This window comes from Campylobacter concisus, from assembly GCF_015230015.1.
In the GTDB taxonomy this organism is placed as follows: Bacteria; Campylobacterota; Campylobacteria; order Campylobacterales; family Campylobacteraceae; genus Campylobacter_A; species Campylobacter_A concisus_AF.
In genome coordinates, this window is the sequence record NZ_JAAKZC010000018.1 from 1 (window position 1) to 44,084 (window position 44,084).

Sequence of the window (44,084 nt, forward strand, 5' to 3'; positions counted from 1 at the left end):
GCTATACAAAGGAGCAAATCTTTGTAGCATTTTTAAAAAACGAGCAAGGTCTTGTGCTACAAGGTGGCACAACAAGGATAACTGACGAGGCTCTTAGTGTGTATAAAAGTTCATTAATACTTACAAAGCAAGATAGAAGCGAGATAGGCATACCAAAGGCTTATTATGATGAGATACTATCTGGCAAGAAAGATCTAAAAGATATACTAGCCAGGATTTTAAAGCTTAGAAATTTAGAGCTAAAAAAAGATCAAACGCTTGAGGGGCTAGCAAGCAAGATAATGGACGTTTTAAAAGAATTTGATGAGAGGATGAAGACAAGAGAGCTTTAAAAAATATAACATAGAAGGCATTCGCTCTAAGCCATTTTGGCTACCATACTACTAAACATTTTTTATATTTGCCGATATAAGATATATATTTTAAAAGGATTTAAAATGAATGTATCACCAAATTTAGAGCCCATAAATATAAATTTACCCAAAGATATGATCTATTCAAGGGTCCTTCTTGGCGTAGATAGAGTGCAAACTTTAGACAATACAAATTTAAAGTCTGAGCTTAAAGACATAGCTACTAAGCTTATCTCAAATAGCACCTACTCTATCATCCAAAATGCTAGCACCAGTGGCGTGAAGTCAGAGTATGCTAAAGCAGACAACGGAACAAACGATGCTTTTTCTTATGTGGATATACAAAGAAGAAACTGGGACAAAAAAGACTTTGAAAACAAATATCTCTTTGGCGAAGATGCCTCAGCATTAAGAAAAGTGGATCAAACTAGAACCTATTTCTCATCCATAAATTCAAAAACTCCCATTAAGCCCATTGCGGCAGCAGATACTAAATTTACAAATTTAAATGACTACGCTTATGAAAAAACGATAAAAACCTCACTGGGTGACGTGGAGGTCTTTTTGGATCTTTATGACGATAATGACAAACTAGGCATAGGCAAGCTAGATGCAAATGGATTTTTATTTAACTTTGATAGCAACAAGGACGGAGTGATAAATTCTGGTGATAAATACTTTAATAAGCTAAAAGTTAGAGGCTACGATAAAGACGGAAACGAGAAAATTTTCAAACTAAGCGAAGTTTTAAGCGAGATAAACCTTAACGACTTTATCAAAAAAGATATTAGAAATTTAAGCCATGAGGCTATGGACTTTGCTAGCAAAAATACGGTTGATTACAGAGTTAGTTTAAATAACTCAAACCCTTATACTCTATTTTCAGCCGAGTATCGCTACCAAAAGATAGACAAAGAAGAGACTAATAAATTTTTCAAAGACCATGCAGACAAAGACGGCTGGGTAGATCTTAGGGATAATAAGATATTTAACGAAGAGAGTGGCTTAAACAACTTTGCCTATGAGAAGGTTGGCTTTGACGGCAAGAAAAAGCTTAGCGAGTTTAACCCTATCATAAAACCTTCTGGATCTAAACAAGATGAGAGCTTTTCATACGCAGGCTATCAAAAAGATAGCTTTATGAAATTTTATAACGACTACCAAAAAGAGTCTAGCGCTCACAGCAAAGATGTAGAGTGGATAAGCAAAAATTTAAAAGAAAATGATGTAGAAGACGCAGATGATCTCATCTCAAAGCTAAAAGCCACAAAGTCATCTTATATGATCGCTATGGAGAGTGAGTTTGAAAAAGCGACTGCGCTTGAGTTTAGCCTAGAAAATTTAGAAAGAGTAAAGCATGCTTTTGAAAGTGATACTAGCAAGGCAGCAGCTGCTCTAAAGGACACAGACAGCGTAATAGCCATGAAGCTAAACAAAAATGGCACTATCACGCTTAAATTTGATAGTGGAAGAGAGCTAGAGGTAAAAGAAATTTATAGCGACACTGGCAAGCTAATCAGCAAAGACGACAAAGATAGCAAAAGAGCAAGTATAAATTTAGATGCTAAGAGCATGAATGATGTAGAGCTAAATAGACTTGACTTTAAAGATATAGGCATAAAGAAAGACGAGAAGATATCTAGCCTAAAAGAGCTTGGAGCAAAGCTAGTTAAAAACCTCTCTGATAAATTTACAAGCAAATTCCTAATCAGACTTGAAAACGGCAAAAGTATCACCACCAAAGAAATTTACAACATCACCTACCTTGAAAATGACCTAAAATTTAAAGAGCTATCTAGCAAAGATAGGCTTTATAAAAAGGTAGATACGAGAGTTTAGGAGTAAATTTATGCAGACCAAAAACCCTTGGCAAAATAAAACTTTTTACAAAAAAGACGATATCTTTGGTATGAAGCTAAAAGGATACTAGATGATAAACGCACTTGGTAGCTACCCCTTAAATTTAGAGCAGAATATAAAGGTATCAACCAAAGTTGCCACCAAACAAACAAGCTCAGAGGTTTTAGGCTACAAGGTAGATAAGGATGGCTACTTTACAGATGAGTTTAATAAGCAAGCTGGTATCCCAAGTGATTATAAAATTCACTCAAGCACGTTGGAGTCTTTAGTCAGATCAAACGACATAATGGACCCAGACATCAAGAATTTTAAAAGTATCGATATAGCTAAAACAGTTGGCAACGCTTATAGGTTGCTAGCTCAAGTAGTTGGCGAAGATACACTAAGCTCAAAAGAAAGCTTCAGCGCAGATGATATAAGAAATTTCCCTCAAGGCTTTTCTTATGATCGACAAAGCCTGCAAGTAGATAAAAGATACGCTAGTGCTAGTGAGTATTCTGCGGTAGAAGATAGCTTTGTGCATACGCCAACAAAGACCATAAGCACGCTCTTTTACAATGGCTCTTTGTCTATTGCGGCAGATAAGCAGATACATCCAAAAAACGTAACATACATCTTTAACAACGCAAATGGCGGTAAAGAAAACACGGTCATTGGTATATTTATGGATCCACACGGAGAAAAATACACTAACAAAGATGGCTCCATAACTAAAGGTGGTCTTATAGCTGGCGTGCTAAATCACAACCTAGACATATACGAGGGCGAAACCACTGCGATAGGCAAATATGGCGGCTATGATAAAAACATCAACACAAAAGAATTTCAAAGGTCATTTAATGCCTTTAACGCTATGTGGCAAATGGCTTATGGGGTAAATTTCTCAAAAGCAGATGATGGTGCTGTCTCTATGCTGCCTGATTATATGCAAGATTATGTGAGACACAGACAAAGCCTTGATAAATTTAGCGACCAAGAAGACGAACTCTCATTTAAAAAGATGATGGAGCATAATCTAAAAATGCTAAAGCTACTCTTTGGTGAGATAGATAAAGATGGCAAAAATAGCAAAGACTTTATGGATAGCTTTTTAAAATTTAGTATGCCACCTTTAAATTTAGTAAAAGAGCTAAATAAAAACCCAGCTGGAAAATACCTAATAGATATGCTTGGTATAAAAAGAGATGTTGATATAAAGGCATAAAGGGGAGTTGAAATGTTTATTACTACCTATAATGGATCGATGCAATATAAAGAAATTTTAGATGACTACATAGCTCATGGCAATAAAAATTTATCTGCAGAAGATGAGAAAGCTAAAGTTGATGCTTATATGCAAGGACCATTTGGTGTTGGACTAGATAAGATAATCGGTATAGAAGAAGGAACGGAAGACTGGATAACAAAAACCATAGATAAAATAGATAGTATGCTATCAAACAAATACACCCCAGAAGAGCGAAGAGCTCTATACGGAAAATATCCAGAAACCATAGAAAAAGCGATAGATTGGGAACTTCAAGGCTATATGGATTTTCTGAGGGATAACTCTATAGACGGCAAACCAACAATAGAAGGTAAGATGATAGGTCTTGGTACAAAAGAAGAAGAGGCCGATCTAAGAGCATTTATGGACAGTATGTCTTCTCTTTATCCAAATAATAACAAGGAGTCTCTTAGTCTTTTAAGTAGAACTGATCTAAGCATAGAAGAGTTTAAGACTTTATTTGCCAAAGCAAGAGAAAAAGCAACAAAGGATGTTGAAGAACAAAGAAAGCAGATAATTAAGGAAGAGCAAGAATACAATGCAAATTTTGCTAAAGAGCAAAATGAGAAGACATTTAAACCTATGCAGGTTAAAAAGAAGTATGAGACCTATGATATAAACAAGGATCAAAAATTTCTCTACGCAAGAGAGCTTTTAAATTTCAAAGAAAAAAGAGGCATAGATGTCTTAGAGCTTATGCAAAAGATAGATAAGAAGCAAATTTTAAATAAGATGGTTTAAATTTAAAGGATCTAAGATGATAAACACACTTGGTAGCTACCACTTAAATTTAGAGCAGAACATAAAGGTATCAACCAAAGTTTCTACCAACCAAACCAGCTCAGAGGTTTTAGGCTACAAGGTAGATAAGGATGGCTACTTTACAGATGAGTTTAATAAACAAGCTGGCATCCCAAGTGATTATAAAATTCACTCAAGCACGCTGGAGTCGTTAGTAAATGTTGCAGAGGGGACATCGTTTTTTAGTCGCACCTTTAAAAGCATAGATATAGCAAAGACTGCTGGCAATGCCTACAAAATCCTCTCACAAGTAGTTGGCGAAGATACATTAAATTCAAAGGATAGCTTTAGCTTAGACGAGATAAGAAATTTCCCTCAAGGCTTTTCTTATAACCGCCAAAGTATGCAAGTAACTAAAATCCATAACTCCATTCATGAATTTGGCTCGGCTGCGGCTGATTTTAACGGCAAAGAGTCAAATAAGCAGATGATAAGCACGCTTTTTTTCAACCCAAGCTTTAATGGTGGAGATGGCAGGCAGCCACTAAAGCCAACAACAGATATCTTTAACAATAACAATGGCGGCAAAGAGAGTGTAGGCAGTGGTGTTTTTATCGATCCGCATGGAGAGAAATACACTAATAAAGATGGCTCTATAACTAGAGGCGGGCTTTTAGCAGCCGTCATAAATAGCAACCTTGACGTCAAAGAAGGTGAAACCACCGTTTTTGGAAAGAAGCAAGGCTTTGATAAGAGCGTAGATAGTAAAGAATTTAGTAGGGCATTTGAGCTATTTGAGCTTATGGGTGAGATGAAATTTGGAGCAAATTTCAACAAAGCAAGCGACTCTGATCTAGCTGGTATGCCTGAATACATGCAAGAGTATGTTAAGTATAAAAGAGACCTTGTCTATGTAGATCTAACGACTGGGTTTGTTGGTAAGTATTCAGATGAAGAAGACGAACTATCATTTAAAAAGATGATGGAGCATAATCTAAAAATGCTAAAGCTACTCTTTGGTGAGATAGATAAAGATGGCAAAAAGAGCAAAGACTTTATGGATAGCTTTTTAAAATTTAGCATGCCGCCTTTAAATTTAGTAAAAGAGCTAAACGAAAACCCAGCTGGAAAATATCTAGTAGATATGCTTGGTATAAAAAGAGATGTTGATATAAAGGCGTAAGGGGGAGTTAAAATGATAACTAGCATAAACGGACCTAGCAACACACCGATACAAGATAACACTATCCAAAAAGAAAATGCAACAGAAAATATAACCAAAGAAGGTAAGCAAGACAAAAACGCTACCGAAGAAAAATTTGACTACTCAAAGAATCTTTTTAAACCCTGGAGCGAAACTATAAAAGAATTTATAGATATAGACAAAAGTAAAGAGGGCTGGATAGCAGATACTATAAATCGAATTGATAATATGCTATCTAATTACACCATTCAAGAAAGACGAGCTCTATCAGCAAAAAGAGAGCCAGAAAACATGGAAGAATTTAGAGTTCGCGAACTCCAAGATTACATGGACTGGTTGCTTACAAACTCTATAGACGGCAAACCAACGATAGTTGGTAAAATGGTTGGTCTTGGCACAGCAGAACAAGAGGCGGAACTAGAAGCTTTTGTAAAATCATTTTCTGAAGACACAATGATGAGTAATGATGGTGCTGCTTTGTTTGTTAGAGCTGATCTAAGTATAGAAGAGTTTAAAAAGCTTTATAGAGAAGATGTAGAAAAAACTACGAAAGAGCATAAAGAATTTCTAACTAAACTACACAAAGAAGAACAAGAATACAATGCAAATTTTGCCAAAGAGCAAAATGAGAAGAAATTTAAACCTATGCAGGTTAAGAAGAAGTATGAGACCTATGATATAAACAAGGATTCTATGCAAGAGAGCTTTTAAATTTCAAAGAAAAAAGAGGCATAGACATCTTAGAGCTTATGCAAAAGATAGATAAGAAGCAAATTTTAAATAAGATGGTTTGATGAATAAAACAGAATGAGGATAATCCTCTATCTTGTCATAGGATGACTTAGTGGCGGCTTGCGCTAAATACAAAGATAAATTTAAACCTTTTTATCGACAACCTTTTTACCATTTTCTTCAAGTTTTTGCATGATACGAAGCACATCGATACCTCGTTCTCTCTCAAGTTCTTGAAGCTTAAGTAAATATGAGAATTTCTCATCCTTAGTAATGTCATAAGTTTCAGTGTTTTTGCTTTCAGCTTGGATGGGAGTAAATTTTTTCTCTTTGGTGTCGTCTTTTTCTTCTTCAACGCTCTCTATATCCTGAAGACCTTTTTCATTCATCTCTTTTAGTATATTGACAGCATTTTTGGCATCTTCGCCAGATAAAGTTATGTTAAACCGCTCTTTTAATGCATATTTAGCCCACTCCTCTTTAAACTCATCAACGCTCATATCGCTATCAAGCAGATCAACAGTCCTTGAGTTTTGCATAAATAGCAGTTGTCGATCGCCACTATATTCATTTAAAAATTCATTTACAGTGTATGGGATATCTCTTAAAATTTTTGGCTTATCACTGTCTGGTTTTGCTTGCTGACCTTGTATATACTCTACAAACAAACCCTTGCTTTCATTTATGAAATTTTTAAGATCTGATAGCTGCTCGCTTGTAAAATCAGGATCATAGCCTCTAAGCTTTCCTATGATAGTGACTTTTGCTTCATCGCCTTTTGTAAAGCCAGATAGTGGATATATGTGTCTATCGTAAGCCGCAGCTTGAGCTTTTCTATCAAGCCTTGCGTATTTAGGAAAGCTCATACCATATCCCATGTCGTTACTAAGTATCTCGTTAATATCGTTAAATTTAAACCCCATCTCACTAGCTATGTGTTCTCTAGACAGATAAGGATATGGCGAGCTAGAAATTTGCATTTTACTATCCTTAGTAAATTTTAAACTACTCAACGATTTTCAAAATTTGTTTGAGTAAGGTTTTTCTTTGATTTAAATCGACCTTTCAACAATTTAGTTTATATATAGCCTATCTCTACACAAAAGTATTGCTGATAGCGCTTATCCTCCCACTCCAAGAATTTGCTAGAGAATTTATATCCTCTCTAGTTGGCTTAAATTTCTCATACTCGTTTGAAGTGACACTCTCTGCGTTAGTGTTCTTTGATCTTGCATACATCAAAAGCGTTAGCTCTTTAAGCCTCTCTTTTATGAGTGCTTTTATGCTCTCGTTATCCTTGCCCGCCTTTTCAAAATCCACAAAGTACTCTTTATGCTCTCCAGTGCTTGAGATATCATTTAGCGCAGCGCTACTAAGCTTAGTCTTTGCACTATCACTAGGTAGCGGTCTAGAACTGCGTAAAAATCCCATAAAAAGAGCTTCTTTACTGTAGCCTTCATCTGACTTATAAAAAGAGATATCAGGGTTAAAGCTAAACTCATCACCTGCCTCGCTCATCGTAAAATCAACCTCTTTTACTATGAGCCTAACGCCTGCACTTGAAAGCTCTTTGCTAAGAGATTTAGCGCTATTTAGCTCATCAGTGCTAGAGTAGATGTTTGAGATAGTAGAGTTTGATAGATCTTTTAGCAAATGTCCTTTGGTATCATAGTGAGTGCCTTTTGTGCTGTAACCTTTTGGTAGTTTGCCTATATCTGCAAGGGTGTAGCTCTTTTTATCATCACCTAAAGCAGAGGTCATTTGATCAAATAGTCTGTAGTAGTGCCTTATAGTGTCGGCCATATCGATGTTATCAAAGATCTTTATCTGCTCGTCTTTGCTCTTGATACGGTTTAGCACATGGTTGCGCTCGGCAAATCGACTAAGCTCATCAAGCGTACTTTTATGGATTTTAAAGTCATGTGGCAAGCCTGCTGCTTTGTTAAAGTCAGCTCCCATAAAACCTGCTTTATCTACTGTGTAGCCGTAAGCTTGAAGATCACTGAAATTTAAAGAGATGAGGCTGTTTTGAGAGGGAATAGTATAAGTAAATTTAGCTGGCTCTTGGAGTAATAGAATTAAGGAGAACACTTAATCACTATATTAGTGAAATATGTACTTCTTAATTCTTTTTTATTTAAGAAACTAAGAGAAAGGGGGTAAAAATGAGGAATTATGAAAAGATAACAGCACTCTATGAGAGATTAAGTCGTGATGATGAACTTCAAGGAGAAAGCAATTCTATTGTAAATCAAAAGAAAATCCTTGAAGAATATGCAGGTAAAAATAATTTAAGCAACATCATACATTTTACAAATGATGGAATAAGCGGAACACAGTTTGATAGACCGGGCTTTATGGCAATGATGAACGGAGTTAATCAAGGTAATATAATAGGTTGTATAATCGTAAAAGATATGAGTAGACTTGGCAGAGACTATCTTAAAGTCGGTCAATGTATGGAAATCTTAAGACAAAAGGGAGTTAGGCTCATTGCTATCAATGATAATGTAGATAGCTTTTATAGAGAAGATGATTTTACCCCTTTTAGAAATATTATGAATGAATGGTATACAAGAGATACTTCAAGAAAAATACAATCTACATTCAGGTCAAAGGGGGAAAGCGGAAAGCATACGGCAAGCTCTCCACCTTATGGATATATCAAAGATGAAAAAGACAAAGATAAGTGGATTGTAGATGAAAAAGCAGCGGAGATAGTAAGGAGAATATTCAATCTGACCATGCAAGGCAATGGTCCGTATCGAATAGCAAAGATATTGGAAAGTGAAAAAGTAGATATACCTGCTTACCATCAGCAAAAATTAGGATATGGACTACATCAAAGCAAAGTGTTTGAACATCCTTATCGTTGGTGCAGTTCTACAATTGTAAGTATCTTAAAGAAACAGGAATATTTAGGTCATACTGTAAACTTCAAAACAAGAAAGCATTTCAAGGATAAGAAAAGCAAATATGTATCTGAAGAAAACTGGCTGATATTTGAAAATACCCACGAGGCAATTATAGACCAAGAAACCTTTGATAATGTGCAAAGGATAAGAGGAAATGTAAAAAGGTATCCCGATGGTTGGGGAGAATATCACCCTTTAACTGGGCCTTATGTATTATGCAGATTGTGGCAGTAAAATGTATGTTCATAGAACAAGTAATTACAAAAATATTCCCTACTACACTTGCAGTGCTTACACGAAAGTACCCTGTGGAACGCTTTGTCCATCTACTCACAGGATAAAAGCGGAAGCAGTCTTAAACCTTATACAGGAAACCTTAAAAGACATTAAAAAATATCTTGATGAAGATCACGAAGCCTTTATCCGTTCCATTTAAAATGAAATGGAAGAAAAGGAAAAAGTAGAGATAGAAAAGACAAAAATAAGATTAATGGAAAGTAAAAACAGGCTTCAGGAACTTGAACGATTGATGTGCCGTATTTACGAAGATATGATACTTGAAAAAATACCAAGTAATAGATATGAGATACTTAACAGTCAATATGAAACAGAGCAAATAGCTTTAAGCAAAGAAATTAAAGACTTAGAGTTTGCAATATTAAGATATGAAAAAGAAACAGATAAGGCGAAAAAGTTTATATCTCTAATAAGCCGATATGAAAATTTTGATGAACTTACAACTACAATGATAAATGAGTTTGTAGAAAAGATTATTGTTCATGAAAGGAATAGAAAAAGTAGTCAAACATCAAAGCAAAAAAATAGAGATATATTTTAATTTTATCGGTAACTATGAGCCACCAAAAGAAGAATTGACTGAAGAAGAAGAAAGATTAAAAATTGAGGAAGAAGAGAGAAAAATCAAGGAAAGAAAAGATAGACTTCATCAAAACTACTTAAAGCGTAAAGTAAATGGAAAACAACAGGAATATGAGGAAAGGTATAAGGCAAGGAGAGAACAGAGAAAACAAGAAAAATTAAAGGTTCTGAAAAGGGCAGGTATACAAGTTAATAAGTTAGAAAAAAGAGATTGAAGTTAGTTAATCTCTTTTTTAGTACAGGTATCAAGTATATCAATTATGTTATTTGCAATTGCATGGATAACAGTAACGGCAACAGAATTACCAAACTGTTTGTAACTTTGAGTATCACTTACAGGAATGATATAGTTTTCGGGGAAGCCTTGAAGTCTTGCAGCTTCACGAGGTGTTAGTTTTCGTGGATTTTTTCCTTTTTGCTCAATAAGTATTTCACTCCCGTCTTTATAATATCTTGCAGATAATGTATTTGTATAAGGACTGTTTTCATTGAACAATGTGTAACCAAATCCATTTCCCTTTATTTTATGTTCTTTCTTTCGTCGTTGATGACCTTGCCAAAGTGCATTTGAAATGGTGTATTTAGTATCAACATTTTGCTCTAAAATATTTCCCACAGAAACATCTGGGCAGGGAGGAATTGGAAAAGAAAAATCTTTATAGTTATCTATTTTATCCTTATCAAATCCAACAATGTAAATACGCTCTCTATTTTGTGGAACACCGAAGTCTTTTGCTTTAAGTATAATAGAATGAACATCGTAGTTTAAATCCTTTAATGTTTTTTCTATTGTTTTATAGGTACGACCTTTATCGTGAGATTTTAGGTTTTTGACATTTTCAAGAAGAAATGCCTTAGGTCGTTTCTCTTTAATAATTCTTGCAATTTCAAAAAATAATGTTCCACGAGTATCTTCAAAACCAAGCTTTTTACCGGCTTGACTAAATGCTTGACAAGGAAAACCACCGACAATAATATCATGATTAGGAATATCTTTTTCAGATATTTTTGTAATATCTCCAAAAGGAGTTTCACCAAAATTTGCCTTATATGTTTTTACTGCAAATTTATCAATTTCACTACTGAATACGACATTTGTTTTACCTGTTTGGTAAAATCCAAGCCTTGTACCACCAATTCCGGCAAATAAATCAATGATTTTATAGGGGGCATTTTCATTATTGGGGAAAGGTACTTTTTCAGGAAATGATAAAATATGTTTCAGCTCAATGGACGATGGCTGACTTTCTCCATTTTCCCATCTGCGAATTGTCCTATCTCCGAATTTGGACATACCAACAGCATCAGCTAATTCTTTTTGAGTCATTTGTAATCTGATACGCTTATTTTTTATTAAAATAGCAGGGGAATTATCTATGACTTGTGGTATAATATTCATATATATTCTCCTTTTTATATATGTTATTTCAAGGACTAACTGTCCTCTATTTGACACTATTGTACCATATAGAAGAAAATTTTTCAAGAAAGGAAAAGAGTTATGGCAAATATTTCTCTTGATGAATATAAAAACTTAGTTAAAGAAAAAAGGAAAGAAGGCTTTAAACAGCCTTATGACTTAGTTTATGATAATTTTATTACATTAGGATACGACAAAGCCCCTAAAGAATTCTTTTTAAGTAATGCAAGTGAAGTTGTTGAAAAACTTAGAAATAGCTGTTGGAGTGAATTTCAGCCATTAGAAAAAGACTTTACTTCAAAAATGCTAAAAGAGTTAGTTGATGATGAGTATATCAAAACTCTTACACCAATAGAGGCAATTACTTGGTTTGTGGAAGAATTTCCGGAACATATATATGCTTTGACTTTGTCAAATACTCAAAGTAGGAGGAGTAGAGCAGGTAAAGAATTTGAAAGTATTATAGAACTCATTTTGATTGGTGCAGGGATTCCACTTGACAGTCAAGGTAATATAGGTAAACAAGAGTTTGTCAATAAAGGTCTTGGTAAATTGGTAGATTTAGTTTCTCCGGGTGTTTTAGAATACATTGTAAATAAGAGAAATACTGTCTTAATTAGTGCAAAAACCACATTAAGAGAAAGATGGCAAGAAGTACCTGAAGAAATGGGAAGAACAGGTGCAAGAGAAATGTTTTTAGCAACTCTTGATACTTCTATTAGCTCTGATGTATTGAACACTCTATATGAGGCTAATATACAAGTTACAACAACAAAAAATATAAAAGAAACATATTATTCCGATAATGAAAGGGTATTAACCTTTGAAAAGTTGGTTGAAATATGTTTAGACAATGTTTCTCATTGGAAAAATTTCAACTACACAGTAGAACAAAATGAGCAAATGATAGAGCTTATCACTAAGCAAATTGAAAAACACCAAAATCATAAATTTGTAGAAGAATATTATGATGAGCTATTAAAAAACATAAAGAAGTAGACAAATTAGAATTTGTCGGTATATCATTAAATCGCATTTTTTCGATTAAACTATGGAATACAAAGGAGCAAATAATCATGAGCGAACAGAGAATCTATTGCATGGACCTTGTAAAAAAAGAGGATCCGGAAAAGGCTGTCAGAACACCGTTTTATCAGACAGAATCTACAGGCGGATCGGTCTGGGTTATCAAACCCGGTCAGACATTGCAAAAGCACTATCACCACAATTCCGACGATATATGGATCGTCCTTCAGGGAGAGGGAATATTCTACCCCCAGCCTAATGAAGAGGTTCCATTCAAGAAAGGCCATGTCATAGTATCGAAGAAAGACTCCTGCCACGGAGCAAAAAATACTGGAGATGAGGATATCATCTTTGTAAGTATAGTAGCACCTGTCCCTTCCGACTATGATCCTATAAACGAGTGACAGGAAAATAAAATTCCCGTTTGACAAAGGATTGTGATTATACTTGAGAAAGAAAAATGTTTATATAACATTGGGATACATAGCTGTATATCTGGTGATATATTGGTGAGAGCAACTTGATTGGTTGGCTATTTACTAATATTTCAACTGGTGAGCATAGTTATTTATATGGTTGGTTGCTCAGTAGTAATCTGTTTTGGTATGCACTTGCGATTTCTGCGCTTCCTTCTCTTTGGGGTAAGTTTAAGTTTTCGGCTGTTACTACGGCGGGATTTATTGTAGGTATTGTAGCAGGCATAATCGTTGAGAAATACAAGAAGTAAGTCAAATTTCAGTTTGTCGAGCTGAATAATACAGATTCAAGACGATAGAAAGTAAAACATCTATCGTCTTTTCTTATGAAAAAAACTTGAAAGGAGATGAAATTTATGGACAATAAAAACAGAATTAGAAAAAGTAAAAGAAAAGATTGAAAGCAAGTAAGAAGAAAAAAAATATGAAAAGAAACTATCTCAGCTTAAAAATCAGGAAAAGAAAATCAGAAAGCAAACGAGCCTTGAAGAAAGAAAAAAGCGAAACCATAGATTGATAGAGCGAGGAGCAATCTTAGAAAGTTTAATTGAGGGAGCAAGCGAGAAAAGTAATGAAGAAATAAAGGCTATTTTGCAAAGAGCATTTCAAAAAGACTAAGAAACGCAAGGACATAGTATAATTGTAATTCCCTTAGATTTTCTAAGGGCGCAATTATACACCCTTTAGGTGTCCTTGCGACCTGCGGTGCTTTTACCCTTGCGGGGAGCAAAGAAAAAAGCCGAAGCATTTTTCCGTATTAAAGGCAAAAGACAACTGAATATAATTCATTCGCTTTTTTATCATCAAGGGTAAAGCACATTCACTATCGCTCACCCTTGACAATAAAAATTTGAAACAGATAGCTTACATTAAGCCGACATACTGAAACAACAAAAGTTAAAAGTATAGTCGGCTTTTTCTATTGTACCGTTTCAAAACGCTCATTCAGTTTATAGAAAAGCAAAAGTATTTTTAAGACCGACATCTAAAACAACAAAAGAAAAATAAGAAGATGACAAATGCCACATTCCCAAAATTGGAGTGTACCTAAATCAAAGACAGTACTAATCAAAGGGGGTAGTGAAACACGACTTCCTTAAAAGATAAAAGGAGTAACGATTTGTTGCTACATTTTCATAACAAAAGATAGGAGAGAAAAATGGCAGATAAAAGGATGTTTTCAATAAAGATAGTGGATAGCGACTTATTTTTGGATATGCCATTAAGTAGCCAATGCCTGTATTTTCATCTATCTATGAGGGCAGATGATGATGACTTAAAAATTCTAATTACAAAAGGTTTTGTAATTGTCTTTTAAAGAGGGGTTATAGTCATTACCTATTGGAAGATAAATAACTACATCAGAAATGACAGACGAAAAGAAACGATGTATCTTGAAGAAAAGCAAAGTATAACGCAAACGGAAAATGGAGCATATATCAAGGTTGAAAATCTTGGTATACCAAATGACAACCAAGTGTCAACCGTTTGTCCGCATAGTATAGTTAAGGGTAGATTAGATAAGAGGAGAATAGAACAGGTTGCCCCAGTGTCCCTTTATGGAGAGTATCAAAATATTCATTTAACCGATGAAAAATACCAAAATCTAAAAGATAGGCTGAAAGGTCATACAGATACAATGACTGAAAAGCTATTAAGATATATCAAAAGTAAAGGCACAGACTACAAAGACCACTATGTAACAATCCTTAATTGGTATGAATTGGTATGAACAGGATAAAGAAAAGATATCACAGAAAAATAATCAAAATAAAAGCCATAGAACCTATTCAACCAACTATGAAGACAGCGACAGCCTATAAAAGGTGTTTTTAAGGGTTTAATCATAAAAGAGGTGTCAGACTATGGTTAAGATAAAAATAAGCCTTAAAAACGCATTATAGAGCCTGATGTAGAAAAGGAGACTAAAATTATGAATGATAAAGAAAATATGATTACTACAAAAATTCAAGGGACAGATTTTATCTACAACAAAGATACTCACTATGAAGAAGACGGACATATCTATTGCAAGATTTGTAATGAAAGAATAGACGGTAAGGTAATTCCGATGTTGGATAAGCCTATGATTATCAGAACGGCTTGTAAATGTGATAGAGATAGAGCTGAACAAGAAAAAACTGTTAAAACAAGATAGGTTGAGACAAAGCTGCTTTATATCCAAAAATCAAATAGCCTACACCTTTAAAAATGCCGATGAAGATACAGATAAGGAAATCATCAAAAAAGCAAAGAACTATGTAAAACATTTTGAAGAAATGAGAAAAGATAATGTTGGACTGTTACTTTACGGAAATGTAGGAAGTGGCAAGACCTATGTAGCTTGTGCTATTGCCAACGCTATAATTACAGAATATAGCCATACAGTAAAAATGAGGAACTTTGCACAGATATTAAACGACTTACAAAAAGGCGGCTTTAATCTTGATAGAAACGAATATATCGAATAGATAACAAGCCCTACCCTACTAATTCTTGATGATTTTGGAATAGAGAGAAATACAGAATATGCCTTAGAGCAAATTTACAATGTAATCAATGCAAGATACCTAAAGGCAAGACCAACCATTATAACTACTAACCTTAATTTCAAAGATATAGAAAAAGAACAGGAAGATATAATGCTTGGCAGGATTTATTCAAGGATAATCGAGATGTGTTTACCTCTTAGGATAACGGGACTTGATAGAAGAAAAATACAGAGCAAAGAAAAGCTGAAGAAAGCACAAAACTTAATAGATGAATGAGAGCGATTGGAAAAGTAAAAAATTCTAATCGCTTTTTAATTGCAAGAAAAGGAATGATGATATGCAAAAAAATAATACAGAAACAAAAACAATAAAGAAGATTGGAAAAACTACCTATGAAGTTGTTGTACATTTTAATAAAAATACTACTGAAACAATGCAAGACAAATTGAAACGCATAATGCTTAGAGAAATTGAGAGTGAAAAACATCAAAAAAATGATAAAAATGATTAGAAAGTCCTTGACAAGTTGTTACAGGTTTGGCTCGCTAATCTTTTCTTTGGTCTTTTGGTTAAAAATATCACTAAAATTTGCAGACCTGCCTTGTTTGTGCTGTTGCTTAGTGTATGAATTTATATTGGTGCTTAAGATGCTAATATCATTCGTGGTTTGCCTCCTAGCTTCTTGCTTTTTAAGTTTTAATTAAAGTAACCATAAAATAATTGACTATCCAAATTTATCAGTCAAAATAAACAAGTGACAAATATGCCAATCACAAAAATTACAAAAATTTACTTTTACTAAGTCATTCTTTGGTGGGACTGATTTAATTCCAGTATGCGCCAAAATTCAATTCAGATATTAGGGCGAGCATACTCTATGTAGCTACAAAATGTTACCATTTGCAGCTCCATAGAGGCTCGCAAGGAGAGCTTGCCGCTCCCTTGACCCACGCTAAAAAATATTTTCTTAATTAAAAATGGCCATGCAGGATAGGCTATTTTTAATAAAATATTAAGTTTACTAAGGGTAGCCATAAGTATAAAAAATAATTAGACTAAATTATTTTTTGTGGTCTGCAAAATATATTTTAGTAGATTTTTAAAATGGCAACGTAACAAATAAGGTTTTTTGGAAGTAATAAATGAGATGGTTTGTCTAATAAACTTAATATAGTCGCTAAATTTAAAACATATCTTCTAGGCTTTGAGTTTTTTCCTTGCATACATCACTTACATGGTGATGTATGCTGGTTTTTTTGGAGTATTCACGCTCCTCTATAAATTCTCTACATATTCTTGTAGCATCTTGTGCTCTATCTGTAAGCTCTCGTATGCTTCTCTCAAATTTTGGAATTTTTCTTCTGAATTTTTTAATTTTTCTTCCAAGCAAGATATTGAACTCTCGTACATATCTCTTTGTTGCTGCAAAGATTCCGTTAAGGCGTCGTTGCAATCTTTGTTCAAGCTCTTGACTTTCTTTGTTAGCTCTGTCACATTTGTCTGTAATATCGCGAGCTCCTTCTCGCAGTCTTGTTGCAAATTCATTATTTCTAATTCGTGTCTGTTCCTTTCGTCTTCGATCATCTTGGTCAAGCGCTCGTTCTCTTCTAGCAATGCTTTCTCTAATGCTGTCATCCTCTACTCCATTTTCATTAATATAAATTTCCTGCGCTCGTTCTCTGTTATCTCTTCGTCTTTTGGAATTGATATGTAATATTCCCTCTGGGTCTTGTCTGCAGTAGGTTGGCTGTATCTCCATTGTTTTGGTATCGCCCAAGCTACTTCTTCCTTTAATATCATTGCGTGCACTACCCAGCCAATTGCTATTCCCAAAATTAGTGCGGTAGCAACTGATAGCGAGATTATCACCGATCTGTCCTTGTGATGCAAGGATATTGTTTTTTGAAGTTCTTTCGACATATCTTTCTTGATTAAATCTATCTCTTTTAACAATAAGCTCCTCAAGTTTTCGCCTATTTTCTCTGCACTCTGCTTGTGTATTTCTATCATGGAATTCTCTAATTCTTCTGCTTGAGCTTTGGCTGAGTTCTCCAAGTCTTTGAGCACTGGTGAAGTCTGCATCGTATATTCCTCCTTTTAGACGATTTTTTGTTTTTTTAGTAGGCAGTATGATCGTTATGCCTTTTTTGTTGATCCTGGTTATTTCGATACCATTTTGTTTAAGAAGTTCAATCATGTGGTCTCTATTTTTAATATAGCCTTGCTTAACCAGATCGTGCAGCTTTTGGTCGAGCTCTTCCAAATTTTTATAATGATTGATGTTTTTCTTGCTAGACAATATAGTTTGCTCTTTTGCTGGATCATCTGGACTTGATAGTCCATACTCATCGTTAATGATCTTTTTAATTAGATCTATTCTAGTTTGATCATATTTAGCAAAATAAGGATTAAATGACCTGTCTGTTTCAAGATCTATCTTAGGGATAAGGAAATTTAACTCAAGCCGTCCATCCTTATCAGAATGCTCTACCCATAATACATTTGTACGTTCAAGCATATATTCACCCAAAAGAGCACGTTCAAAATCCTTAATGATTTTTAGTTTTTGCTCTTCAGTCAAAAAGTCATACTTCTCTTCAAATGATAAAACACCAAAGCAGGTCTTTTGTTTATAGGTGATGCCTTTTATAATAGCTCTAGTTAAATTTTCATCACCTTTTATAACTCTTGCTGTTCCAGCAGCTTTTCTCTCATTTAAAAGATAATTTATGCTCCCAAGGCCACCACCAGTATAAGTACGAAGAAATTTAACTAGCATCACTAGTGCCTTTATTTGTATTGATGCAAAGTAAATCAAGCAACATATTATTTACCCAATGCTTCATAAATTTTATGTAAGACATCATTATCGTCTGCTATGATCTTGATACCAACTCTATCTAGGCTTTGCCCACTATTTAATTTGGCAGCTATTTGGTTTATGTTTCGTCCATGTCTAGATAGTTCAGCTAAAAGCTCTCTCATAATTGGTGCATAAATCTGCTTAGATAACATAGCTCTTAAGGCAAATTTTGAGAAAGTTAGGCCACTTTCTTGTAATTTATCATTAATTACCAACCATTCTGCATTACTTAGCCTAAGTCTTTTAGTTATGACTTTGGTTACCTTGCGTTTTTTTATCTTTTCAGAACTCACGTAAATTTACTCCTAATCTAAGAAGAAGCTACTCAAAAATCCTATGTCATAAAATTTTTGGCAGACTTGCTCTTTAAATATCTTTTAAGGTTATTTTATAAAATTTCACAGCCTAAAACAAGGAATTCAGTAGGCTTCAGGCCGCTAAAATGCGTGTTTTTTAAAAATACTATGAAATATATAATATAATTTTTGTAGCTTTTAAATTTCTCTTAGAAATTTAGTCTAGTATGAAATAAAATAGTAAAAATAATAAATTTATAGAGGTTATGCTCATCATAAAATAGCACTTTAAATAGGACAAGCTAATAACATAAAATTAGTTACTAGCAAATCACAGAAGACTAAAGTCTAGCTTTATGCTTAGTTAAATTTATCCTTTAGCATCTCGTATACTTCGTTGTTCTCTCTTTTGCCAACAACTAGCACCAATACTACGATCTCATCATCTTTTACTTGATATGCCAAGCGATAGCCGACATCTCTTAGCTTGATCTTATAGACATCTTCATAGCCTCATAGCTTGTCCTTTGCAACCTTTGGGTTTTCTAGACGCTCACTTAGCTTCTTTTTAAACTGCACTTTTATGCTATTGTCAAGCTTTTGCCACTCTTTTAAAGCACTTGGTAAGAACTCTAACTCATAGCTCATCTAGACTTACTTTTACTGGCTTTTCACCACTTACTAGAGCAGCGTCTACTGCTTTGTTTAGATGATACTCTTCTATTATTTCTATCATTTTTTCATAGACAGCACTAGGTACTAGATATGCACTAGGGACATTGTGGTTTAGTATAGCTACGACATTATCTCCAGCTTGTTTTAAAATTTGAGCTGGAGACTTTTTTAGCTCGCTTATGCTAGCTGTGAAATTTGCTTGTATGGTTTGCATTTTTATCCTTTATTTAATACCTAAAATAATACTAAATAAGATATAAAGATAGTCTTAAAAGTTTATGCTTTGAAATTTACTCCTATTCATTATCATACGATACCATCTCTACTTTAGCTTTGAGTGTATTAGCGTTAATAGGCTTGGCATAAGTGTTTAGCAAAATTTTATACTGCTTTTCATGTCCTACTATCTGGGCTATAAGATTTGCTTCGACTTCACGTTGCACTAGATAGTCTATAAAGTAGTGCCTAAAAGAATAGAATGTCTTTTTAGAGTCTTTGTCTATAAACTTTCTTTGGATCTGGCTTCTAAAAATTTCAGAGAAGTCCTTATTGCTTACCTTAAATATATTTCCGCTTTTCTTACTATTAACATATTCTAGCAGGCCTAGATCTATGAGCTTACTATGGATAGGCACAAACCTAATGCTGTTTTTGGTCTTGGTAGTTTTACCATCATTTGTGTTTATGTTAAAGCAGTAAATTCCATCTTTTAAGACTATATCTTCCTTATGAAGCTGTGTGATCTCTTTTATCCTCATGCCACTATAAGCAGCTATCATTGTGACATAGTAAAGCTCACTAGCCTCTATCCTTGAACTTGGTGATTTACTACTTCGTTTGATACTAGTTACTATCTCAAAGATCTTTCTAGCTTCTGATGCTTCGTATGGAAGCACTGCCCTTTCGCTAGGGTCTATGTCTATCTTGACGTTCATTTTTGCAGTTATGCTTTTACCTATATAGCCACTATCAAAGCAGTAGTTAAAAAACTGAATAACCCTTATCATATATTTTTGGATAGTAGGCTCAGAGAGTTTATCGTCCTTTTCTCCTAGCTTAAGTATCTGAGATAAACTTTTATCTTTATACCTACTCTTTTGAGCTAGCTTGGTTGGAATTTTATAAAGAAGATCTCTAAATTCAAGCAAGTTATCTCTCGTGATCCTATAAACTGGCGTATCTTCGTTAAAGTATAAAAATAAGAGCTTTTGTACGCCAGTAACTAATCTTTGCGTATCTGGCGACCACTTGTCAGCTCTTTTAGTGTTTGTCTCAAATATCTCGAATGCATCCTTTAAGCTCTTTTGATCTTCTAAATTTAAAGCTGAGAATTGATTGCTAGAGCCAGATGTCGCTTGCAGTACTTGCCTGATCTCATACTCTTTGGTTATTTTGGCGCTAGGATTAAAAATACTAAAGCTACTATCGTCATCTAATTTTATCTTGATATTTTTTGGTGGATTTGGATCCATTATGATATCTTCCATGCTTCTATGGCTATTCTTTGTCCTTACTAGCTTTAAATTTGAAGTTGAGCCATACTTTTGATCTAGTATGGCATAAACCGTCTCGCTAATCCTCTGAGCCATAGCCTTAAGCTGCCCATCAGTAATGGGCAAACAACCACTATCTTCAAGCTCTTTTATATTTTCTTGAAAAGAATCTATATCCTTAGCATCAAACGAACTAGGCGTGGCTTTAGTATCATTAGAGCCATCTTCAAGGAAACAGTGCTCACGCTTGTCATCAAAGAGCACACTGCTCTTCTCAAGCTTTGATACAAGATAGTTAAGTGTTAGTATGTTTTTCTCTAAAAGAGTTTGCCCTATGTTCTCTTTATCCTTGCTACCAAGAGCGCCAGCAGTGTTAGTGATATTACTTATATCCTTAATTAAAATTTGAGGCAGACTGCCATCTATCAAACTTTGTTTAAAGTAGTCATTGAGCGCATTTAGAAATTCTACATCCATCTTCTTATTAAGAAGAGAGTGCTCTTTGATGCTCTTACTAAGCTTTACTTTCATAAACGAATTTACAAAAGATTGGATTATGCTATCACCAAGATTCATGTGAACCGCCCTTTTTATCAAGTAAAGATTGTTGTCTAGAATTTTAGCCCTTTTTCTGGCTTTTTCCAAGAGATTAGTGGATGTGGAGAAGCAAATTTCTCGCTTTTCGTTAAAAAATTTTCTGATGCTTGGAGCAAGTGTGGCTCTATAATAGTATATGCCGTTTCGCTCCCTTAAGTGTTGTCCCATATTTAATAGTCAACCGGTCAAAAATGGAACAGTTTTACGTAATGACTAAGTAAAAAATCGTCTAAAGTGCGTATTTCAGGCTTTTGTGAGCTCATATAAAAAATCCTCATAAGCCGGAGGTCGGGAGTTCAAGTCTCCCCCGTGACACCATAACACACTATTTTAGGCACTAGCAGTGATGCTTTTGTTCTTTCCCTTTCTTTAAAATTTCCTTTAAGAGTGGAACACTTAGTTACAAAAGTGGGACAGTCTCTTAAAAATTCCAAAATTATATCTCATTTACACTTCTAAAACAATGAAAAATACTAATTTTTGCGCATTATGAACAAAGTGTCATTTAAACAATTTTTTATTTTAAACAAAATATAATTAAAAAATATTTTTTAGGCGAGGTTCGCCTGCAACATTTACAAATTCTCTAAAGTTTTCGTAAATCAAATTTCAAATTTTCTTCACAGAAAGGCACTAATATGTTTAAAAAAGCTATTTTTATGGCTATTTTTAGTCTGTTTTTTACCGCAAGCATTCAAGCTAGCGACGATCAAGTTGGCGTAGTAAGCGCTCAAAATCCGATGGTGGTAGATGAAAGCGCCAAAACTATCACTGTTTTAGCCAAGGTAAATGGTAAGTATTTCACTGAAAATACTCGCCACGCAGTCGTTTTCAAAGATGGAAGATTTGGCGATAAGCCTGTGTTTATCGCACTTGCAAACCAAAACGACTTCTATCAAGCTATGAAAAAAATAGGCGCCAAACCAGGCAACAACATGACCCTAAAAAATGGTCCTGAAACACACGTTGAAGGTGATAAGATCAAGATCGAAGTGACATGGAACGGCGCACCAAAAAGCTACGACATCAACGAAGTCATCACAGATAGCAACGGCAAACCAATCGACATGCGTTTTGGCGGCAACGAAGCGACCGCAAAGAGCTTTAATACCGGCTGCATCGCGTGCCTAGATAGCTGCTCAGTCGGCATCATCTCAAACCACACCTACACTCACGGCGCAGTTGAAAAACGCGGCGAAGTCGTATTTCACGGCAACAAAGACGTTTTACCGCCTGATGGCACATTTGTAGCGATCAGCTTTAGGGTTGCAAACTGATGCACGCCCTTAGAGCCCTATACTACGCATTTTGCGCTTTGCTTTTAGGGCTTAGCGCGGCGCTTTTAGTCTCGCTATCAGTTTGGCTCGAGATGCGCGTGCACAACCGCTATATAGTGGCTGGATCTTTCGTGGTGGGGCTACTTTATGGGCTCTTTCAAAAGCATATGGCTGTTTTTACGCTAGTTTTTAGCCAAAGTTTGCTCTTTTTAGTCACACTTTGGCTTGGTAAGCAAGAGCTGCTCTTTTATCTCATCAAAGAGAGCTATTTAGAAATTTTAACTCTATCTCAAGTAAAATACCTATTTTTGGGAATTTTAACCTTTCTAAATATCTTTTTTTTATTTAAATTTACCCTCTTTAGGGACAAAATTTGAAAAAAGCGCTGATACTTTTTACCAGAGCTCCGATCGCTGGTAAGACCAAAACCAGACTGCTTGACTTTTTGACGCCACAGCAAGCAGCAAATTTGCATAAATTTTTACTAAAAGATATAAACACCAAGCTTCAAAAACTAAAAAACGTCAAAATTTTCATCTTTTTTACGCCAAGCGATAAGGCTAAAAATTTAGAGCAAATTTTAGGCGCTGAGTATGAATTTATTGCCCAAAGTGAGGGCTCACTAAGTGAGCGAATGCTTAAAGCATTTAAACATATAAAAACGCTTGGATTTGAACAAATTTTACTAATTGGCAGTGACATTGTAAATTTCACCGTCAAAGGCTTTAATAGCTATTTTAAAGCACTTAGCAAAAACGATGCTGCTATCGCCCCAACGCTTGATGGCGGATACTGTGCGATCGCTCTAAGAAGTGCGAGCCTAAGAGATGAAATTTTCTCAAGCGACTACTCTTTGCGCGATAGCGTATGCGAAGGGGTTTGCGCTAAATTTGAAGAGCTAAATTTAAGCTACGTCAAATTTAAACCGCTTCGCGACATCGACACAAAAGAGGACATTTTTGCTTACGTCTTGGGCGTGCGACCAAGCGCTATAAAACCCCTTGCTAGCGGCGAATACAACATAAACTACAAATTTCGCAAAGGTGGTCAAAAGGTATTTCGCATAAATACAAAGTCGCAAATGGCGCTTGAAAATCAAATAAAATATGAATTTGATGCGCTTAAAATTTTACAAAGCTCAAAGGTCACGCCAACACCGTTAGAGTACTACGAGCCAAGCCCGCTTTTACCGCGAGGGGCGATGAGTATGGAGTTTTTAAAAGGGCGCGCGCTAAGATACGAGAGCGATCTTGAGACGGCGGCGAGCTTGCTAGCTAGCGTGCACTCAGTCAATATCCCGTCAAATCACAGCCTAATTACTGCTCAACAGCCATTAAAAGCGATGTTTGAAGAGTGCAAAAATATGGCTAACGTCTATCTAAACTCAAATTTAGCCCAGCCAAAAACCGCTGAGATGATCGAATTTTTCTTAAAAACGGCAGAGAAATTTGACCTTGAGCGCGAGATAGAGGAGCCTTGCATCATAAATACCGAGCTAAACTCTGCAAATTTCATCATCGGCAAAGAGAGCTCATACATCATAGACTGGGAAAAGCCGATAATTGGCGAGCGTGAGCAAGATCTAGCGCATTTTAGCGTACCAACGACCACATTTTGGAAGACGGACGTGATATTTAGTGCTGATGAGATAGAAAAATTTATAAATTTATATGAAAACTACTCGAAAAAAATGGTAAATAGGCGAAAATTTAGAGAGTATTTTACGATGACTTGCCTGCGAGGAACAAGCTGGTGCGCTATGGCATTTGTCGAGTATAACGGTGCTAGAGCCATTAAAAACGAATACACTTTTAACAAGATAAAAGCCTATCTTAGCGACAAGTTTTTGTCGAATTTACAACAATATTTTAAGGAATTTAGATGAAAAAATCCCAAATTTTTCTCCTAGTCGCCGTCGCGATAGTCGCGCTGGCATACTTTTTTATCCCTGCGGTAAACAAACAGATCACCGACTCAGTCGTGATGCTTAGCAAATTTGACCTAAACGAAGTCTATGCTTATTTGCAAAGCTTTGACAAGACTACGGCAGCTTGCGTGAGCTTTTTTTTGATGGTGCTTCAAAGCATCATGGCACCAGTGCCTGCGTTTCTCATCACACTTTCAAATGCGATGATATTTGGCTGGGTCTGGGGCGCTGTGCTATCGTGGAGCTCGGCTATGGTGGGCGCTGCGCTTTGCTTTTACATAGCACGTATTTTAGGTCGCGACGTCGTTGAAAAGCTAACTGGCAAAAAGGCGCTTGCAGCGACTGATGAGTTTTTTAGCAGATTTGGCAAGCACACGATCATCGTCTGCCGTTTGCTGCCATTTGTGAGCTTTGACCTAGTAAGCTACGCAGCAGGGCTTACATCGATGAGATTTTGGGGATTTTTCTGGGCGACTGGTATCGGCCAGCTTCCTGCGACCATTGTATATTCGTATTTTGGCGGCAGTTTGATGGGCGGTGGCAAAATTTTATTTGTGGGTCTTACCATACTATTTGCCTTCTCGATCGTAGCCTACGTCGCAAAGAAAATTTTAGATGATAAAAAGGCGAAAAAGGCGCAGCTTGAAGCAAACAAGGCTGCTTAAATTTGCTATCATCGCTGCAATCATAATCGTAGCTGCATTTTTAATGCAAAAGATCGGCGTTAGCGAGCTTCGTGAGCTCATCGGCGAGCATGTACTATTTGCTCCAATGATCTATGTCCTATGCTTTGCTATCTTGCCGATATTTTTATTTCCAGTGCCTATCCTAGCAGTCGTTGCAGGTGCGGCATTTGGGCTATTTGCCGGCAGTTTATACACCATAATAGGCGCGATGATAAACTCGGTTTTGATGTTTTATATCGCAAGATTTTTGGGATTTCGCGCCGTTAGTGACTTCACGCAAAACTCAAAGAGCAAAATTTTAAAAACACTTGGCGAGCCTGGCGGTAAATTTAGCCTGATTTTGATCCTTCGGCTAATGCCGCTTGTGCCGTATAACGTCCTAAACTACGCATGTGGCGTAATGAACGTGAGCCTGCGTGAGTACGTGGTGGCGACCTTTGTAGGCATCGTGCCAGCAACTTTTATAATGGTAAATTTGGGCGAAAAAGCCCTTGATATGCGCTCAAACGGCTTTATCATCGCCTGCATTTTGATGGTAGTGCTTGTGGTACTTTCTAGCTGGGGCGCAAAAAAGATAAGAGCAAGTCGTGGCGATCTCGGTAATAACTCCGATCTATAACGAGCCATGCGAAAATTTGGAGCGTTTTTGTGCTCTTTTGGCAGCTCAAAAAGGTGAATTTGAAGTGATATTTGCTGATGCTAGCGAGCCAAATTTCTATGAGGGCAAAAATTTTGATTTAGCGCTAAATTTGAGCAAAATTTTCACGCCTGAGAGATTTAAAATTTTACCTTGCAAAAAAGGCAGGGGTGCTCAGCTAGACGCTGGGGCGAGCGTAGCTAAATTTGAGAAGCTTCTCTTTTTGCACGCTGATAGTGCATTTTGCGATGAGGGGGCGATTTTGGCTGCCCAGAGGGCGCTTGATCGCTGTGAGGCAGGCTGTTTTAGGTTTAAATTTGATGAGGACGGGGTGCTTTTAAATTTGATCGCACTTGGTTCAAATTTACGCGTAAAGTTTAGAAATATCGCCTTTGGAGATCAGGGGATTTTTATACGAAAAGGCCTTTTTAACGCACTTGGTGGCTTTGAAAATTTAGCTATTATGGAGGATTATAAGCTAAGCATAAAGCTAAAAAGATCTGGTGTGAAATTTTGCCAGCTAGCTCAAAATATAATCACGAGTGCGCGTAAATTTAGGCGCGAGGGTGTCATAAAAACGCTCATAAAAATGCAAATTTTGCAGTATAAATTTAGAAATGGGGCTAGCGCTGATGAGATCGCAAAAAGTTATTAAAATATATAAAGGAGAATAGTAATGCTTAAAAATATAAAACAGCTAAAAGACGATATGGTTTTGAAACAATGGACAATTTGTAGTTTTTTGTTTAAATATAAAAGCATAGACTATATAGTCCTCGTAAAGCGATTTGTTGGTTTAGAAAAAAGAGAAAGCAATTACGCTTTAGTTAAGCTCCACTTCATGGATGCTAAAGATCTTTCACGAGATTATGAAATAGAAGCTAATTCGGCATCGCTATTAATTAACGATAAAAAAGAATTTATATTATATTTTAGAATAGAATATAGTCAAAATTTAAGAGACATAATTAGGCAATTTACAGAGAAACTATCACGAGATATTCCTTTATGCATTCCTGAAAATTTAACAAATATAGAGCGACAAGCACTCATAAGATCACTGAGTATTAGTGACTCAGAGAACCCAGACAAAATATATTGTAAAGGCATAAGAAGAAATCCAGATGGGCGGCATAGATCTGATTTTAACTCTGATAAAACAAGACTATTAAGACCTTTCTTATTTGAGAAATTTATCAATGATTTTAGTATTAGTTTTTGTTACTCCATCAACTTCAACGATGAAAGAACAGATGAAGAAATTTTATATAATTTTTCAAAAAATGGCTAAGATCATATACACTAGTAATAATAAAAAAATCGAAATTTAAAATATGAAATCACAACTAAAAGTTATTAAAAACCCGCCAGAGCTTTGCATAGAGTGCGGAGCATGCACTAAACACTGCGAGTTTTTGACCAAATACAATATAAATTTGCTTGATTTTTCAAAGCGAAAAGATCTCGCATTTAGCTGTTTTTTGTGCGATGAGTGCTACAAAGTCTGCCCCAAAGACATCAGCGGCAACGAGATCGCGCTAAAGCACAGAGAGCAGATAAAAAAGCCCTTTCGCTACCTAAATTTCTTAAAATCGCCCTATCTTTACGCTAACAACTCGCCCAAAAAGAGCCGCGAGCTAATGTTTTTTGGCTGCAATTTCCCAGGCTTTTTGCCTAAAACCACGAGAAAAATCATCGAAATTTTAGAGCCATTAGGGGTTGATTTTAGCATAGACTGCTGCGGCAAGCCACTTTTTGAAGCAAATGCAAATTTTGACAAGACAAAGGCGCATCTAAACGAGCTCTTTGCCGCAAAGGGCGTAGAGACGCTTATTTTGGCCTGTCCAAACTGCTACCACTTTTTAAAAGATAAGGTGGATGTCAAGATAAAGACCATATACGAGAAATTTGAGGAGCTTGGCCTAAACCACGAGATCACAGAGGAGGCGCACATCTTTTACCCCTGCCCTGAGCGCATACATAAGCCTATCTTTGAGACCTTTAAAAAGTATGTGCCAAATTTCAAAGATAGTTTTAAGGATGTAAACTGCTGTGGGCTTGGCGGTCTGGCAAAAAGTAGCGAACCGCAAATCGCCGCAGGATATCCGCAGGCTGTCAAGGATAAAAATTTGCCAAATCTTTATACTTACTGCGCCACTTGCTGCGGAAATTTCGCCAAAAACGGCGTGCAAAACATAAAACACTTCGCCACGGTAATGAGTGGCGTAAACGAAGCGCCAAATACCGCTTATCTAAAAAATGTACTCAGTTTAAAATTTTACAAAAGGAATAGAAAATGAACTTCACAGAGCGCATAGCACCGCAGATCAGGCATACTGATAAAATTTCAACGATACAAGTAAATCTAGGCAAGATATGCAACCTCGCCTGTTCACACTGCCATGTCGAGGCTGGGCCAAGGCGCACGGAGACGATGAGTAAGGAGACTTTGCAGGCTGTTTTAGAAGCGATTAGCGCGCATAAATTTAGCACGCTTGATGTCACTGGCGGCGCACCTGAGATGAACGCACACTTTCGCTGGTTTATAGATGAGGCCGCAAAGATCATACCTCACATCATCGTGCGAACAAATTTAACAATACTGCTTGAAAATGGCTACGAGGATCTACCTAAATTTTACGCAGATCACGGCGTGGAGCTAGTCGCTAGCCTGCCTTGCTACACCGAAGAAAACGTCGATGGCATGCGTGGACGAGGCGTGTTTGAGGGCTCCATAGAAGCTCTAAAGAGGCTAAATGCACTAGGATACGGCAAGGGCGGAAATTTAGTGCTAAATTTAGTCTATAACCCGGGCGGTGCGTTTTTGCCGGGCGATCAAGCGGGGCTTGAAGCGGACTACAAAAGAGAGCTAAAAAGTGCTTTTGGTGTGGAATTTGATCATCTTTTTACGATAACGAATGTGCCGATCGGACGTTTTAGAAGATCGCTTGAAAAAAGTGGTAAATTTGAGCCTTATATGCAGCTTTTAGAAGCAAATTTTAACCCAAACGCCGCACAAAATATCATGTGTAGAGCGCAAATTTCAGTGGGATATGACGGAGCCCTTTATGATTGCGATTTTAACCAGATGCAGGGGCTTAAAGCGCACGGTGCAAAGGATATATTTGAGCTAGCTAAAAGCGGCGAGCTTGGTAGGCAGATCGTCTTTCGCGACTACTGCTACGCCTGCACGGCAGGGGCTGGGTCAAGCTGCTGCGGCGCGCTAGCCTAAATTTAAAGGATAAAAAATGATGAGTAATGAAGAGATAGCGCAAAAATTTGCCGAGCAAAACTGCGCGCAGATGATATTAGCACGCTACGCACAGCACCTAGGTGCAAACGAGGCGCAGCTTATAAAGCTTGGCTTTGGGCTCTTAGGCGGCATGCAGGAGGGCTCGGTATGCGGCGCATATCTAGCGGCAGTGCTAGTTTTGGGGCTTGCTTACGGCGATGATAAAGAAAAATACAATGCAAATTTGGCGCGCTTTAAAGAGATATATTTTAAAACGCAAAAATCTAGCATCTGCAAAGAGGTCTTGGGGTATGATCTAAGCAAGCCAGACGAGCTTGAAGCGATAGTGCAAAAAGGGCTTTTTGCGAAAATTTGCCCCTGCGCTATAAGCGATAGCATGAGAGCTTTGGATCAAATTTTAGAGTTTAAGGAGAGTTAATGCAAGAGTATCAGTCGCTCTTTTTTTGGGGCTTTTTGATCGTTTACGGCGTGATAATGTACGCTTTTTCACCAAAAGCGCGCAGTATCGGCTCGTTTTTTAAGGGAGAGGATGAAGGCGGCGTAAAGGTGTCGCCATTTTTGCTAACGACTAGCATTTTTATCAGCTGGATATTTGCAAAATCAGTCACAAACGCTGCAAATTTAGGTGCTAGCTATGGTATCGTAGGCGGCGTAGCTTACGCAACATACTGGCTTTGCATACCAATAGCCGGCATCGTCATCTACCGCCTAAGGCGAAAATTTGGCGCAACCGGACTCGTGCAGTTTTTAACTAGCAACTACGGCGCAGCTGCTAGCATCGCATTTTGCGTGGCGATCTTGGTTAGGCTTTTTAACGAAGTTTGGAGCAACACCGCAGTCGTTGGCGGATACTACGGAGATAGCGGCAGCATGCCATTTATCGTCGCAGCATCGCTCTTTACGCTTTTTACGCTTGTTTATTCGGTTCGCGGCGGACTTAGAGGCTCTATCGTGACAGACGTCATTCAGGCTTTAGTTTTCATCATCGCTACGCTCTGGGTCATCGTGACTATCTTGCCAAAGCACGGTGTGGGCGAGCTAGTAAGTACTGGCAGTTGGAGCTTAGGCGGCGGCGTGGATCTGCTTTTAGTCGCTGTTTTGCAGCTAGTTAGCTACCCTTTTCACGACCCTGTTTTAACTGATCGAGGCTTCATCTGCGAAGAAAAAACTATGCTAAAAAGCTTTGTGATCTCTGGTATTTTAGGTTTTATAGCCATCGTCATCTTTAGCTTTATCGGCATCTACGGCTCGATTGAGGGCATCGCCGCAAAGGGCAACATCCCAGCTGAGTTAGCTAAAACAATGGGGATTGGCTCAACTATCCTGATGACAGCCGTCATGATCGCAGCTGCTGGATCGACGCTGGACTCGACCTTTGCAAGCCTTTCAAAGCTAGTTGGCTACGATATCCCAGCGATGCTAAACAAAGACGTCGCCAAAATTTCCATAAAAATCGGCATCATCTCGATGATACTTTTTGCCATTTTTGGAAATTTACCGATGATTGTTGGCACCGATATCTTAAAGGCCACGACGATTAGTGGCACGATGGTGATCGGCCTAGCACCGGTATTTTTGTTGCACGGCTTTGTGAGTCCAACAAAGCTTGGATTTCATCTTAGCTTTTGGCTAGGCATATTTTTGGGCATTGCGTTTGCATTTGATGCAAAAATTTTCCCTGAGTTTTTAGCTATCGGTAGCGGCAAATACGCAATGCTTTTGGGCATAAATTTATATGGACTCATCGCTTGCACGCTTGCCTATGCGCTGCCTGGGATGTTTTGTGGGTGTAAAGATAAAAAATGAGCTCTTGCCCGCTTAGCTATGCGCTAAATTTCCCACTGGGGCCAAAATTTCAAAGCAGCTGCTTGTATGTCGTAGGCGGGCTTTACGGCAATGTCTTTGCACTAAAAGAAATTTTAACTATGGCGGACGCCGAGAGTGCCGATGTCGTTTTTAACGGCGATATACACTGGTTTGATGCTGAGGCAAATAGCTTTTGCCAGATAGAGCGTGAGATAGAAAAACGAGGTCTTACGGCGATAAATGGCAACGTCGAATTTGAGCTAACAAGTGGTCAAAATGGTTGTGGCTGCTTTTATCCCTCATGCACCGACACTGGCACCATAAATCGCTCAAATTTGATCCACGCTCGCTTAAGCCGCCTTGTAAATGAGGAGTGCAAGCAGTTTATAGAAATTTTTAAAAAGCGCGCCAAATGCGAGCTAGTAAGCGTTGGCGGCGCAAATGTCGCTATCACACACGGAGATGAGAAATTTCTAGCTGGCTGGGGCTGCTCTCGTGAAAATTTGGCTCAAAAAGTCAGGCAAGATGAGTTAAATTTATGGTTTAAAAAGCATAAATTTGATGTGCTAGCCTGCACGCATACCTGCGCCCCTGCCGCCATAGCGCTCGAAAACGGCGTAGTGATAAATAATGGTGCGGCTGGCATGCCAAATTTTGCCAGCGAGCTTTATGGGCTCATAACTCGCATAGCCATTACGCCAAGCAAAGAGGCGATATATCGCACTAGGCTGGGTGAAATTTACATCGAGGCGCTTCCTGTGCGATATGACACGGCGAAATTTTTAGAGTGGTTTGATCAAATTTGGCAGGCTCAAAGCCCAGCCGAGGTCTCATATAGAGGCCGCATAGCAAATGGTAGTGAGGGTGAGATAAAAGAGGCGATAGTGGGTGGATTTTGGCAAATTTACGCAAAATAAATAGTGAAATTTTATCAAAACAAAAGGAGACAAAATGTTCGTCAAAAGTAAAATAGCTAAAGGTATAGTTGTGTTTTTTGCACTTGGTTTTCTCACGGCTTGCAGCGATACAAAAGCGCCAGCGGACGCTAAATTTAAGGGCGCTGAACTAGCTGCGATACAAGCTGATAACAAGAAAAAAGAGGACTATCTGGTCATCGACGTGAGAAAAGCGGAGGAGTATAACGCTGGCCACTTAAAACACGCTATAAACATCCCTCTTGAAGAGATCGAGGCTAGACTAGATGAGATTAACGGCTACAAAGATAAAAACATCGTACTTTACTGCAACAGCGGCAATCGTAGCGGCAAGGCACTAGATATACTAAAGTCAAAGGGCTTTAACAAGCTCAGCAATGCTGAGGGTGTGAAAGAATTTAATTACGATCTAGTTAAATTTGGCAGCATAAACGCAGAGGAATTTAAGAAGATCGCAAACGATCCAAACGTTCTAATCATCGATGTTAGAGAGAAAAAAGACTATGACGCTGGACATATGAAAGGCGCTATTAACATACCTGATGGCGAGCCAGTGGATAACTACAAAGATGTGCTTGAAGCAAACAAAGACAAAACTATCGTCACACACTGCTACAGCGGCAACCGTAGCGCTAAACTAGCTCAAATTCTAAGTGACAAAGGCTACAAAGTCTTAAATCTACTTGACGGTACAAAAGAACATAGCTACGAATTAGTGAAATAAATTTATTTGAGCTTTTGGGGCAACCTGAAAGCTCAAAGTTTCAACATAACTATCTTTTTTATACAAAACATATCATAAAAATATTTTTACCATCTTCGTGTTTGTATTTTAGGGCATGGCCGTGCTTTTTAAAAATTTGATTTGCTATGTAAAGCCCAAGTCCAAGTCCAGAATTTGAAGTTTCTACTCTTCTGTTAAATGCCCTATCAAACTCAAGCCTTTCTGGCTCAAGCTCGTCTCCTACGCTACTTATACAGAGCGCACTTTTATCTATGCTTACAACCACTTTGTCGGTTGAATATTTTAAGGCATTATCGATCAAATTTTTAACTCCTGTCGCATAAAGCTCAAAATCAACCTCAACAGCGCTTATATCGCCATCTGCTAGCACATCTATGCGGCTTGTATCTTTTAGCAAAAGCATATCTACCGAGTGATCTACGATGTCTATGACTCGGTGTTTGTTCTTTTTAAGCTCCCACTCGCTCGATACTAGTTTTTCGACCTTGACAACCTCGCCCAGTATCATCTCTAGCCTTATAAAAATTTGTTTTAACCTATCTCCCGCCTTATCGTCTTGTAAAATTTCAGCGATCATATCCGCCATGATCCGCCCTTTCATTATCGGGTTGCGAAATTCGTGCAAGATATTGCGTAAAAAGAGCGCCCTAGCCTGTTTTATGGCGTCTATCTTTTGCATAGTCGTGTTAAATTCGCTAGCGATTTGGCCTATTTCGTCATTTGCCTCTACATTTATCAGCCTAAATTTATCCTCCTCGCCTGCTCTTCTTATCATATTTTTTAAATTTCTAAGCCTTAGCAGTTTTTTCAAAACGACTATAAAAAATGCGACCATTACTATATTTACTACGAGCCAAAGCACCCAAATGCCATTTGAAGAAATTTCTTCTAAATTTTCTAAAGGCACATCGTTTTTTGCTATGTCATCTTTGCTTGATATATTAAGCCCTGCCGCATCCATAATGCGCGAAAACATTTTTGGATCTATAGAAGAAAATCTAGGCACAAAATAAAACTTTTTGTTATACCTTATCATATCAGCATACGAGTCGCTATAAATTTTCTCTCCGCCTTGCCTGATCTTAATAGGATCAAGCTCGCTACTTTTAAGACCTATTTGCGCTAGCTGCTTAGCTGTGTCGCCCTCTGCTTGCCCTCGTATACGCATACCAAGCATAAAGCGCTCATAAGTATGATACTCTGCGTCTCTAATCTGCTTTTTTGATTCGATAAAAAATGCCAAATTTACCGTAATGAGTGCGGCAAAAAAGAAAAAAGATATGAGTTTGATGATAGATATATTACGCATTGATAAATTTATACCCTATACCGCGTACGGGGTGGATGAAGTGTGGATTTTTAGGGTCGTCGCCTATCTTTTGGCGCAAGCGCCCTATGGCTACGTCGATACTTTTTAGCCCGCTTTGAAATTTAGCCTGACCTAAATTTAACAAAATATCCTCTCTTGATACGACTATCCCCTCTTTTTCATAAAGGTAGATAAAGATGTCAAATTCTGCCTTTGTAAGCGCTATGGCTTCTCCATTTTTTAATATAGTGCGTCTTTGTTTATCTACGCAAAAGGTTTTGGAGTCATTGCCGGCTTGTATCCCTCGGCGAAGTATCGCCCTTAGCCTAAATGCAAGCTCTATTGGCTCATAGGGCTTTGCCATGTAGTCGTCCGCCCCAAGCTCAAAGCCCTTTATCTTATCTAGCGTTTCACTGCGAGCCGATGAGATGATGATAGGTAGCGATGGGTAGCTATGCCTTACCTGCTTGCACACCTCAAGGCCGTCCATATCAGGCAAGCCAAGATCAAGCACCAATGCATCAAAGGTATTTTTCTCATTTAAAATTCTAAGTCCCTCAAGCGGGTTTGTGACTATGGCTACGCTTATCTCGCTTTTTGCAAGTGCATATTTTAAAAGCTCGGCTAGTTCAAGGTCGTCTTCTATAAGTAAAACTTCTATCATAGTGGTGATTATATCAAATTTTAAATTTTGAAACTAAAAATATTTTTTTAGTTAATGTTACCAAAATCTTACCGTTTTTCGTGAGCCTGCGTGTTATGATTGCACTCATTGATCCAAGGGGGATGCCATAAAACACAGTGGCTTTGTGTTTTAAAAGGGCGTGGTTATTCTAGACATATCACCAAATGGCAAAAAACTGAAAGGTAAATTTTACATAGCGTGGCATGATCGCAAGTGATGATGCGATAAGCCAAGCTTAAAAAGTAGGCATTATTAAATGCCTAAAAAATAAATTTAAGGAGTTTAGAGTGAAAACATCTTTTTTAACTACAAGCAAGAGTAAATTTGCTCTTAGTTTGGCTGCGCTTATGGCTATGGCGACCTGTATAAGCGCGAGCGAGAGCTTGGAAGAGGCTTTGCAGGCAAGCACTATGGGTGCGACCTTATTTTCATACTACGATATGGACTCGACCGAGTACTTTCCACCAGCTAGCAGAACAAATAAAATTCGCGAGCACATCGGTGGTTTAGGTGCTGAGCTTAGGTTCTTAACTGGCTCTTACTATGGCTTTAAGCTTGGTCTTACGGCTCAGGGCTTAGTAAATTTTGCTCCGTCAAAGGCTGCAAAAGAGTATTTTGCCTATGACTGGAATAGCGAAGGTGTAGCACTTTCAGAGGCCTACTTAGGATATGAGAATGACTACATCGACTTTAAATTCGGCCGCCAGTACTACAACTCAAAATACACAGGCCTAGTGCCGCCGCTTGTGGCAACAAACACGGACGTGGGCTACAAAGAGGCATTTGAGGGCGTGAGCGCTAGGATAAAGCTTGATAGTATAAATACCGTTATCGGCCTAGCTGACTTTTGGAAATTTGCAGGTAGATCAAGCGCAGTAACTGGTGGAGATCACGGTGCGCCAAGGTTTAAAGATAGGGTTATCATCGGCGGCTTTGGACCTTACGGCTATAAATTTGACAATATCTTTAACTCGTTTGTAACATATAGCGGCATCCCTGGCGTCTCGCTCACGGCTGGCTACGCAAATGTCTCAGGCATCGAGTATGATGACGCAGCCAACTCAAAAGGCGATATAAATTTCTACTTCGCAGCAGCTGGTTACAAAACGCCTACGCTTTTTGAAAACGCGATCGTTGGCATAGACTTTATGTATAAAGGCTCAAGAACAAACGGTACTTTAAAAGAGAATTTCGACTTTAACGGCGATTACTATGCAGGTATGATAGGGCTTTATAATGCTTATGGCGCTGATTTTAGATACGCATACTCAACCGTTAGTAAAAACCAGATGTCGCTTCAAGGCATAGGAAACGACGTTGGCTCATTTACGGCCACTCCAATCTATGGTCCGTTTTTATTTATGAATTTTGCTGGTATGAATTTACATAAATTTAGCGCAGGCTACGACCTTAGCAATGTAGGCGCCGAGGGTCTTAGAGTGGATGCTGACTACTGGTATGGCAAACAGCACAATGGTAGCAACGTTCGCTCAGGCGGCCTTCATGGTCAAGCACCAGGAACTAGAATCGACGTAAAGGGCTGGGACGTGCAAGTAACTTACAAAGTCCCTGCGGTTAAGGGTCTAAAACTATCAGCTATCTATGAAACATTAGATAGAAAGCTAAAATATACAAACGGCAGCTCTAACGGCAAGACAAGAGATGAAGAGCTTTGGCTAAGAGTGTCTTATGACTTTGATATATTGAAATAAATTTGAAACAAGGAGTATAAAATGGTAGAAAATAACGAACTATCACGTCGCTCGTTTTTAAAACGTAGTGGCGCACTCACACTTGGCTCAGTTGCAGCAGGATCAGCGCTGCTAACAGGCTGTGATAACCCAAATAACCACCTCATCCATCCAGAAAAGGAGACCACAAAAGCACCTGATGTGCCAAAATGGCTAGGTGTCGAGCCTGAAATTTCAGACAAAGATATAAAAGAGACGCTTGAAACCGACGTGCTTATCATCGGTGCTGGCGTTTCAGGGCTTCACGCTGCGCGCGCTGCTACCGAAAAAGGCGCAAGGGTTATCGTCCTAGAAAAAGCCGGTCGCTTTCAGGTTAGAAGCGGTCAGTACGGCACTCTAGGCAATAAATTTCAAAGAGAGCTTGGTATCAAATATGACAAGAATGCGGCCATAAATGAACACTTAAAACAGATGGGCTACCGCGCCGATCAGCGAGTGTGGAACTACTGGGCGGATCACAGCGGCGAGGACTTTGACTGGATGATAGAGCTTGCTCCTGCGGTGCATTTTATGAAAGAGACCGATACGCAGCTTGATAGAAGTAAGATAAATTTGATGCTTATGCACTATCCACTCCCGGCCGGATACGACCCAAGTAAGGAAAACAGCCCAAGCTATCCAACTGTTATGTCCTTTTTACCTAGTCAAGAGCCGATGATGGAGCTAGTTTATGAAAAGTCTATAAAACAAGGCGCAAAGTATATCTTTAAAACTCGTGCGAAAAAGCTACTTCGCGACAAAACAACTGGCAAAATGCAAGGAGCGATCGCGCAAAATATGGCTGATGGCTCATATATTAAGATAAATGCTAAGTCGGTGATACTTGCTACGGGCGATTATATGAATGACCCTGAGATGGTAAAGACATTTGTGCCGTGGGTGGCAAATTTCTTCTGTCCGTTTCCAAACAGAGACTACAAAAACAATCCGACCAACACGGGAGACGGACACAAACTTGGCTCATGGATAGGTGCAAAGCTAGAAGACGGACCGCACGCACCAGTCGCTCACACGCTTGGCGGACCGCTTGGCGTTGATGCGTTTTTACTAACAAATGCAAAGGGAGAGCGCTTTACAAATGAAGATCTAAGCGGTCAGCAAGTCACTCAGCCGCTCTCTCGCCAACCAGGAGGCTTTGGCTGGCAAGTATTTGACTCTAAATTTCCAGAGCAAGTCGGCCTCATGGGCGTATCACACGGCAGTGTAAACCACTGTGTAGAAGATAATCCAAAGCTTCCACCTGACTGCCAGTGGGCGATAGGCAAAACATCATATATATCGGTAAAAGATATTGAAGAGATGCCTGATGTCATAAAAGCAAACACCATTGAAGAGCTTGCTAGTAAGCTCTACCCTGATAACAAAAAGGCGCAAACACAGTTTTTGGCGACCATAAAACGCTACAACGAGCTATGCGACAAAGGCCATGATGATGACTTTGGCAAGACCGCTAAGAGGATGTTTCCAGTCCGCCATGCGCCGTTTTATGCTGGCAAAATGGGAGTAGGTGCGAGCCTGGTCGTAATGGGTGGCTTTACCGTTGAGCCAAGCACTGCAAACGTGCTGGATACCGACTATAACGAAATTTCTGGACTTTATGCCTGCGGTAACGTTATGGGCGGACGCTTTTTGGGAGATTATCCAGTAGTTTTAGCCGGCACTAGCCACGGAACATGCCTATGCTACGGACGCTTAGCAGGCTATCAGGCTGCGGCAAACGCAAAAGGAGTACAAGCATGAGCAATAGAAAAAAATATACGATAATAGGACTAATAGTAGCCGCTATCGTGGGCTTTATAGCGTTTCACCAAATAGAGGCTGCTAGCCACAAGGCTGAATTTTGTATCTTGTGTCATAACATGCAGCCAGAGTACGACTCTTATACAAAAGGAAATTTGCTAGCTAAAAAGCATAAAGATGCAAATGTAACATGCCACGACTGCCACACTCCAACTATAGGTGAGCAGCTAAACGAGGTCAGGATGTATGCAACTGGCGACTTTGAGACACCAACAAAACAAAGAGGCTTTACTAACGAGCAGTGCACCAGCTGTCACAAGATAGCTGATATCAGGAAAAAGACCGCACACTACGGCCTATCTAACCCACATGAAGGCACTCACAATAAAGACAATGAGATGCTTCAGTGTCAGTCATGCCATGCCGTGCATCATCCGCAAAAGCTAAATACTTGTATGTCTTGCCACCCAATAGACTGGAAGGTAGATAGCAGCTGGAAGATGTATCCTCCTACTAAAAAATAATCTCTCATCCGCCTCATCTGGGGCGGATAATCTTTTTATCTAAAACTCCTTTAAATACGCAATTTTAACCTCTATCATTTTAATATTTTTAACTTTTCTTTCTAAAAAATAAACTTTTTACGAAAATTTGCATTTCTAGCGCAGATTTTTTCCAAAATTGGTGTAATTACTATAAAGACATTTTAAAAAGGAAGAAAATGAAAAAATTTTCATTAATAGTAACTAGCACTGCTAGCACGAGAGAAAGTTCAAATGGTGAGGTGATTTACCATGGCTAATGCATATATAGTAAATGATCACAGCCTAGTCATAAATGTGAGGTCAGGTTTTTTAACATATGGTAGAGCCATAGGTAGATTTGCACATGCGTGCCGTGAGAAAAATCAGACTGAGCATATAAAGTATCTTAACAAAACCCCAGCCACTATTAATCACTACAAGCTCCTAAGCGAGTTTAATGGCAATGGCAATATGAGAGATGCTAACGGCAAAGATGATGAGCTGCATAATATGGCTTTTGTAAAGAATTTACTTAAAGGCTTTCAGGATAGCTTTAAAGAAGACTATGGCAAGCAATCCTACACACAAAAACGACAAGGTAAAGATATAGTTATACGTAGAGCTTGGCGCAAAGATATGGCTAGTTTTTGTGAAGTCATCATCACATTTGGTACAGACAGAGAAAAGGAGCCAAAAGAAGGGCTAAACGACGAAGAGTCAAAATTTATAAATGAAAACATATGCATGGATAGAGTTATGAGATTTGTAAATGCATACTGCGCGAAGTATGGCGCAAAGTGTCTGCTTGTGGCTGAGCATAATGACGAAAAGACCAAGCACTATCATATCTTTTTTACAAACTACAACTTTGAGAAACATGCAAATTTGAGATTTAGCGGCAGGTCAAAAACAGCAAAATTTGGTAAAGAGCTACAAGATATGGGAGCAGAGGCATTTGAAGGTCAGGTACTTCGTGGTAAGTCAAGTAAAAATAGACACAAGAATTTAACCCAAATGCACCAAATAGCAAGTGAATATAAGAGCGAGAAAGAGTTAAAAGAGAAAATTCAAAAGCTTATAGAAGCGGAAGCAAATAAGTATATGCAAAAGAAAGAGCCTTTGTTGGGCGACGAGTACTTTAGGTTAGAGCCAAATGAAAAAAGAGCTTTAATAGTAGGTCTTAGAAATTCTGTTTTTGAACAAATGCAAGAAAGCATAACCATCACATCTGATGAGCAGCTAAAAGAAAAGGTAGAACTTCTTGATGGGCAAGTAACAGAACAAAACAAGATCATAGAGGAAGATAAAAAGAAAAGCTTAGAAGTCTTAAAAGAAAAAGAGCAGCTAGAAAAAGAGCTAGATGATTTAAAAGAGATTCAAGCTGAGCAAGACAAAGAGATAATGCTTCTTAAAAATAGAGTAAAAGCACATACTAATCAGCAAACAAAGATAGATGAACAAAATGCATTGATAGAGAGTAAGAATAGAGAAAATCAATCTCTAGCACGTAAAAGCAAAAGCTTGCAAAAAGAAAATATCAGGCTAAGAGACTTTAATGACAAAAGCTTAGGTCTTTTACTTGAAATAGCAAGCACCGATCCTGAGCTAAAAGAGATAATAGTAAATGAGATGCCAGAGTTGAGTGGTAAATTTACAAAAGATGATGCATTGATGGAGATGGGGTAGCTAGCATTCTTAAAATTTACAATGCGTAATCTATAAATTTAAGCCACCAAAGTAAGCTAGCCGTGTAAATTTTACCAAGTAAATTTACACTGGCTTGCTTACAAACTTGCGGTATATCCTACGCAACACTCCTATATCTCATATAGACATACTCATAAATTTTCTATCTGCACGCCGAGATACTTATATCATCATAACACTCAGGTAGCTCGCCCCAGAGCGTATCGCAAAAAGATAAGACCAAGCATTGGCACGTAGTATTGATACGATGTGAGGTTTGACCCTGGGCGCAAAAACTCCGCCAACTCTCAAAGGTCGCTCTCTAGCATTTGTAAATTTAGCCATTTATATTTTGCTTGCTATTTTAGCATTTTATGGGTATGGATTGTTATTTTGGGAGAAAGAAATTTTATGAGTAAAATTTTGAGAGAGGTTTTTGCATGTATTAAAGTAATATTTATCTTAAGCAAAAACTTAGACCTTTTATCGGCAAATGTCATTTTTAATGGATAAAGTTTTGTTTAGGTTGTATCTTTGTAAATAAAAATTTTGCCCGTCTGGCTAAGACCTTACAGCAAGCTCGGACCGAGCTTGCTAAATAAGTTTATCAACATACTAAAAATGTTGATAAATATACTAGAAACTGGCATTAAATTTTCTTGGATTATAACAAACAAATTCATAATGTAACATACTGCATGTGATGTAATATGCAGTACATGATGTAACATTCAGTATGTGATGTCACATGCAGCACTTGATGTAATGTATAGTACATAATGTAACATGCAGTAGGTGACGTAACGTATAGTATGTGATGTTATGTATATTTTCGCAGATGAGAGAGTATTAGGATGGGTGGATATTTATTTTTAGAAAGATATTATTGAAGTTGTATGTCTAAAAAGCGCTTGGTGTATATCTAATAGTAATGATTATAACAGCCTTATCTTTTTCATTGACCCTATAAATCACTGTATAGTTTTTAACAAATAGCTGTCTATAGCCCATATTGGCATATCTGCCAACTTTTCTAATAGCACCACGATTTGGCATCTCATCTAGACTAAGGATAGTGTTTTTGATAGCCTCTAGCGTAGAGTTTGCAGCACCTGACGAGAGCAAAGATAGTGCGATATATTTATATATTGCTTCAAGCTCTTCATAAGCTTGTGGTGAGATAAGAACTTTATACTTACTCAAGATACTTATCTTTTAAACTAGCAAAAACGTCTTTTGCTTCTAGCATCTTTGTATCTGCTGTTATCTTGGCTTCAGATGATGCGATGGCGCTATCTATATCGGCTGTGGCTACTAGCTTATCGTATGTCTTTATGCTCATCACAACCAAGTCTCCATAGCCATTTTTAGTTACAAATATTGGTTCATCCTTGCTATTGCATAGCTGTGAAATTTCATTTGTGTTTCTAAGCTCTTTTATAGGTACTATTTGAGGCATATGCTATTTCCTTTTAATAATATGACATGATTATAGCATAATTATGATATAAATTTAGATGGCTTGTCCAAATTTCTAATAGCACACCATTTCAACTTTTGCCTTTAATACACTAGCATTTATATTTGTAGCATATGTTCCAAGTAAAATTTTATACTGCTTCTCGTGCCCTACTATTTGAGCTATGATATTTGGCTCTACTTCTTGTTGGACAAGCGTATCTATAAAATAGTGCCTAAACGAGTAAAAAGTCTTTTGTTTATCGCTGCTTATTAGCTTTCGTTGTATTTGTGATCTAAAAATTTCTGAAAAGTCTTTATTGCTTACTTTAAAGATGCTTTTATTTGCACTAGCTCTTTGTTTTACAAACTCCATTAGACCAAGCTCTATTAACTTACTATGCACTGGCACAAGTCTTATGGAATTTATATTTTTGGTGCTCTTGCCATCATCTCTATTTACACTAAAGCAAAGTATGTTATTGTGTTGCACGATATCACGTGCTCTTAGCTGAACTATTTCGTTTATCCTCATGCCACTATATGCTGCTATCATGGTTATATAGTATAGATCATTTGCGCTTATGCGATTGCTTGGCGACTTGTTGGTCTCTTTAAAATTTTGGACTATTTTAAAGATAGCATTAGCCTCTTCCTTGCTATAAGGTAGCACCTTGCGCTCCATTGGATTTATCTCTACTTTTACGTTTAGGTCATTTACGATGCTCTTACTTATGTAGTCACTGTTATAGCAATACTTAAAGAACTGCACTACTCTTATCATATATTTTTGTATGGTTACTTGTGATAATTTGGCATCATTTTTGCCTATGCGTATTATCTGCTCTAAGCTTTTGTCTTTATATTTGGCTTTTTGGTTTAGCTTGGTTGGTATGAGGACTAAAGTATTTCTAAATTTAAGTAGATCATCTCGTGATATGGTTGTGATATCCTTGCTTGGATGAAAAAATTTAAATAATATATTGCCTACAATATTTACCAGGTCCATAGTGCTACTTGACCACTTTTGGCTAACGCTAGTGTTAGCCGTAAAATTTTCAAATGCTGTTTTTAGTGTGATGATCTCCCTACTCTCTACCTTTCTTTGACTAGTAGAGCATGGCACTATCTCGTATTCTTGGACTGCCTCATCATTTAAGCTGCCCACAGCAAAGCTACTATCTCCCACTTTTATGCGCTTGCCTATTAGATGGCTATCACTAGTTAGTATCTGTTCTACACTTCTATCATCACCTTTTATTTTTACTAACTTAAGAGGAGTGTTAAGTCCGTATTGTTGCTCGGCAGTTGCCATTATGGCATGTGAGAAATTTTTAGCTAGACTTTTAACATCTTCTTTTTTAAGAGGTAGCCCATTCGCTTCATCTAGAGCGTTGATATTATCTTGAAAACTCTCTATATCATTTGGCTCAAAGATATAACTTCCATCTTGTTTGCTTAAGAATTTAAGTCTTTTAGACACAAGGTTTGCGCTCTTGTCAAGCTTTGATATTAGGTAGTTTAGGGACAATATATGTTTTTCAAGCAGGGTTTGAGCTATGCTTGCTTTATCATCTTGGTTTATGGCTTTATCTAGACTATTAGATAAAATTTTAGCCATGCTATTTAAAGTCTCATTACTTTTATTAAGTAAATCAGGAAAGGTATTATCTTTTAAAGCCTCTTTAAAATGCTTATTTAGCGCATCTGCAAAGTCAATATCTATCTTTTTATCATAAAGTGAATGCTCTTTTATGCTCTTATCGATCTTTGCCTGCATAAAGCTATCGACTAACGAATCTATAATTCCCTGATTTAGCTTCATATCAACTGCCTTTGTTATGAGATAGATATATCTATCATAAATTCTAGCAGATTTTCTGGCTTTTAATAAGGAATAAGTCCCCAAGGAGAAAGATAGCTCTCTTGAGCACTTTAAGACTTTTCTTGCGTTTGGTGCGATGACGCTTCGGTAGTAATAAACTCCATTGCGGTTTTTTAGATGTACCATGGATTTATAGTGGAACAAAAGTGGGACACTTGGCTAGTGCTTATTGGGAAAAGTTGTTTGTAATGGCGATGTAGCAAGGCCTTAAGCGATATTTAAAAATTTATCTCATAAGCCGGAGGTCGGGAGTTCAAGTCTCCCCCGTGACACCATAAATACCTAAACTACGATGTTTCTACAATATTATATTGCAGTCACCTTTCATAAAATATAGCTTAATGTTTGTAGCAAAATAAAATTTTATGTAGCAAATTTTTAAGCTTGCAGTAATTTTAGCATGTTTTTTGTAAAAATTTTAAAATTTTACTAAGACATCAAAAGCCATGTGAGCTTGTGCGGAAATTATAAAAAGCCAACTTGTTATATAT

General features: G+C 37.5%; 45 protein-coding genes and 4 pseudogenes. 35 read left to right on the plus strand and 14 right to left on the minus strand.

The window, feature by feature from the left end; genetic code table 11:
* From G6W42_RS08785 to G6W42_RS08810, 6 genes and pseudogenes are all read left to right on the plus strand, one after another.
* Positions 1 to 332 (plus strand): annotated as a pseudogene (locus tag G6W42_RS08785) (Cj0814 family flagellar-dependent secreted protein); the annotation flags it as partial.
* Between the two features lie 105 nt (positions 333 to 437).
* Positions 438 to 2,192: a hypothetical protein gene (locus G6W42_RS08790; protein ID WP_002941437.1), complete on the plus strand. Its 1,755-nt coding sequence runs from the start codon at positions 438 to 440 to the stop codon at positions 2,190 to 2,192.
* A 91-nt stretch (positions 2,193 to 2,283) separates the two neighbouring features.
* Positions 2,284 to 3,417 (plus strand): Cj0814 family flagellar-dependent secreted protein, encoded by a 1,134-nt coding sequence (locus G6W42_RS08795; protein ID WP_194173715.1) that lies wholly within the window; start codon positions 2,284 to 2,286, stop codon positions 3,415 to 3,417.
* A gap of 12 nt (positions 3,418 to 3,429) precedes the next feature.
* Positions 3,430 to 4,221 carry a cell surface protein gene (locus G6W42_RS08800; RefSeq protein ID WP_374188113.1) on the plus strand — a complete coding sequence of 264 codons (792 nt, stop codon included), beginning with the start codon at positions 3,430 to 3,432 and terminating at the stop codon, positions 4,219 to 4,221.
* Between the two features lie 16 nt (positions 4,222 to 4,237).
* Positions 4,238 to 5,404, plus strand: coding sequence for a Cj0814 family flagellar-dependent secreted protein (locus G6W42_RS08805; protein ID WP_087584841.1), 1,167 nt, complete (start codon positions 4,238 to 4,240; stop codon positions 5,402 to 5,404).
* A 12-nt stretch (positions 5,405 to 5,416) separates the two neighbouring features.
* Positions 5,417 to 6,219, plus strand: a pseudogene (locus G6W42_RS08810) (cell surface protein).
* 81 nt (positions 6,220 to 6,300) lie between these two features.
* On the opposite strand, the gene G6W42_RS08815 reads toward G6W42_RS08810, so the two are convergent.
* The gene (locus tag G6W42_RS08815; protein ID WP_087584840.1) at positions 6,301 to 7,137 is read right to left on the minus strand and encodes a polyribonucleotide nucleotidyltransferase; all 837 of its coding nucleotides are present in this window, start codon (positions 7,135 to 7,137) and stop codon (positions 6,301 to 6,303) included.
* 115 nt (positions 7,138 to 7,252) lie between these two features.
* A complete protein-coding gene (locus G6W42_RS08820) occupies positions 7,253 to 8,248 on the minus strand; it encodes a Cj0814 family flagellar-dependent secreted protein (protein WP_346010471.1) in 996 nt (331 codons plus the stop codon).
* Positions 8,249 to 8,322: 74 nt separating this feature from the next.
* Between G6W42_RS08820 and G6W42_RS10880 the strand changes: the two genes are divergently transcribed.
* Genes G6W42_RS10880 through G6W42_RS10895 form a run of 4 tightly spaced genes read left to right on the plus strand, consistent with a single transcriptional unit; the run spans position 8,323 to position 10,166 of the window.
* Entirely contained in the window at positions 8,323 to 9,306 is a 984-nt protein-coding gene (locus G6W42_RS10880; protein WP_021086466.1) for a recombinase family protein, read from the plus strand.
* A 1-nt stretch (position 9,307) separates the two neighbouring features.
* Positions 9,308 to 9,508, plus strand: coding sequence for a recombinase zinc beta ribbon domain-containing protein (locus G6W42_RS10885; RefSeq protein WP_429807978.1), 201 nt, complete (start codon positions 9,308 to 9,310; stop codon positions 9,506 to 9,508).
* A gap of 6 nt (positions 9,509 to 9,514) precedes the next feature.
* Entirely contained in the window at positions 9,515 to 9,910 is a 396-nt protein-coding gene (locus G6W42_RS10890) for a DUF4368 domain-containing protein (protein ID WP_009295471.1), read from the plus strand.
* Complete coding sequence (locus tag G6W42_RS10895; protein ID WP_009295470.1) at positions 9,852 to 10,166, plus strand: hypothetical protein; 315 nt, start codon at positions 9,852 to 9,854, stop codon at positions 10,164 to 10,166. Before G6W42_RS10890 ends, G6W42_RS10895 begins: the two co-directional genes overlap by 59 nt.
* A 2-nt stretch (positions 10,167 to 10,168) precedes the next feature.
* On the opposite strand, the gene dcm is transcribed toward G6W42_RS10895, so the two are convergent.
* The gene (gene dcm / locus G6W42_RS08840; protein WP_009295469.1) at positions 10,169 to 11,350 is read right to left on the minus strand and encodes a DNA (cytosine-5-)-methyltransferase; all 1,182 of its coding nucleotides are present in this window, start codon (positions 11,348 to 11,350) and stop codon (positions 10,169 to 10,171) included.
* 102 nt (positions 11,351 to 11,452) lie between these two features.
* On the opposite strand from dcm, the gene G6W42_RS08845 reads away from it, so the two are divergent.
* The 8 genes and pseudogenes from G6W42_RS08845 to G6W42_RS08870 all read left to right on the plus strand — a co-directional run bounded on the left by G6W42_RS08845 (position 11,453) and on the right by G6W42_RS08870 (position 15,876).
* Positions 11,453 to 12,370 carry a type II restriction endonuclease gene (locus G6W42_RS08845; RefSeq protein WP_103609405.1) on the plus strand — a complete coding sequence of 306 codons (918 nt, stop codon included), beginning with the start codon at positions 11,453 to 11,455 and terminating at the stop codon, positions 12,368 to 12,370.
* Positions 12,371 to 12,447: 77 nt separating this feature from the next.
* A complete protein-coding gene (locus G6W42_RS08850; protein ID WP_009295467.1) occupies positions 12,448 to 12,801 on the plus strand; it encodes a cupin domain-containing protein in 354 nt (117 codons plus the stop codon).
* Between the two features lie 501 nt (positions 12,802 to 13,302).
* Positions 13,303 to 13,491, plus strand: a pseudogene (locus tag G6W42_RS10580) (DUF3847 domain-containing protein); the annotation flags it as partial.
* 769 nt (positions 13,492 to 14,260) lie between these two features.
* A complete protein-coding gene (locus tag G6W42_RS10380; protein ID WP_009295465.1) occupies positions 14,261 to 14,605 on the plus strand; it encodes a hypothetical protein in 345 nt (114 codons plus the stop codon).
* A 201-nt stretch (positions 14,606 to 14,806) separates the two neighbouring features.
* Complete coding sequence (locus G6W42_RS10900; RefSeq protein WP_009295464.1) at positions 14,807 to 15,031, plus strand: hypothetical protein; 225 nt, start codon at positions 14,807 to 14,809, stop codon at positions 15,029 to 15,031.
* The gene (locus tag G6W42_RS10905) at positions 14,985 to 15,344 is read left to right on the plus strand and encodes an ATP-binding protein (protein ID WP_009295463.1); all 360 of its coding nucleotides are present in this window, start codon (positions 14,985 to 14,987) and stop codon (positions 15,342 to 15,344) included. Before G6W42_RS10900 ends, G6W42_RS10905 begins: the two co-directional genes overlap by 47 nt.
* Positions 15,345 to 15,641, plus strand: a complete 297-nt coding sequence (locus G6W42_RS10910) for an ATP-binding protein (RefSeq protein ID WP_107698022.1) — start codon at positions 15,345 to 15,347, stop codon at positions 15,639 to 15,641. It begins immediately after the preceding gene.
* A 61-nt stretch (positions 15,642 to 15,702) separates the two neighbouring features.
* Positions 15,703 to 15,876, plus strand: coding sequence for a transposon-encoded TnpW family protein (locus tag G6W42_RS08870; protein ID WP_009295461.1), 174 nt, complete (start codon positions 15,703 to 15,705; stop codon positions 15,874 to 15,876).
* A 672-nt stretch (positions 15,877 to 16,548) separates the two neighbouring features.
* Here the strand turns inward: G6W42_RS08870 and G6W42_RS08875 are convergent.
* The 6 genes and pseudogenes from G6W42_RS08875 to G6W42_RS08895 all read right to left on the minus strand — a co-directional run bounded on the left by G6W42_RS08875 (position 16,549) and on the right by G6W42_RS08895 (position 21,268).
* Positions 16,549 to 18,144 (minus strand): relaxase/mobilization nuclease domain-containing protein, encoded by a 1,596-nt coding sequence (locus G6W42_RS08875; RefSeq protein WP_194173716.1) that lies wholly within the window; start codon positions 18,142 to 18,144, stop codon positions 16,549 to 16,551.
* A gap of 47 nt (positions 18,145 to 18,191) precedes the next feature.
* Positions 18,192 to 18,521, minus strand: a complete 330-nt coding sequence (locus G6W42_RS08880) for a plasmid mobilization protein (protein ID WP_194173717.1) — start codon at positions 18,519 to 18,521, stop codon at positions 18,192 to 18,194.
* Between the two features lie 363 nt (positions 18,522 to 18,884).
* Positions 18,885 to 19,022 (minus strand): annotated as a pseudogene (locus G6W42_RS10915) (type II toxin-antitoxin system RelE family toxin); the annotation flags it as partial.
* Between the two features lie 15 nt (positions 19,023 to 19,037).
* A complete protein-coding gene (locus G6W42_RS10920; protein ID WP_430640622.1) occupies positions 19,038 to 19,172 on the minus strand; it encodes a type II toxin-antitoxin system RelE family toxin in 135 nt (44 codons plus the stop codon).
* Positions 19,162 to 19,413 carry a type II toxin-antitoxin system Phd/YefM family antitoxin gene (locus G6W42_RS08890; protein WP_103609401.1) on the minus strand — a complete coding sequence of 84 codons (252 nt, stop codon included), beginning with the start codon at positions 19,411 to 19,413 and terminating at the stop codon, positions 19,162 to 19,164. The genes G6W42_RS10920 and G6W42_RS08890 overlap by 11 nt, the downstream gene beginning before the upstream one ends.
* An 82-nt stretch (positions 19,414 to 19,495) precedes the next feature.
* Entirely contained in the window at positions 19,496 to 21,268 is a 1,773-nt protein-coding gene (locus G6W42_RS08895) for a site-specific integrase (RefSeq protein WP_194173718.1), read from the minus strand.
* A gap of 659 nt (positions 21,269 to 21,927) precedes the next feature.
* On the opposite strand from G6W42_RS08895, the gene G6W42_RS08900 reads away from it, so the two are divergent.
* The 13 genes from G6W42_RS08900 to G6W42_RS08960 are packed head-to-tail and all read left to right on the plus strand — an operon-like array spanning position 21,928 to position 32,534.
* Positions 21,928 to 22,566, plus strand: a complete 639-nt coding sequence (locus G6W42_RS08900; protein ID WP_194173719.1) for a YdjY domain-containing protein — start codon at positions 21,928 to 21,930, stop codon at positions 22,564 to 22,566.
* Complete coding sequence (locus G6W42_RS08905; protein WP_194173720.1) at positions 22,566 to 22,943, plus strand: hypothetical protein; 378 nt, start codon at positions 22,566 to 22,568, stop codon at positions 22,941 to 22,943. Before G6W42_RS08900 ends, G6W42_RS08905 begins: the two co-directional genes overlap by 1 nt.
* A complete protein-coding gene (locus G6W42_RS08910) occupies positions 22,940 to 24,451 on the plus strand; it encodes a TIGR04282 family arsenosugar biosynthesis glycosyltransferase (RefSeq protein ID WP_194173721.1) in 1,512 nt (503 codons plus the stop codon). Before G6W42_RS08905 ends, G6W42_RS08910 begins: the two co-directional genes overlap by 4 nt.
* Complete coding sequence (locus tag G6W42_RS08915) at positions 24,448 to 25,158, plus strand: TVP38/TMEM64 family protein (RefSeq protein WP_021084972.1); 711 nt, start codon at positions 24,448 to 24,450, stop codon at positions 25,156 to 25,158. Before G6W42_RS08910 ends, G6W42_RS08915 begins: the two co-directional genes overlap by 4 nt.
* Positions 25,136 to 25,798, plus strand: coding sequence for a TVP38/TMEM64 family protein (locus tag G6W42_RS08920; protein WP_194173722.1), 663 nt, complete (start codon positions 25,136 to 25,138; stop codon positions 25,796 to 25,798). The genes G6W42_RS08915 and G6W42_RS08920 overlap by 23 nt, the downstream gene beginning before the upstream one ends.
* Positions 25,767 to 26,471 carry a TIGR04283 family arsenosugar biosynthesis glycosyltransferase gene (locus tag G6W42_RS08925; protein WP_194173723.1) on the plus strand — a complete coding sequence of 235 codons (705 nt, stop codon included), beginning with the start codon at positions 25,767 to 25,769 and terminating at the stop codon, positions 26,469 to 26,471. Before G6W42_RS08920 ends, G6W42_RS08925 begins: the two co-directional genes overlap by 32 nt.
* Positions 26,472 to 26,492: 21 nt before the next feature.
* Positions 26,493 to 27,107, plus strand: a complete 615-nt coding sequence (locus G6W42_RS08930) for a DUF6037 family protein (protein WP_194173724.1) — start codon at positions 26,493 to 26,495, stop codon at positions 27,105 to 27,107.
* 43 nt (positions 27,108 to 27,150) lie between these two features.
* Positions 27,151 to 28,116, plus strand: coding sequence for a heterodisulfide reductase-related iron-sulfur binding cluster (locus tag G6W42_RS08935; protein ID WP_194173725.1), 966 nt, complete (start codon positions 27,151 to 27,153; stop codon positions 28,114 to 28,116).
* On the plus strand, positions 28,113 to 29,048 hold the full coding sequence (gene arsS, locus G6W42_RS08940; protein ID WP_194173726.1) for an arsenosugar biosynthesis radical SAM (seleno)protein ArsS: 936 nt from the start codon (positions 28,113 to 28,115) through the stop codon (positions 29,046 to 29,048). Before G6W42_RS08935 ends, arsS begins: the two co-directional genes overlap by 4 nt.
* A 16-nt stretch (positions 29,049 to 29,064) precedes the next feature.
* Positions 29,065 to 29,487, plus strand: coding sequence for a C-GCAxxG-C-C family protein (locus G6W42_RS08945; protein WP_194173727.1), 423 nt, complete (start codon positions 29,065 to 29,067; stop codon positions 29,485 to 29,487).
* Positions 29,487 to 30,875: a sodium:solute symporter family transporter gene (locus G6W42_RS08950; RefSeq protein ID WP_194173728.1), complete on the plus strand. Its 1,389-nt coding sequence runs from the start codon at positions 29,487 to 29,489 to the stop codon at positions 30,873 to 30,875. The genes G6W42_RS08945 and G6W42_RS08950 overlap by 1 nt, the downstream gene beginning before the upstream one ends.
* Positions 30,872 to 31,792, plus strand: coding sequence for a metallophosphoesterase family protein (locus G6W42_RS08955; RefSeq protein WP_194173729.1), 921 nt, complete (start codon positions 30,872 to 30,874; stop codon positions 31,790 to 31,792). The genes G6W42_RS08950 and G6W42_RS08955 overlap by 4 nt, the downstream gene beginning before the upstream one ends.
* Positions 31,793 to 31,826: 34 nt before the next feature.
* Entirely contained in the window at positions 31,827 to 32,534 is a 708-nt protein-coding gene (locus G6W42_RS08960) for a rhodanese-like domain-containing protein (RefSeq protein ID WP_194173730.1), read from the plus strand.
* A gap of 58 nt (positions 32,535 to 32,592) precedes the next feature.
* Here the strand turns inward: G6W42_RS08960 and G6W42_RS08965 are convergent, their stop codons facing one another.
* Together G6W42_RS08965 and G6W42_RS08970 are read right to left on the minus strand one after the other, a co-directional pair.
* On the minus strand, positions 32,593 to 33,864 hold the full coding sequence (locus G6W42_RS08965; protein ID WP_194173731.1) for an ArsS family sensor histidine kinase: 1,272 nt from the start codon (positions 33,862 to 33,864) through the stop codon (positions 32,593 to 32,595).
* Positions 33,857 to 34,528, minus strand: a complete 672-nt coding sequence (locus G6W42_RS08970; RefSeq protein WP_219810282.1) for a response regulator transcription factor — start codon at positions 34,526 to 34,528, stop codon at positions 33,857 to 33,859. Before G6W42_RS08970 ends, G6W42_RS08965 begins: the two co-directional genes overlap by 8 nt.
* A 308-nt stretch (positions 34,529 to 34,836) precedes the next feature.
* On the opposite strand from G6W42_RS08970, the gene G6W42_RS08975 reads away from it, so the two are divergent.
* The 4 genes from G6W42_RS08975 (at position 34,837) to G6W42_RS08990 (ending at position 40,250) form a co-directional block, all read left to right on the plus strand.
* Positions 34,837 to 36,261 carry a metalloid reductase RarA gene (locus G6W42_RS08975; RefSeq protein ID WP_194173732.1) on the plus strand — a complete coding sequence of 475 codons (1,425 nt, stop codon included), beginning with the start codon at positions 34,837 to 34,839 and terminating at the stop codon, positions 36,259 to 36,261.
* Between the two features lie 21 nt (positions 36,262 to 36,282).
* A complete protein-coding gene (locus tag G6W42_RS08980; protein ID WP_194173733.1) occupies positions 36,283 to 38,040 on the plus strand; it encodes an FAD-dependent oxidoreductase in 1,758 nt (585 codons plus the stop codon).
* Positions 38,037 to 38,564 carry a cytochrome c3 family protein gene (locus tag G6W42_RS08985; protein ID WP_107785770.1) on the plus strand — a complete coding sequence of 176 codons (528 nt, stop codon included), beginning with the start codon at positions 38,037 to 38,039 and terminating at the stop codon, positions 38,562 to 38,564. Before G6W42_RS08980 ends, G6W42_RS08985 begins: the two co-directional genes overlap by 4 nt.
* Before the next feature lie 270 nt (positions 38,565 to 38,834).
* Positions 38,835 to 40,250, plus strand: a complete 1,416-nt coding sequence (locus tag G6W42_RS08990) for a hypothetical protein (RefSeq protein ID WP_194173734.1) — start codon at positions 38,835 to 38,837, stop codon at positions 40,248 to 40,250.
* Between the two features lie 900 nt (positions 40,251 to 41,150).
* Here the strand turns inward: G6W42_RS08990 and G6W42_RS08995 are convergent.
* The 3 genes from G6W42_RS08995 to G6W42_RS09005 all read right to left on the minus strand — a co-directional run bounded on the left by G6W42_RS08995 (position 41,151) and on the right by G6W42_RS09005 (position 43,533).
* A complete protein-coding gene (locus tag G6W42_RS08995; protein ID WP_148819733.1) occupies positions 41,151 to 41,453 on the minus strand; it encodes a type II toxin-antitoxin system RelE/ParE family toxin in 303 nt (100 codons plus the stop codon).
* Positions 41,446 to 41,709 (minus strand): type II toxin-antitoxin system prevent-host-death family antitoxin, encoded by a 264-nt coding sequence (locus G6W42_RS09000; protein WP_021086499.1) that lies wholly within the window; start codon positions 41,707 to 41,709, stop codon positions 41,446 to 41,448. The genes G6W42_RS08995 and G6W42_RS09000 overlap by 8 nt, the downstream gene beginning before the upstream one ends.
* Positions 41,710 to 41,784: 75 nt before the next feature.
* Complete coding sequence (locus tag G6W42_RS09005; protein WP_194173735.1) at positions 41,785 to 43,533, minus strand: site-specific integrase; 1,749 nt, start codon at positions 43,531 to 43,533, stop codon at positions 41,785 to 41,787.
* Between the last annotated feature and the right edge of the window lie 551 nt (positions 43,534 to 44,084).

Excerpts from the sequence above, each read along its gene's own strand:
- G6W42_RS08985 (WP_107785770.1), top strand. The coding sequence starts at position 38,037 with ATGAGCAATAGAAAAAAATATACGATAATAGGACTAATAGTAGCCGCT.
- G6W42_RS08965 (WP_194173731.1), bottom strand. The coding sequence starts at position 33,864 with ATGCGTAATATATCTATCATCAAACTCATATCTTTTTTCTTTTTTGCC.
- G6W42_RS08955 (WP_194173729.1), top strand. The coding sequence starts at position 30,872 with ATGAGCTCTTGCCCGCTTAGCTATGCGCTAAATTTCCCACTGGGGCCA.
- G6W42_RS08900 (WP_194173719.1), top strand. The coding sequence starts at position 21,928 with ATGTTTAAAAAAGCTATTTTTATGGCTATTTTTAGTCTGTTTTTTACC.
- G6W42_RS10920 (WP_430640622.1), bottom strand. The coding sequence starts at position 19,172 with ATGAGCTATGAGTTAGAGTTCTTACCAAGTGCTTTAAAAGAGTGGCAA.
- G6W42_RS09005 (WP_194173735.1), bottom strand. The coding sequence starts at position 43,533 with ATGAAGCTAAATCAGGGAATTATAGATTCGTTAGTCGATAGCTTTATG.
- G6W42_RS10380 (WP_009295465.1), top strand. The coding sequence starts at position 14,261 with ATGTATCTTGAAGAAAAGCAAAGTATAACGCAAACGGAAAATGGAGCA.
- G6W42_RS08950 (WP_194173728.1), top strand. The coding sequence starts at position 29,487 with ATGCAAGAGTATCAGTCGCTCTTTTTTTGGGGCTTTTTGATCGTTTAC.
- G6W42_RS08935 (WP_194173725.1), top strand. The coding sequence starts at position 27,151 with ATGAAATCACAACTAAAAGTTATTAAAAACCCGCCAGAGCTTTGCATA.
- G6W42_RS08905 (WP_194173720.1), top strand. The coding sequence starts at position 22,566 with ATGCACGCCCTTAGAGCCCTATACTACGCATTTTGCGCTTTGCTTTTA.
- G6W42_RS08800 (WP_374188113.1), top strand. The coding sequence starts at position 3,430 with ATGTTTATTACTACCTATAATGGATCGATGCAATATAAAGAAATTTTA.
- G6W42_RS10885 (WP_429807978.1), top strand. The coding sequence starts at position 9,308 with ATGTATGTTCATAGAACAAGTAATTACAAAAATATTCCCTACTACACT.
- G6W42_RS08870 (WP_009295461.1), top strand. The coding sequence starts at position 15,703 with ATGCAAAAAAATAATACAGAAACAAAAACAATAAAGAAGATTGGAAAA.
- G6W42_RS08790 (WP_002941437.1), top strand. The coding sequence starts at position 438 with ATGAATGTATCACCAAATTTAGAGCCCATAAATATAAATTTACCCAAA.
- G6W42_RS10900 (WP_009295464.1), top strand. The coding sequence starts at position 14,807 with ATGAATGATAAAGAAAATATGATTACTACAAAAATTCAAGGGACAGAT.
- G6W42_RS08890 (WP_103609401.1), bottom strand. The coding sequence starts at position 19,413 with ATGCAAACCATACAAGCAAATTTCACAGCTAGCATAAGCGAGCTAAAA.
- arsS (WP_194173726.1), top strand. The coding sequence starts at position 28,113 with ATGAACTTCACAGAGCGCATAGCACCGCAGATCAGGCATACTGATAAA.
- G6W42_RS08795 (WP_194173715.1), top strand. The coding sequence starts at position 2,284 with ATGATAAACGCACTTGGTAGCTACCCCTTAAATTTAGAGCAGAATATA.
- dcm (WP_009295469.1), bottom strand. The coding sequence starts at position 11,350 with ATGAATATTATACCACAAGTCATAGATAATTCCCCTGCTATTTTAATA.
- G6W42_RS08875 (WP_194173716.1), bottom strand. The coding sequence starts at position 18,144 with ATGCTAGTTAAATTTCTTCGTACTTATACTGGTGGTGGCCTTGGGAGC.
- G6W42_RS10880 (WP_021086466.1), top strand. The coding sequence starts at position 8,323 with ATGAGGAATTATGAAAAGATAACAGCACTCTATGAGAGATTAAGTCGT.
- G6W42_RS10895 (WP_009295470.1), top strand. The coding sequence starts at position 9,852 with ATGAAAGGAATAGAAAAAGTAGTCAAACATCAAAGCAAAAAAATAGAG.
- G6W42_RS08850 (WP_009295467.1), top strand. The coding sequence starts at position 12,448 with ATGAGCGAACAGAGAATCTATTGCATGGACCTTGTAAAAAAAGAGGAT.
- G6W42_RS08815 (WP_087584840.1), bottom strand. The coding sequence starts at position 7,137 with ATGCAAATTTCTAGCTCGCCATATCCTTATCTGTCTAGAGAACACATA.
- G6W42_RS08845 (WP_103609405.1), top strand. The coding sequence starts at position 11,453 with ATGGCAAATATTTCTCTTGATGAATATAAAAACTTAGTTAAAGAAAAA.
- G6W42_RS08990 (WP_194173734.1), top strand. The coding sequence starts at position 38,835 with ATGGCTAATGCATATATAGTAAATGATCACAGCCTAGTCATAAATGTG.
- G6W42_RS09000 (WP_021086499.1), bottom strand. The coding sequence starts at position 41,709 with ATGCCTCAAATAGTACCTATAAAAGAGCTTAGAAACACAAATGAAATT.
- G6W42_RS08960 (WP_194173730.1), top strand. The coding sequence starts at position 31,827 with ATGTTCGTCAAAAGTAAAATAGCTAAAGGTATAGTTGTGTTTTTTGCA.
- G6W42_RS08970 (WP_219810282.1), bottom strand. The coding sequence starts at position 34,528 with ATGATAGAAGTTTTACTTATAGAAGACGACCTTGAACTAGCCGAGCTT.
- G6W42_RS08805 (WP_087584841.1), top strand. The coding sequence starts at position 4,238 with ATGATAAACACACTTGGTAGCTACCACTTAAATTTAGAGCAGAACATA.
- G6W42_RS08980 (WP_194173733.1), top strand. The coding sequence starts at position 36,283 with ATGGTAGAAAATAACGAACTATCACGTCGCTCGTTTTTAAAACGTAGT.
- G6W42_RS08915 (WP_021084972.1), top strand. The coding sequence starts at position 24,448 with ATGAAAAAATCCCAAATTTTTCTCCTAGTCGCCGTCGCGATAGTCGCG.
- G6W42_RS10890 (WP_009295471.1), top strand. The coding sequence starts at position 9,515 with ATGGAAGAAAAGGAAAAAGTAGAGATAGAAAAGACAAAAATAAGATTA.
- G6W42_RS08930 (WP_194173724.1), top strand. The coding sequence starts at position 26,493 with ATGCTTAAAAATATAAAACAGCTAAAAGACGATATGGTTTTGAAACAA.
- G6W42_RS08945 (WP_194173727.1), top strand. The coding sequence starts at position 29,065 with ATGATGAGTAATGAAGAGATAGCGCAAAAATTTGCCGAGCAAAACTGC.
- G6W42_RS08895 (WP_194173718.1), bottom strand. The coding sequence starts at position 21,268 with ATGAATCTTGGTGATAGCATAATCCAATCTTTTGTAAATTCGTTTATG.